Genomic DNA, 57223 nt, shown 5'->3' with positions numbered 1-57223 from the left:
AAAGCCAGCGAAGTATCGCGGGCAACGAACCAATCGCCTGTTCCGGTAGTAGCCATGTACATCCGCCTGACCTATCGCATTGAGACCACCGGCAGCATCGAACAGATGGCCGCGAAGATTGCGAGCGATCAGTCGACCGGCACTTTTGTCGCCGTTCCAGGTGAAACGGAAGAACTCAAGGCGCGCGTCGCGGCGCGTGTGCTGGAAATCCGTCCGCTGGAAGACGCAACGTGCCCCACATGGCCAGAGCTTGAACCCGGACATGGCCCAATCAAGCGCGCGGATGTCGATATCGCATTTCCGCTTGATGCTATCGGCACCGATCTTGCAGCACTCATGACGATAGCCGTTGGCGGCGTTTATTCGATCAAGGGCATGACCGGCATCCGCGTCGTGGACATGAAGTTGCCGGAAGCTTTCCGCACAGCACATCCCGGCCCGCAATTCGGTATCACCGGAAGCCGCCGCCTTACCGGCGTTGAGGAACGTCCGATCATCGGCACCATCGTCAAGCCGGCACTTGGCCTGCGTCCGCACGAAACCGCAGAACTGGTCGGCGAGTTAATCCAGTCTGGTGTCGATTTCATCAAGGACGACGAGAAGCTGATGAGCCCGGCCTATTCGCCGCTCAAAGAGCGCATCGCCGCGATCATGCCGCGTATTCTCGATCACGAGCAGAAGACCGGCAAGAAGGTCATGTATGCCTTCGGCATCTCTCATGGCGATCCTGACGAAATGATGCGCAACCATGACATGGTGCTGAAAGAAGGCGGCAATTGCGCGGTAGTCAATATAAATTCCGTCGGCTTTGGCGGCATGAGCTTTCTACGCAAGCGTTCGGGTCTCGTACTTCATGCCCATCGCAACGGCTGGGACGTCCTGACCCGCAATCCCGGTGCAGGTATGGATTTCCGCGTTTATCAGCAGTTCTGGCGTCTGCTCGGCGTCGATCAGTTCCAGATCAACGGCATCCGCGTGAAATATTGGGAGCCGGACGAAAGCTTCGTCAATTCGTTCAAGGCCGTCAGTACACCGCTGTTTAACCCATCCGATTGTCCGCTACCTGTGGCGGGGTCCGGCCAGTGGGGCGGACAGGCGCCGGAAACTTTCGAGCGCACGGGCCGCACCACGGACCTGCTTTATCTGTGCGGCGGCGGCATTGTCAGCCATCCGGGCGGCCCGGCAGCTGGTGTTCGCGCTGTGCAGCAGGCCTGGGAAGCGGCTGTCGCGGGCATTGCGCTTGAAACATATGCAGCAGATCGCCCTGAACTTGCAGCCTCGCTCGCAAAATTCGGGAAAGGCGGCGAGTAATGTCCGAGGTTTCCAACAGACTGCTGCTCTCCTATTACGGCGACGATCTCACCGGCTCGACCGATGTCATGGAGGCACTCGCTTCTCACGGCGTCGATACCGTTCTGTTCATGAATGTCCCGGATGAAGAGCTGCTTGCCCGTTTTTCTCATTGCAAGGCTATCGGCCTCGCGGGTACCAGCCGCAGCGAAACGCCGGAATGGATGGAGAAACACCTCACGCCTGCATTCAACTGGTTGAAAGGCCTCAATGCGGCTATTGCGCATTACAAAGTCTGCTCGACCTTCGATTCCGCACCGCATGTCGGCAATATCGGCAAGGCCGTGGAAATCGCCAAAGCGATCTTCGATCAGGCCTATGTGCCCTTGATTGTCGGCGCACCACAACTGAAGCGTTACACCGCTTTCGGCAATCTGTTCGCCGCCTATCAGGGCGAGGTCTATCGCATCGACCGCCACCCGGTCATGAGCCACCATCCGGTCACGCCGATGCATGAGGCGGATCTGCGGTTGCATTTGGCTCAACAGACACCGCTTAAAACCGTGCTTGCAGACCTTGCAACCCTTGGCTCGCAGGACGTCGATGATCGCGTCAGCGCTATCGCCAACAATGTTGACGGCATGTTGTTGTTCGACGTCGATAGTCATGAAAGTCAGCTGCAAGCAGGCGAACAGCTCTGGCGCTTGCGTGCCCGCGAAGGCTGGTTCGTCGCTGGCTCGTCGGGTGTTGAATATGCGCTTCTGGCCGCATGGACCAAAGCGGGACTGATTGGATCAAAAAGAGAGTTTCCGCTCCCCGGCAAGGCAGACCGCATTGCGGTCGTTTCAGGAAGCGTGTCGCCCACCACGGAACGCCAAATCCGTCATGCGACGGCATCAGGCTTTACCGGCATTGATCTCAATCCCCTCGAACTTCTCGGTGAAAACAGCAATCAGGCAATCGAAACGGCTATTGCTGAAGGCGAGAAGGCGCTCAAGCAGGGCAACAGCGTGATCCTTAACACCGCCCTTGGTCCTTCTGCTGATCGCGGCACGGAGATCGACAGGATCGCTGGCAGCCGTCACAAACTGGCGCGTAGCCTCGGATTCATACTCCGCAGCCTGGTCGAGCGCGAAAGGCTTACCCGCGCAGTCATTGCAGGCGGGGACACTTCCAGCCACGCATTGCGCGAATTGCATGTTGATGCGCTCACCACGCTTTTGCCGCTTCCACAAACTCCCGGCTCGCCGCTTTGCACTGCACACGGTACTCCCGCTGCAACCAATGGCCTGCAGATTGCTCTCAAGGGCGGTCAGGTCGGCTCTGACAATTACTTCAGCCAGATTCGCGACGGAGCACGCGTCTAACCTGGAATACTCATTGACTGGTTATACCAGTCGCGATACCAAAACATGGGAAGGAAATTTCAATCATGACAGCTATCGCTTTGTTCGGAGCGGGCGGCAAGATGGGCTACCGTCTGGCCAAGAACCTCAAGGGTTCGCGCTTCGACGTACGCCACATCGAAGTCAGCGACGCAGGCAAGGCCCGCCTCAAGAACGATCTTGGCATCGACACCATTGACGCTGATGCAGGTCTCGAAGGCGCTGAAGTCGTCATTCTGGCTGTGCCGGATACCATCATCGGCAAGGTTGCCGCAGGCATCGTCGACAAGCTCAAGCCCGGCACAATGGTTATCGCGCTCGATGCAGCCGCACCATTTGCCGGTCATCTGCCAGAACGCGCAGACCTCACCTATTTCGTGACCCATCCGTGCCATCCGCCGATCTTCAACGACGAAACGGACATGCAGGCGAAGAAGGATCACTTCGGCGGTCTGTTTGCAAAGCAGCACATCGTTTCGGCTCTCATGCAGGGTCCGGAAGAAGCCTATGCGCTCGGTGAAGAAATCGCCAAGGTCATCTGGGCGCCTGTCATGCGCTCGCACCGCGTGACTGTCGAGCAACTTGCAATCCTCGAGCCGGGCCTTTCGGAAACCGTTTGCGCATCGCTTCTTGTCGTCATGAAACAGGCCATGGACGAAAGCGTTCGTCGCGGCGTTCCAGAAGAAGCAGCGCGCGATTTCCTTCTCGGCCACATGAATGTTCTCGGCGCCGTCATCTTTGGCGAAGTCCAGGGCGTATTCTCCGATGCCTGCAACAAGGCAATCGAATTCGGTATTCCGGCGCTGATGCGCGACGACTGGAAGAACGTTTTCGAACCGGAAGAAATCGCAGAAAGCATCCGTCGCATTACGTGACGTCACTTGGGAGGGCGGCGCACGCTCTCCCCTTTTTCCGCCCTTTTGGGAAATGGGGCTTATTGGGAGGTCTACATGAAATTCACACGCAGAAAAATTGCGCGCGGTTTTGCGATTGCGGCCGTTTCGGCAACATTGGCAGGCGGCGTTGTCATGCCGGCATGGGCTGCTGACCTGATCGCGATCATCACGCCATCGCATGACAATCCGTTCTATAAAGCTGAAGCAGTGGGCGCTGAAGCCAAGGCCAAGGAACTTGGCTACGAAACGCTGATCCTTCAGCATGACGACGATCCGACAAAGCAATCGCAGCTGGTCGATACGGCCATCGGTCGTGGCGCAAAAGCTATCATTCTCGACAATGCCGGTTCGGAAGCATCGATTGCCGCCGTGCAGAAGGCCAAGGATGCCAAGGTCCCTTCATTCCTGATCGACCGTGAAATCAACGCTTCAGGGGTTGCGGTTTCGCAGATCGTATCCAACAACTATCAGGGCGCGCAGCTGGGTGCTGAAGAATTCGTCAAGCTGATGGGCGAAGCCGGTAATTATGTCGAACTATTGGGCCGTGAATCCGACCTGAACGCCGGCACCCGCTCCAAGGGCTATCACGACGTCATCGATGAATATCCTGATATGAAGATGGTTGCACAGCAGTCAGCCAACTGGAGCCAGACCGAGGCTTTCACCAAGATGCAGAGTATTCTGCAGGCAAATCCGGATATCAAGGGTGTGATTTCGGGCAACGACACCATGGCCATGGGCGCATGGGCAGCACTTGAAGCTGCTGGCCGCAAAGACGTTATCGTGGTCGGCTTCGACGGTTCGAACGATGTTCGCGATTCCATCAAGGCGGGCGGCATCAAGGCAACCGTCCTCCAGCCGGCCTATGCTCAGGCACAGATGGCCGTCGTTCAGGCTGACGAATATATCAAGACCGGCAAGGGACCTGCTGAGGAAAAGCAGCTGATGGACTGCGTGCTCATCAACCCTGACAATGCCGACAAGCTCGAAACCTTCGCCTTGAAGGACTAACCCTCCAGCTTGCAAGGCCGGGGGCGTACACCGCTCCCGGCACATTCCTGATATCGAGGATAGATTCATGTCAGTGCTGAAGTCAGCTTCCATTATTCTGCTGGCCTGCGGTGTCGCGCTTTCGGGCTGCAAAATCATCAAGACCCCGACAGCGGAAGAAGCCGCAGAAGCACGCGGCGATAATTTCAATCCGGATCGTTCGGTTTCCGACATCTGGGACGCAAAGGTTCAGCCGTTCTTTGCCGAAAAAACTGCGACGCTCGATGAAGTGATGCAGGTAGCAAATGCAGACGCGGACGCCGCCGGAGCAAAATACGGCCATCGCGAGAAGCAGGGCAATGCCCCCTGGACTTTCGCCGTCAAGCTTGAAGGCACCGTTGTCGCTGCAGAAACGAAATCCCGCGCCGCCTATGTCGACGTCGATAGCAATGGCGATGGCAAGCCCGATGCACGCGTGCAGATTGGGCCAACCGTTCGCGGCACTGCAATCCGCGACAGCCTCTCATTCGTGAACTTCAACGAATTCCGCAACCAGATCGACTGGGCGCAGTTCGGCAAGGCTTTCAATACCCGTATCAATGACGACGTATTATCCAAACTGCCGCGCGAAAATCTGGTCGGCATGAAGGTGAAAGCCCAAGGCGCTTTCTCCTTGCCCTCAAAGGGTCAGCTTCCGGTACTCACCCCCGTTTCCATCTCTTTGGAGAAATGAGCCATGGAGACGGAAACGATCCAGAAGCACGATATCGTCCTCAAGCTTGAAGATGTTTCCAAGGTCTATTCGGGCATTGTCGCGGTCAAGCGCGCCAATCTTGAATTGCGCCGCGGTTCGGTCAACGTGCTTGTCGGTGAAAACGGTGCTGGCAAATCCACGCTGATGAAAATCATCGCTGGCGTTGAACGCCCGACCATGGGGAAGATTATTCTCGATGGCGAGGAAGTGGCATTCGACAGCCCGGCCGACGCGCAGAAGCGCGGCATTGCGATGATCTTTCAGGAGTTGAACCTGTTTTCAAACATGACGGTGGCGGAGAACATCTTTGCCACACGCGAAATCATGCGTGGGTTGCGCGGTATCGATCACAAGGCGCAAATCGCAAAGGCCAATGAATATCTCGACCGGCTTGATGCAGGCATCAGCGCAAATACGCTTGTGGCCGATCTGCCTATCGGACAACAGCAGCTCGTCGAAATCGCCAAGGCCATTTCGCTCGATGCGCGCATCGTCATCATGGACGAGCCGACTTCGGCACTTTCCGCAGCCGAAGTGGATATTCTGTTCAAGGTGATTGCTGAATTGAAAAGCCAAGGGGTGGCGATCGTTTACATTTCGCATCGTCTCGAAGAACTGATGCGGATCGGCGATTACATCACCGTTCTGCGCGACGGAAAAATCACCGGGCAGGAAGAAATCAAAAATATCGATACGCAATGGATCGTGCGTTCGATGATCGGTTCGGATGCCAAGGATTTTGCCAAGCCGGTGACCCACAAGATCGGTGCGGAACGGTTTCGCGCCGAAAACATCACGCTGCCACGCCCAACAGGCGGGCTTGCAGTCGATGATGTCTCGCTAACTGTCCGCGCAGGTGAAGTTCTTGGAATCTACGGCCTTATGGGGGCTGGACGTTCCGAGTTTTTCGAATGTGTGATGGGCCAGCACGGTCATTCCACGGGCCAAATCTATATCGATGGCGAGGAAGTGAAGGAGCGAGACACGACCCGTCGTATCCGGCGCGGCCTTGCACTTATCCCGGAAGATCGCCAGCGTGAAGGCCTGGTCCAGATCCTGTCGATTGCCAGCAACCTGACACTGGCAAGCCTCGACCGTCTGGCGCGTTTTTTCCACATCACGCCTAAGCGCGAAAAACAGGCCATTCAACAGGCGATCAAAGACCTTTCGATCAAGGCACCGAACCCGGAATTCGAAGTTACTTCAATGTCGGGCGGCAACCAGCAAAAGGTGGTGATCGGCAAGGCGCTGATGACCAATCCAAAAGTTCTTCTGATGGACGAGCCGTCGCGCGGTATTGATGTGGGCGCAAAGGCCGACGTCTTCCGCACCATGCGCAGGCTCGCCGCCGAAGGTCTTTCCATTCTCTTTTCAACCTCCGATCTGGAAGAAGTCATGGCGCTTTCCGATCGCATCGCGGTGCTCAGCAATGGGAAGCTGGTCGCCATATTCGACCGCGATAAAGCGACGGAGGCCGATATTGTTGCCGCTTCGGCCAAGGGCCACGGACATACGCATGACAACGACCACAGCAAACAAACAAGGGAACGCGCGTCATGACAGCCAACACGACGACGGCCGCCACTGACTCAACCTTTAACAGCGGCTCGGCCCTGCTGACGCTGATGAAACTGAGAACCTTCATCGCGCTTTTCGCGGTGTTCATCTTCTTCTCGTTCGCAGCACCGAACTTTCTGTCGACCGCCAACCTGATCCTGATGTCAAAGCACGTTGCCCTTAACGCGTTTCTTGCAATGGGCATGACTTTCGTCATCATCACCGGCGGCATCGACCTTTCAGTCGGCTCAATTGTCGGGCTTTGCGGCATGGTTGCCGGCGGTCTTCTGATCTACGGTATCGATCTTGGCATCGGCTATACGATCTATTTCAACATCATCGAAATATCGCTGATTACACTGGCCGTTGGCGTCGCCGTTGGCTTCATAAACGGGCTATTGATCACCAAATTGAATGTCGCGCCGTTCATCGCAACACTCGGCACGCTTTATGTGGCACGCGGTCTGGCACTTCTGTCCTCCGATGGTCAGACCTTCCCGAACCTTGTGGGCCGCGAAGATCTGGGCACAACCGGCTTCGCCTTCCTCGGATCAGGCAGCATCCTTGGTCTTCCGGTCTCGATCTGGATTCTGATCGTCGTCGCATTGGCCGCAGCCTATATCGCGCGATACACGCCTCTTGGTCGTCAGATTTTCGCAGTCGGCGGCAATGAACGCGCTGCGCGCATGTCCGGCATCCATGTCGACCGCGTAAAGATGTTCGTCTATATGTTTTCAGGCTTCTGCGCCGCGATCGCTGGGCTTATCATCTCGTCTGAACTCATGTCGTCGCATCCGGCAACCGGTAACTCGTTTGAGCTTAACGCCATCGCGGCAGCAGTTCTCGGCGGCACCTCCATGTCGGGCGGGCGCGGCACCATCGGCGGCACCATCATCGGCGCATTCGTCATCGGCATTCTCTCCGACGGTCTGGTCATGATGGGCGTATCGTCCTTCTGGCAGATGGTCATCAAGGGCCTGGTCATCATCATTGCCGTGGTGGTCGATCAGGCACAGCGCCGCCTCCAGCAGCGCGTTACACTCATGCAAATGGCAAAAGCGGGTTAAAAATGGCAGAATTGAATGGCGCTCTGATCGGCTGCGGTTTCTTCGCAATCAACCAGATGCATGCATGGAATGACGTTTCGGGTGCCAAGATCGTGGCAATCTGCGACCGCGATCCGGAGCGGTTGAAGATTGTCGGCGACCAGTTTGGCATCGAGCGCCGCTACACGGATGCTGAGGCGCTATTTGCGGATGGCGGTATCGATTTTGTCGATATCGCCACCACCGTTGCAAGCCACCGCGCGCTGGTGGAACTTGCTGCCACCCATAAGGTGCCGGCAACCTGCCAGAAACCTTTTGCGAAGACGCTCGACGATGCAAAGGCGATGGTGAAGGTCTGCGATGAAGCAGGCATTCCTCTGATGGTGCATGAAAACTTCCGCTGGCAGACGCCTATCCAGGCCGTGCGCACGGCGCTCGACAGCGGCGCCATCGGCGCGCCGTTCTGGGGTCGCTTTTCATTCCGCTCCGGCTTTGATGTTTTCTCCGGCCAGCCTTATCTTGCAGAAGGCGAGCGCTTCATCATCGAAGACCTTGGCATTCATACGCTGGATATTGCACGTTTCATTCTGGGTGACGTGACAAGCCTTGTCGCACGCACCAAGCGCGTCAATTCGAAGATCAATGGCGAAGATGTGGCAACCATTCTCATGGACCATGAAAATGGAGCTACTTCCGTTGTCGATGTGAGCTATGCCACCAAGCTCCAAACCGACCCTTTCCCGGAAACGCTGATCGAACTGGACGGCACTGAAGGCTCGATCCGTCTTTATCAGGGCTATCGCCTTGAAGTAATTACGTCGGAGGGTACGACAGTTTCCGACGTTTCGCCAAAACTGCTCTCCTGGGCCTCGCGCCCGTGGCACAATATTCAGGAAAGCGTTTTTGCTATTCAGCAGCATTGGGTGGATAAACTCGCCTCCGGTGAAGAAACCTCGACATCGGGCGCAGACAATCTCAAGACCTTTGCGCTTGTCGAGGCTGCCTATGACAGTGCAGCAAGCGGCAATCGCATCGACATCAAGGCATTGCTGAAATGAGCAAAGTCGATCCATTCCTGCTCTATGGCACGCGCGAAGCAGAAGTTACGGCAACGCATCTGAAAGCAGGGCTTCTTGCCGTCGATCTCAGCGACGGCAATCTTCGTACCATCACCTATGACGGCGTCGAGGTTCTGCGCGCCATCTCCTACCTGGTAAGGGATCGCGATTGGGGAACCTATAATCCCGAAATCCATGATCTGAATGTTGAGCAAAACGACAGCGGTTTCATCGTCACCTATCAGGCACGTTGCGAAAGCCCGGATGCAACGCAACTCGCCATTGATGTCCGCATTCAGGCCGAGAGTGACGGCGCACTCACTTTCGACGCTGTGGCCAATACCGCGACCGGCTTTGAAACCAACCGTTGCGGCTTCTGCATTCTGCATCCGGTCATCGGCGTGGCCGGTTCGCCCGTGACTGTCGAGCATGTCGATGGCGTGTTCAACAAAACCCGCCTCCCCGACCTGATTGAGCCGTGGCAGCCCTTCAAGGACATGCGTGCAATCACCCACGAGGCTACGCCCGGCGTCATGGTCGAATGCCGCATGGAAGGCGATACGTTCGAGATGGAAGACCAGCGCAATTGGTCAGATGCATCCTTCAAGACTTATGTGCGTCCACTGGCTTTGCCATGGCCCTACCGGATCGAAGCTTTGAAGCCCCAGCGTCAGCGCATTGTGCTCAACATTGCTGACACGCGCCCAGCAACATCCAAAGTGGCCCAGCATGCTGAACCGGTGAAAATCACTTTCGGTGACGCAAGCGGCGTCATGCCCAGTATCGGCATCATCATCACCCCGGAAGAAGCCAAGGCCAGTTTAGCTGCAACAGAGTTGCTTCGGGAAATTGCCCCGCAGGACCTGCTGTTTCATTACGATCCGTTGGCGGGACATGAAGGTTCAGTCTTTGCAGATTTCGCAGCATTAGCCGGGAACCACAAAAGACGCGTCGCGCTTGAAATTGCGCTGCCGTGCAAAACCAACCTTATCGACGAGACGACTGCAATCGCGTCCGATATGAAAGCAGCGGGCTTCACCCCGGATGCAATCATCGTTTCGCCTGCCATAGACCGACAATCGACGCCGCCCGGCAGCGAATGGCCGCCGTGCCCGCCGCTTGAAGATGTTTATGCAGCAGCAAGAGCAGCCTTCCCAAATGTGCGTCTCGGCGGCGGAATGCTAAGCTATTTCACCGAGCTCAATCGCAAGCGTGTTCCGGGTGAGCTTATTGATTTTGTCAGCCACTGTACCAATCCGATTGTCCATGCCGCTGATGATCTCAGCGTCATGCAGACGCTGGAGGCGCTTCCGTTCATTACCCGTTCCGTGCGCGCGATCTATGGCGACAAGCCCTATCGTATCGGGCCGTCCACCATTCCCATGCGCCAGAATCCCTATGGCAGCCGCACAATGGAAAACCCGCTAGGCAGACGCATAGCCATGGCCAACCGCGATCCGCGTCATAATGGAAAATTCGGGGAAAGCTTTGCAAGGGCCTATGCCATATCGGTGCTGAATGCAGGCCTCGACAGCCTGACGCTTTCGGCTGTCACCGGCCCGTTTGGGCTTATTGCCGGGGAAAACGAGCCAACACCCGCAGGGGGGAAACGCCCCCTTTTCAATACGATAAGAACCTTGTCTGCGCTGGCAGGAAAGAAATGGCAACAGCTTGTTTCGTCCCGGCCCGGCCACGTTCTGGCTTTTGCGACAGAACAAGAATTCTGGCTGGTGAACATCACTCCACAACATCAGGCCGTCAGCATAGCTCAGTCTGGCGAGGTTACTCTTGAGCCCTATGCGGTCGAAAGTTTGAGACGCTCCTGTCTTTAGCGTGCGGCTCGTTTTGATGACCGACGGCATGAGTTGGAACCGGCAAATCCCGCTTGCTGACGACAAAATCCGGATCACTCCGCTAGCCCGACGCTGCGGGCATGTACTGATGGCCGATCCCGATATACGTATCGGGATCGTGGTCTTCGCTACGGTTTAACGCCCGCTCTCCACAAGCGGTGCCTTTCTTTAATTTGCAACGTGTTCAGGCACCTTGTTTTGCAGGATAGCCAGATCCGTGACAATCGCGGCGGCTTCGTTCTGCAACACATCGGTCGCGTTCTTGCGGCTCTTCTCGATTGCAAGGTCGGCACTCAGGCTTCGCTCGTTCGACTGCAGGCCGTCGTCAATCTGCGCATCAATGCCATCATTGGATTTTCCGCGCGCCTTGGCTCGATTTTCCTGCGCGGTCATCTCATTGCGACGCACCGTTTCATTGAGCGAGATGACCTTTTTCTCGCGCTGCGCCTTGAGCGTCGCTACATCTTCCACAAAGTCCTGGAACTCGCGGGATTTCTGCACGCGCTCGTCGTGCAGATTTTGCAGCTTTGGCAGCAATGCTTTTATGTCATCAGAGGCTTTGTATTTCGCCGCGGAAACCTGAGACCACGGCAAAGCATTATCGAAGCTCGATTCACCGACAAGCTTCAGATCGAAGAGGCCCGGCAGGCTGATATCAGGCGTCACGCCGCGCAACTGCGTCGTTCCACCGTCGACACGGAAGAACTGGGCGACCGTAAATTTAAGCTCGCCATATTCAGGCTTGGGATTGTTGGCCACTTCATCGAGGTCGACCACGGTCTGCACGGTTCCCTTGCCGAAACTAGGCTCGCCTATGACCACACCACGGCCGTAATCCTGAATTGCCGCCGCGAAAATTTCCGAGGCGGAAGCAGAGCCGCGATTGATGAGCACGCCCAACGGCCCCTTCCAGGCTGGCGTCGGAAGATTATCGCTTTCAACCTTGACTTCGCCGTTTGCATTGCGTTGCTGGACCACTGGTCCCTTGCCGACGAACAGACCTGTCAGATCAATCGCCTCGCTCAGCGAACCGCCGCCATTGTTGCGCAGATCGACCAGAACGCCATCAACCTTATCCTGCTTCAACTCGGCGATCAGCTTGGCGACATCGCGGCTGGCGCTCTTGTAGTTCTTGTCGCCCTTCCGCCGCGCTTGAATATCTTCGTAGAATGCCGGGAGCGTAATCACCCCGATCTTGCGGGTAACGTCTCCGTCCTTTACGGGAAGGATCGTCTTCTTGGCGGCCTGTTTGTCGAGACTGATCTTGTCACGAACCAGCGTGATGACATGATGCTTGCCATCGGCCCCGGCATCTGCCGGCAGGATATCGAGGCGCACGACCGATCCCTTGTCGCCGCGGATCATCTGCACAACTTCGTCGAGGCGCATTCCGATTACTTCTTTGATCGGACCGTCTTTGCCCTGACCGACGCCGATTATACGGTCGCCCACAGCAAGTTTGCCCGACGACTGCGCCGGGCCGCCCGCAACAAGCTCGCGGATCGTCGTATAGTCGTCTCTTTCCTGAAGCACCGCACCGATGCCAACCAGCGACAACTTCATGGAAATATCAAATTCGGCCGAAGCCTTGACGCCGAAATAATCGGTGTGCGGATCAACCGATGTTGTATAGGCAGCCATGAATGACTGAAAGGCATCGTCGCTCTTGTATTTATACGTGCGCTCGATGGAGTTCTCGTAACGCTTGTCGAGCGTCTTGCGAATAGTCGCATCATCCTTGCCGACGAGCTTCAGACGCAGCCAGTCGTTCTTGACGCGCTTGCGCCATAGATCGTCGCTTTCCGCGGTCGAACGCGGCCAGGGTTCCTTGTCGCGCACGATGGAGAATTCTTCCTGCTTGCTGAAATCGAAATTCTGCTTGAGCAGGCCACGCGCAAACGTCATGCGCTCGATGATGCGCATCTGATAGACGTTGAAAATGGAAAAGGGGATGGTCAGGTCCTGGCGGTCGATGGCGTCGTCGATTTCCTTGCTGCCAGTCAGGAACTTGTCGACATCTGCCTGCAGAAAGATGAGCCTGTCCGGGTCCAGTGAATCAATGAACCGGTTCATGATCCGGACCGACAAGGCGTCATCCAGCGGGACGGGCCGATAATGGAAACGCGTGAGAAATTCTGCCGTGAGATGAGCGGCTTGAACCTGCTCCGGCGATGGCTTCAGAATGGCCGGCGAACCGACTTCGAGAGCCTGCGCGGGCAAAATACCTGCCAGGAAGAGACAAACCAGGCCAATCTTGATGCGTTTCAAGTTATGTTCCATTCTTGACGCTGAGCGTTTAATTCCAACCCTTGTTGGCTAATTATGGTTTTTTGGCAACCGTCTATCCCAATTAGTGCATTTCCGGTTCTCATTCATAGGAAAAGCGCGTCCCAGCGGGTAGCGGACTTCAAGTGACTCCGATCCAAATAGTTGGGAAGACAAACAAAAACCGCCAGCTATTTATTCTGGATCGTTGTGACTGGCTTATCCGCCAAAGCCCGCTTCACTGCCGCGCGTGCAGATGCCAGATCGGGCATCACCCAGTTGGGCTCACCGCCCAGAAACTTGTCGAGAAATGCGATTGCGTAACCAGGCATTTCGGCAATGTTTTCCTTGTAGGACCACCAGGTGCGCAATTCATCTGCACATTGGTCTATATTCGGAACGGTGCCGAACTCCTGTTCCTGCACGGCAGCAATCGCGCAGATACAGTAGTTGGTGTAGAGAAATCCCTCGGGCCAAAACCCGACGATCTCGTACAGACGCCCCGCATCGCCGTCAGCCTGATTTGGCGGTGAAATAACCTTCGCCGGAGACAGCCGGATCAGTTCGCGCAGCACCAACCCGGCTGCAAATGTGATGAAATCCTTGCGGTCCACCTTGGCGAAACGCTTGTTCTGGTCCACCAGCTCCACCCAGTTCAGAAACGCCTCGGTGAGTTTCTTTTCATCAATGTCGTATTCAACACCGTAGAGCTCATGCAGCAGGCTTGCATGCTTGCGGAACGTCGCCCTGAACCAGCGCAACTGGCGCAGTCGATGACGCAAATCAGGCATCGATGCCATTTGTTCCCTGAGCAGCAAATCCATGATGCGAGCGGCCTCCTGTTTCCAAGCGACATTATGCGAAGTCGATTGAAATGTCAGTCTTCATTCGTCTTTCCTTTGCGATAAAATTATACATATTGACATTCACGAAGACAAATGTTCTCTATTTCATGAAAGGCGAACGTGGAAAATAGCCGTTTGCCCTTCGTGGGAGGAGAATAAAATGGCTATCTGGCAATGGGCTTTGCTGGCCCTCGCATTGCTGTGGGGCTTCCAGTCGCTGGGCGTCTGGTTCCAGATGCGCCACTATTCCGATGTGATGAAGGGCATCACCTCGAAATATTCCGACGGTTTTGTTGGCGCGGGTCACATACGAGGGCGTTTCGGCAAGGGTGTGATCGTGTTGATCGTCGTGGATCGCGACCTCGCGGTGCGTCGCTTCCTCCAGATGAGCGGACGAACCGTCTTTGCAAAGTTCATCCGCCGTGAAGGTTTTGAGGGAATGCGCCTTGGCGAATTGCCGGACAATCCCGCGTTTGGAGAAGGAACGCCTGAAGTGGTGGCTGCCGCCAGACAGGCGATAGAACAGATCGGTCGCATAAGAGACCAGTCCGATGGGATCGAACTCGAAGGTCTGAAGGCAGTGGGAGCATAGGAGTTGCTTGCCTGAAACAAGCAATCGAGGAGGAGCAATGTCGATAGTGACGATGTTGGCGCAACATGCCGACGCAACGATGCAATCCATACATATGGCTGGCAGCATGATTTCCGACGCGGCGCTGCATGGCAAACAGGCCGCAGAGCACGCGGGAAATGATCTTCTGCAGCTTGCGCAAGCAACGGCCCCCGCGCCGGGTGATGCGGGCGGCAGCGGAATTACCGTCGATCAGTTCAAGGAACGACTTCAAAACGTCCAACAGGAAGAGCAGCTCGGCTGGCTTGCCTCGATCGGCAAGCACTTCATCGGTGTCTTCCAGAAAGGCGGCGAGGTTTTCTCGGGGTTTGTTACAGGCATTATCCCGACGCTCGTCGTGCTGATGACCGCTTTTTATGCCGTAACGGAACTGGTTGGCGAAAAGCGCGTCCATGGTATCGCGCGCAGCGCCGGGCGCATTGCGCTGACCCGCTACACGGTACTGCCGGTTCTTTCGGTGTTCTTTCTGACCAACCCGATGGCTTACACGTTCGGCTCATTCCTGGACGAGAAATACAAGCCCGCTTTCTATGATGCGGCTGTGTCCTACGTCCATCCGCCGCTCGGTCTCTTCCCGCACATCAATCCCGGCGAATATTTTGTCTGGGGCGGCGTGCTGGTTGCCCTTCTCGAGCTTGAGAAGAAGGGGGCCGTTCCAACCGGCTATCACATCAATGTTGCCATCTGGTACGCCATCGTGGGTCTCGTGGTGATCCTTCTCAAAGGCATGCTTACAGAACGCATCACCGCCATCATGGCGCGGCGTCAGGGCATCGAGCTTTAAGCCGGAACGGGGGAGAAAAACATGGTCAAGACCTATAAGGCAGTCAAGATTTCCCGCGGCTCGAATGGCTGGGGCGGCCCGCTTGTCATTCAGCCGACCGACCAGCGCAACAAGGTGGTTTCGGTCACCGGCGGCGGCATCCATCCGCTTGCGCGCCAAATCGCCGAGCTGACCGGCGCGGAGGCGGTTGATGGTTTTCGCTCACCGCCAATCGAAAGCGAAATGGCAGTTGTGGTTGTCGATTGCGGCGGCACGGCCCGCTGCGGCGTTTATCCGCGCAAGCGCATCCCGACCGTAAACATCACTCCGGTCGGACAGGCAGGTCCGCTGGCACAATTCATCACTGAAGATATCTATGTTTCTGGCGTAAAACCGGAAAACATCGTTCCCGCTGACGGTTCAGCCGCCGCAGCTCCGGCTGCTGCTGCCGTTGAAGAAGAAAAGCCTGCGCCAGTGGAACAGCCGAGCGAAGGCGGCCTTGTCGGGCTTATCAGCAGCATCGGCCGCGTCATGGGGCGCGTCGTTGGTATCTTCTTCCAGGCCGGACGCCGCACGATCGATCAGGTTATCCGCAACGTACTGCCGTTCATGGCATTCGTGACGATGCTGATCGGCCTGATCCTCTATACGGGGATCGGCGATATTCTTGCCCAGCCGCTCGGACCATTGGCCAATAACATTGTTGGTTTGCTCGTGCTTTCCGCAATTTGCGGGCTGCCGTTCCTGTCGCCAATTCTGGGACCGGGTGCGGTTATCGCGCAGGTGGTGGGTGTGGCGATCATCGGCCCGCAGATCGCAAACGGCACCATTGCCCCGGCAATGGCCCTGCCGGCCTTGTTTGCCTATAACACGCAGGTCGGTTGCGACTTCGTGCCGGTCGGCCTGGCGCTCGGAGAAGCCAAGCCGAAGACCATCGAAATCGGCGTGCCAGCGGTTCTGATCAGCCGTCAGATCATGGGCCCGCTTTCGGTTTTGATCGCATGGCTGGTCAGCCTCGCGGTGCTTTGAGCTTTCAGCCCGCCGCAGCAAAGGCGGCGGCGGGCAATCTCCCAAACACGTGCAGTAACGATGTTTTCCGATCGATTTCGCCAAGCATCGAATACCATAGAAAGAAAGGACCGCCTCTATGTCGATACATCTGAAAACGCGGATCACCGCAATCGGCCCGGAAGTCGCGGACCTCGCTGAAGGCGGCGTTCTGATCCTGTTTGCTGACGGTTCTCCCCCGGAACTGGCAGAAGTATCTGTCCTCCATGTGGTGGAGGAAGGCCCCGAGGCTTCGGCTCCGGCCGTCGGAACGAAGATCGCAATCGGCGCACTCAAGGCCGAAATCACCGCCGTTGGCGAAAGCGCCTGGCAGAAGGTGCGCGAAATCGGGCATGTCGTCATTTCATTCACCGGTGCAGATTCGACAGATCGCCCCGGCGAAATCTGCGCCAGTGAAATAGCAGGCGAAGAGCTTGTCGCTGCTCTCAAGGAGGGGCAGATTATCACCATTGGCGGCTGAAACTGCCCATCCCTGGATTTGGAATTGCGTGTTAAAACAGACGATTGGAACCCACTTTCAACAATCATTGGGTTGAAATGTTTCAGACGTCGATTTGAGGCTTACATAGATGGAACGCTCGACTATCGTCCGGGTGCGTGAGGGGCTGCATGCGCGCCCTGCGACCCGCTTCGTTAAACTGGCCAAGGGTTTTGAGAGTGATATTGAAATCGCCAAGGCCGGAATAAGCGTAAGCGCCAAAAGCTCTGTCAAGCTGATGCTGCTTGGCGTGAAGGAGCTTGACGAAGTCACCGTTCGTGCCGATGGAGCAGACGCGATTGAAGCCATCGAAGCGCTGATCGGCTATCTGGAAAACCCGCAGGCGGGCCTGGAAGAGGTCGCCGCGCCAGCTGCACCTGATGCTCCGGCTGCACCTCAAGCCGCAACCATGCCGCAAGTCGCGATCACGCCCAAACTCCCCGCGGGCCAGATCAAGGGCGTTGGCGCAAGCGAAGGCATTTCATTGGGTGCGGCTTTTCCATTTTTCCCTGAAGAAATCAAACCTTCGGGCCGTAAGCTCGCATCCGATGAAATAGAGACCGAGATCACTCGCTTCAGGTCGGCTATCACCACCGTACAGCAACGCATGGATGCCTCCCTTTCCGGCGGCGATCTTGCAGATGCAGACAGAGGCATTATCGCAGCACTGAAGGATATTGCCGCGGATGACAGCCTGATCGACGAAGCGATCGGGCTTATTCGAGGCGGTCTCGACGCAATCTCGGCGATGCTTGCCGCGGCCTCAACCGTGGCCGGGCAATTTGCGGCACTGGATGATCCGTATCTCAACGCGCGTGCGGATGATGTGCACGCCGTCAGCCGCCAGATATGCCTTGCGCTTCTCGGCAAGGAAGACGTCAATCTGGAAGGCCTGCCGGAAGGATCGGTGCTCATCGCAGAAGACATCGGCGCCTGGGATCTCGCAAGAGCGCCGCTCAAGAAGATCAAAGGCGTCGTCTGCGGGCATGGCGGTGCGACCTCGCATGTGGCCATTATTGCGCGTACGCATGGCATTCCAGCAGTTCTTGGTCTGGGAAGCGCTGTGCAGCAACTACGAAATGCGAAAATCGTGGCAGTGGATGGAAGTTCGGGCATCGTTCATGCTGATCCGGACACAGCCGCCCGCAACGAAATCGAAGCGCGCATTTCCAGGGCCTTGCAGGAAAAGCAGGCACTTGATGCTTATCGCTCCGTCACGCCGCGCAGGGCCGACGGCACGATCATCGAAGTTGCAGCCAATATGGGTGCGCTGGAAGAGATCGAAGTCGCGCTTGAATCCGGTGCAATGGGGGTCGGGCTTTTCCGCACCGAACTTCTCTTCATGAAGCATATTCACCTGCCTTCAGAAGATATGCAGACGGAAACCTATTCCGCACTGCTGAAAGCCTTTGCGCCGAACCCCGTCATCGTTCGCACACTGGATATCGGCGGCGACAAACCGATTGCCGGTATCGAATTTCCCGAAGAAGAAAACCCTTTCCTTGGCTGGCGCGGCATTCGCATGTGTCTGGACCGGATAGACGTGTTCAAGCCGCAATTGCGAGCCCTTTTGCGGGCAGCGGTCAGCGGCAATCTCAAAGTCATGTTGCCCATGGTTTCGGATGTCGAAGAAATCCGCGCAACCAAACGCCTTATCGCCGAATGTATCGGCGAGCTTGAAAGCGAAGGCAGAGCCTTTGCCGGATTCGACCTTGGCGTGATGATCGAGACGCCCGCCGCTGTTTTCGCTGCGCGGGAACTTGCAAAAGAGGCGGCTTTCTTCTCCATCGGCACCAATGACCTGACGCAGTATGTGATGGCTGCAGACCGGCTGAACCCGACCGTGGCGAAACTCAACGATGTTAGCCATCCGGCGGTGATGGCGGCAATCGAGATGACTGCTAAAGCCGGTACGGAAGCAGGTATCATGGTCGGCATGTGCGGCGAGGCGGCAGGCAGACCGGAACTCATTGGCGAGTTCCTGCGAATGGGACTGACCGAACTCAGCATGAGTCCGGCGTCAATTCCCCGCGCGAAGAAGCTTATCCTGGATATGTTTCAGCCGTCTGCACCGGGGTCAGGGAAGATGAGCAATTAGCGTCTGGAACAACGTTTCTAGCTGCGCCTGATCGCGCTCTTCTGCTGCCTGCATGAGACGATCATGGCGCACATCCAGCGCCAGAATTGCGCTTTCCAAAGGATCGACGCCCGCCAGATCGGCCGCTTTTGCAGTCGCCAGACCACAGGCAAGCCCCACCGCTGCAAAACAGGTCGTTTCAAATTTGCGCAAGGCTTGGGGGTCGCGATGCCCTTCCATGGAGATGAACCGCACTGGTCTTTCGTCAAGCAGTTCCAGAAAAAGGGCTGTCACGGCCCTGGAGGTGGCAGCAATTTTCGCTTCGCCTGCTTCTGCGGAAAATACGCTCTTCAGCAAAGAGCCATGTTTCCGCATCATCCTTGCATGAACAGCTACGAATGCCGCTTCCTGGATAAGCGCGTTCTGCAACTGATGGCGGCGCGACACTTCCTTGGTGAGATAATACATATCCTTGCGGAAAGCGCGTGCCCCTTCCGTGCCAGCCCCGAAATAGACCGACAAGCTTTTCACATGCGGAGCGCTGTTATGTACCTTAGGGTCAGCCGAAATCAGCGAAATGGAAATCGTTTCGGCTGTCGTCAGAGCCTTGTCCACCATGCTTGCCGCATGTTCCAGCAACAGTTCAGGAGACGGGATGTCGCTGCGCCTTTCGGCCTCCGGCAAACCTTCGTGGCAATTGCGACGAATCATGTATCGAACGCCACGCAGGCGGTCCTTCAGATTGACTGCAATTTCTTCCGAAAGAGTGCGCAACATTGTCGATTTCCTTATGACAGCACCATCGCAACAGGATGGACCAGACACATGAATTATGGTTTGCCTTCACACGGAAAAGCAATAGTTTCGGTGTAAGAACAGCGCTTATATAATGCAGTATTACGCCATTAATTTGAGGGATAGTTTTGAAAAAGGCCGGCAGGAAGACACAGAAAAATCCGGAAACAGCGGACCTTATCATCGGATCGGAAGGTGTGGCTGCCGAAAACCGTACAAGCCGGCTGCGAACACGCGCTGCGTGGATGTATTATGTCGAACAAATGACCCAGAACGACATCGCGGAAGCGCTCGGTGTCGGGCGTGTCACAATCGTTCGCCTTCTTGCCGATGCCCGTGCTCGCAATGAAGTAAAGATTACCATCGAAGGCAAGCTGGCAAGTCTGACATCCCTCGAAGTCGAACTTGAGAAAACCTTCGGACTGGACCGCGCCATCGTCGCCCCCCTCTCTTCGCCCGACATCGATCCTATCCCGCCAATCAGTGCCGCCACGGGCGCCTATCTTTCCGAAAAGGTGCAGCACGGCATGACGATCGGCGTCGGTTGGGGGCGCACTCTTTCCAGCACCCTGCAACATATCGGGGCGCGCCCGCTCAACGATCTGAAAGTCATTTCCCTGCTCGGCGGCATCGTACAGCCCCGCCGTTCAAATCCGCCGGAATTTGCCTGGCAGTTTGCGCAGATTTTTCAGGGCGAAGGCTACCTGATCCCCGCCCCGGCTCTGGTCGACAGCAAGGAAACCCGCGTTGCCCTCATAGAGCGCTGCGGCCTGAACACCGTGCTCGACATGGCCGAAGAACTCGACATGGTCCTGCTCAGCGTCGGCGATATTCAAACCGCCAGCAGCACGTCCTATCGTGTGGGCCTGATCGATGAGGCGCAGAAACTGTCGCTCATCGAAAACGGCGCCGTTGGCGACGTGCTTTTCCATTTCTATGACAAGAACGGCAAGATCGTCGATGATCCGGTCCATGATCGTGTCATGTCGGCGAAGATCGAAAGTCTACAAAAGACGCCGCAGCGTATCCTCACGTCAGGCGGAAAAGAGAAGATTGCAGCCCTGCTTGGCGCGATAAAGCTTCTGAAGCCGACCGTTCTCATCACCGATGAAGAAAGTGCCGCGCAGATGCTCCGTGAAATGGCGCAACCGGAATGAAAGACAGCACATCGCTGCAACGCGATGTGCTGTTCTTGATTACATTGCTTCGGCAGCGGCTGCGCACTCCTTCAGGATTTGCAGCACGGCAGTCCGCTCCTCGATCTGTGGCATATGTCCGCAACCGGCGAAGATGTGGATGCCAACTTTGCCCGGCAGACCATGCGCGTGAGCAACGGGGATAACCCGGTCTTCCGCTCCGAAGATAAGCCGCACCGGCATCGCAAGAGCTGCAATGCTTGAGCGAATCTCAAAGGTTTGCGTGCCATCTGCGAAGAACCGGGCGCCAATCGCTTCCTGCGTATTGCGCAGTTCGGTATCGGCAGCCTGCGCAACTGTTGCATTAATGAACGGCTTGGTCAGACGGGTCTCGTCGGCGACGAGCAGCTTCAGCCAGGGAACGATGCTGGCTTCGCTTTTCGCGCCGACAAGCCCCTTGATGAAGGCGCCGTTGATCTGGGGTCCCAAGCCGCCCGATGAAATCAGAAGCAAGGAGCGCACATCGATGAGCCCCCGCGCCGCAACGACACTCGCCACCGCGCCGCCAAGCGAATGCCCGACCAAAAGGCACGAGCCGACCCCCAGGGACCCGAGCGTCGCTTCCACCGCCGCAGCAATATCGTCGATACTTTCGGGAACGATACGGGGCGAATTGCCATGTCCGGGAAGATCAAGCGCGAGGATCGGACGGCCAAGCGATGCGCCGGCAAACAATCCGCGCCAGGAATTGAGATCGGCTGCAAAGCCATGGAGCAGAACCACCGGCAGACGCCCTGCTTCCCCCTCACGCAACCACACTGCATTGAGCTGGCCGAGCGGGGTCGGTTCGGCATTTTTGCTTGCAAACGATTTGGCCGGGACCGCAGGATTCGCAACGCCAATATCGCCTTCGACGTCCTTCTTCTGCACGCGACCCTTCGGACCCGATCCCTGAACGGTAGCGAGGTCGATGCCTGCATCACGCGCAAGCCGCCGGGCGAGCGGTGTCGCCCGGACCTTGTCGGCTGAATCCCGTTCATCGTCTTGGGAGGACTTGGGACCATGCTGTTTCGGCGTTGCTGTTTCGATTGCCCTATCGACGGGCGCGGCAGCAATCGGCTCTTGGGCAACCGCTGCGGGCTTGCCGCTGCGCTCTTCGCCTTCTTCATAAATCCAGGCGACAGCCTGACCGACAGGCACAACGGCCCCTTCCGCCGCGCTGATGTCCGCGATGACGCCCGAAGCAGGCGCCTCGACTTCCATCGCAGCCTTGTCGGTCTCGATTTCAAAGAGAAGCTGGCCTTTCGTGACCGTATCGCCATCCTTGGCGTACCATCGCGAAATCTGGCCCGTTTCCATATCCATATCGACTTTGGGGAGAATGACTTCCACGGCCATGGTCAGCGCACTCCCTTAACCAGATCGCGAGCGCTTCTCAAAATGTCGGGCACCTGTGGAACGGTCGCGCGCTCGAGGTCGGGGTTGTAAGGAATTGGAGTTTCGGCACCGCCAAGGCGAACGATTGGCGCGTCCAGATAGTCGAAAGCATCGCTTTCCGCGACGATTGCGGAGATTTCAGCACCGATGCCAAGCGTCTTCACCGCTTCATAAACGCAGAGCAGCCTGGACGTCTTCTTGACGCTTTTGATGATGGTTTCGCGATCGATCGGACGTACCGTGCGCAGGTCGATCACTTCAACGTCGATCCCTTCGCGGGCAAGTTCGCCAGCCGCATCGAGCGCCTTGTGCACCATGATGGCGGTTGCAACAATGGTCAGGTCGCGACCTTCGCGCACCACTTCCGCCTTGCCGATAGGAACCGTGTAAAAGCCTTCGGGAACAGGGCCTTTCGTCTTGTAAAGCAGCTTGTGCTCAAAGATCATTACAGGGTCTGGATCCTCGACGGCCGCCAGCAACATGCCTTTGGCGTCATGCGGGGTGGAAGGCTGGAGGACCTTCAGGCCCGGGACATGCCCCAGCCATGCCTCAAGGCTCTGGCTATGCTGCGCCGCAGCGCCCGTTCCAGAGCCTGCCGGAAAGCGCATGACCAGCGGCACGGACACAGCGCCGCCAAGCATGTAGCGGATTTTTGCCGCCTGATTGACGATCTGCTCCATACCCAGGGCAGCAAAGTCGGAAAACTGGAACTCGAAGATCGGGCGCATGCCGGTCAATGCTGCACCAACCGCTACACCAGCGCCCCCCAGTTCCGAAATCGGCGTATCCATAACCCGGTCTTCACCGAAGCGATGGACAAGATCACCGGTCACCTGAAACGCGCCGCCATACACGCCAATATCTTCGCCCATCAGAAACACGCGATCATCGCGCTCCATGGCAATCGCCATGGCTTCCTGAATGGCTTGCGAATAGCTCAACTCACGGATTGTCGTGTCCATGTTCAAATATCGTCCGTGTAAACGTCGCGGGTCAGATTGGTAAGATCGGGCGCAGGGCTGTTCCTGGCGAATTCAATCGCCTCGGCGATTTCCTTCTCGACCTCCGCGCGGATTGCCTCGATCTCGGCGTCGTTGATGAAACCATAGGCTTTCAGATCAGCCTCGAAATGCGCGATTGGATCGCGATCATTCTGCCAATGCTCGATTTCTTCCTTGGTACGATACCGGTTGCGGTCGCTCTTGGAATGACCGCGGATACGGTAAGTCTTGTTTTCGATCAGCGTTGGTCCATCCCCGCGCCGTGCGCGCTCGGTGGCCTCGCTGACGGCTTCCGCCACTTCGGACAGATTATTGCCATCCACGATCACGCCCGGCATGTTATAGGCCGAGGCACGGTCAGCCACATTTGCGACCGCCGTCGATCGCTTGGTCGAGGTGGACATGCCGTAACCGTTGTTTTCGCAGACGAAAACGACCGGGAGCTTCCAGACGGAGGCCATGTTGAGCGCTTCATGAAAAGCACCTTCATTGTTGGCGCCATCACCGAAGAACGACACGACAACCTTGCCGTTCTTTTGCTTCTTGGCTGAAAGAGCAGCTCCCACGGCAATCGGAATGCCACCACCGACAATACCGTTTGCGCCAAGATTGCCCTTGGAAACATCGGCGATGTGCATGGAGCCGCCACGGCCCTTGCAATAGCCGGTTTCCTTGCCAAAAAACTCGGCAAACATGCGCTTCACGTCCGCGCCTTTGGCAATGCAGTGGCCGTGCCCGCGATGGGTGGATGTGATCATGTCGTCGTCGTTGAGCGGCAGACAGGAGCCCATCGCGCTTGCTTCCTGCCCGATGGAGAGATGCATCGTCCCGTGAATGAGGCCACGGGTGTAGCTTTCTTCCGCACCCTCTTCAAAGCGGCGGATGAGATACATTTTATGCAGCGCTTCTTTCAGTTGATCCGGCGAATAGGTGCGGAAAGCATAGGGCAAGTTGTGACGGTCGCCCGTATCCTGCGGTTCGACTTTTTTGGCTTGAACCATGATGTTTGTCCTTACGCTCCGTAAACGAGCTTGTCCTGACGCGCGCGCAGCTCGGCAATCCTGGAACCGGGAGCAACAGCCGCGTTATCGTAGGTGATGAGCTCGCCCTTTTTGATCGGCTTGGTCACGCTGCCGCCCTGCAGAAGCCCGCAAGGGATCGCATGCGCGCTACGCGCTTCGCCTGAGGTCATGATCCACGCGCGGTAGCAATATTCGCCAATAGCGTCGAGCTTTTCGCCTGGCTGCATGTCCTTCTTTGCAACCGCGGCCACTTCCGCGACCGGCTTTGAAAGCGGCACCATGTCCGGCTTGCCGTAGAGCACCACCCGGGCACAGGTGAGCGGCACTTCGAGGGAAGTCAGGTGATATGGACGATGGAATGTGAAATATGGACCCTTGCCCATCTTCAAATCTTCCATACGCTCGGAAATACGCGGATGCGACATGTCGGCCACGACAAACACGCCCGGCGCTACGCCCTTGCCGATGGAATAATCGACCACGCCGACCTTCGACAGCACGCCGCCGTCCTTTTCAGGAATCAGTGTCTTGTTGAGCTGGTCGAGCGTTGCAGCAGGGCCATGCATGCCAGCCTTATCCGGGACAAGACCCGTGGCATTGGCAATGGCGGCCATTTCGACCATGGTTTTCGAACCATCCACGAATTCCACCAGCATGCGCACATTCATGTTTCGGCGCGTGGCTTCTTCAATATATTGGTCGGGAACAGCATCGATGTTGAGCGGGTTGTTCTTGCCCTTTCCAGCGGCCACAATCGGATGGCCCATCGCGGTCACGAACTCGATCAACTCCATGCATGACGACGGCTCATCGCCGGCACCCAGTGAATAGGTGACGCCGAGACGTTCAGCTTCCGCTTTCAGGTAAGCGCCGATCGTGACGTCCGCTTCGACATTCATCATGACGAGATGCTTGCCATGCTCCATGGCGCGCAGGCCGATTTCGGCGCCGACAGCCGGAACTCCGGTCGCATCGATCACAACATCGATAAGGTCGTTTTCAAGGATCAGATCGGCATTGTCGGTTACGGCGACCTTGTGCGCCTCCATGGCGGCAGTCAGATCGGAAGCGGTCGAAACCTCGCGGCCATGGCCTTCTTCCTGGAAAGCAATATCGACCGCCTTCAGGGCGTTGGGAATACGCAGTTCGGAGATGGCGCCAATTTCGATGCCGGGCATATGCGCGACACGCGTGACGATATCCGTGCCCATTTCGCCGGAGCCAATCAGGCCGATGCGAATGGGCCGCCCACTATCCGCACGCGCCTGCATGTCACGCGCCAAACCTGTCAACGCCACATTGGTTGCCATCGCTTCCTCCTGAACCTCCCTGCAAAAATTCTCGCAGTCTCCTCTGATACCCTATGGATTAATGAACATTTGTTTTTAAGTCAATACCAGTGTTCATTTGGAGGCCGCAAGCCGAAGCATCCAGATGCCATATTGTTATTCAACTTTGGTTTGATATAGAATACAAATGTTCTGCCGTTTCGCCCGGTTCACTTTTTGAAACGTCGATACGTGCGAGCTAATAATGGCGTTCTGTAGCTCGGCGCACTTTGGGAAAGTGCCCCGGGGGGAGGAGAAATAAATGGACGCATTTCTGAGCGGGTTGAAATCGGCAATCGATACATTGGGGGCAACGGTTCTGCTGCCGATTGTCATCTTCATCATTGCCGTCGTACTTGGCGCAAAAGTGGGCAAGGCCTTCCGTGCAGCCGTGACCATCGGCGTGGCTTTCATCGGTATCAATCTGGTTCTGGGCCTCATGTTCACCTCTATCGGTGAAGTGGCGCAGGCAATCGTCACCAATACCGGCATCAAGCGCGATATCGTGGATGTAGGCTGGCCTTCGGCTGCTGCAATCGCCTTCGGCTCGTCAGTGGGCTTATGGGTCATTCCGGTCGGCATTCTCGTCAACATCGCGCTCCTGCTGCTACGCTGGACGCGCACGCTGAATGTGGACGTGTGGAATTTCTGGCACTTTGCCTTTGTCGGCTCACTGGTCGTCGCTGCAACCGACAACCTTGCCTATGGCATCATCATTGCAGCGCTCGTTGCCGCTTTATCGCTGTTGTTCGCAGACTGGTCAGCGCGCGCCGTGCAGCAATTCTATGGCGTGCCGGGCGTTTCCGTGCCGCATCTGGCTTCCGCGCAGATTCTGCCGATTGCGATCATCCTCAACTGGATCATGGATCGCATTCCCGGCATCAACAAAATCAATATCAGCACCGAAACCATCGAACGCCGCTTCGGCGTGTTCGGTGAACCGGTCGTGCTCGGCCTCATCATCGGTCTGGTGCTCGGCCTCACAGCATTTTACAATGCGGGCGATTTCGGAACTATCCTGGCAAAGGTACTCGGCACCGGCATGACGCTTGCAGCGGTCATGCTGCTTCTGCCGCGCATGGTCAAAATCCTGATGGAAGGCCTGTTGCCGGTATCGGACGCGGCGCAGGAATTCGTGCGCAAGCGCACCGGCGACCGCGAACTTCTCGTCGGCCTCGACTCGGCTATCCTCATCGGGCATCCGGCGGCGATTTCGTCCTCGCTCATTCTCGTGCCGATTGCGATCATCCTGTCGGTCATCCTGCCGGGCAACCGCGTGATCCTGTTTGCCGACCTCGCCGTCATTCCGTTCATCGTCGCCATGACCGCACCGCTCCTGAAAGGAAACGTGTTCCGCATGGTCGTCGTCGGAACGATTACGCTGGCCATCGGCTTCTATGTCGCCAACGCTCTCGCACCGTTATTCACCAGCGCTGCCGTTTCGTCGGGCTTCAAGCTGCCTGAAAACGCCCTGCAGATTACGTCTGTGGTCGACGGTTTCCTGTGGGTGCCATATGTCATCATCTCGGCCATCCAGTGGCTCGGTGCTATTGGTATCGCTGTGATCGCCGTGGTCATTGCAGCACTTTTCATGCTCTATCGCCGCAACACGCTGGCATGGGAACGCGCCGCAGGTGCGGAGGACGAACCGGCGGACGAAATTGCTGCCTGATGGCAGCAGTGATCGGCGCAGAAATCAAAGTCGCACGTCGAGATCGACGTGCGATCTTGTCTAAAACGGAGAATGCAATGGCAGCTGGCCTGATAGATTTTCTCGACCCGCAAGCGATTGAGCTTCAGAGCGAAGCGAAAACCAATGAAGAAATCATCCGCATCCTGGCGGGTAAACTGGAGAGGCTCGGCTATGTGAAGCCGAGCTATGCCGATGCCGTTGTCAGCCGTGAACTGTCGATGCCCACGGGACTGCCGCTTGAGCGCGACGAGAATGTTGCCGTGCCTCACACGGACCCCGAGCATGTCCTCAAGGCCGGAATTGCCCTGGCGACGCTGAAATCGCCGATTGAATTTGCCAATATGGAAGACCCAGAAGAAGCTGTTCCTGTGGGATATGTCTTTCTGCTTGCCATCAACGACAAGGACAAACAGATTGAAACACTGCAGCAGATCATGGCGACCATACAGGATGCTGATGCACTCGACCGGCTGAAAGCGGCGCGCACGCTGGAAGACGTTCAAACCGCGCTGCAATGAAGCGTCTCCCGAGAGCTGTTTCACAGTTTTCGGAAAAGATGCGTGGCTCAAACAAACAGGAAGCGCGGTCGCACTCAATCAGTCCGTCTCCGCTCTTAATGAATGAACTTGGAGGAACCCATGGCCAGAATAAAAACAATTCTCTTCGCTTGCGGCACGGGTGTAGCGACATCCACGGCGGTGAACGCGACCGTTACCGAAGAAATGAAAAAGCGCGGGCTCACCTTCAATGCCCAGCAGGCAAAGGCGACCGAAGTTGCTTCACTGGCCGACAATGTGGATTTCATTGTTTCCACCACGCCTATTTCAGCCTCGGTGAACAAGCCCGTCATCAAGGGACTGCCCTTCCTGACCGGCATCGGCAAGGATCAGGTTCTCGACCAGATCGAGGCTGAACTGCGCAAGTAACGTCCTTACGATCCCCGGGCGTCATCAGGAAAGGAGCGGTCATGCCGCTCCTTTCCAGTTTTGGCGCTCAGGAAGCCTGCTCGGGCATCCGCGGTAAACTCGTCAGGAGCTTTCTGGTGTAGCTATGCTGCGGGTCGGAAAGAATATCCCGCGTATTGCCCTGCTCCACGATCCGGCCCTTTTCCAGAACGATCAGCCGTTCACATAGCAGGGCGACCAGCGCAATATCGTGCGACACCACCACGAAAGTGGTCCGTTCTGAAAGTGAGCGCATGAGGTCGATGATGCGGGCGCGCGTCGTGAGGTCGAGAGCGCTCACCACCTCGTCGGCGATGATGAGGTCGGGCTGCGAGACGATCGCCCGGGCAATGGCGATGCGCTGGCGCTGGCCGCCGGAAAACTCGTGCGGATAGCGGCGAGCCGCATCCGCAGGCAGATCGACGGAAGCAAGCGCCTGCGCAACTGCCTGCGCAATATCAGTCTGAATTTTCAGGGATCGCAACGGTTCCGCGATAATGTCGAATACGCGCTGACGCGGATCGAGCGATGAATAGGGATCCTGAAACACCGCCTGGACGGAACGGCGGAAGTCGCGCATGAAACTGCGATTGCGGATATCCAGAGGATTGCCGCGAAACGAAACATTCCCCGAAGAAGCGCGCTGCAATCCGAGCAGCAATTTCAACATGGTCGTCTTGCCCGACCCGGACTCACCGACAATGCCGAGATTGCTTCCGGTCTCAAGCTTCAGATCGACATCGTGCAGGACCGTCTTGCCGCCTGTATAGGCGAAGGAAACGCGCGAAAGATCCATCAACGTCATCGCGCAACCTCCAGCGCAGCATCGAACGCCCGCGCAGCAGACACGAGCCCCTGCGTATAGGGTTGCTGCGGGTTGGTGAAGAGCTCCGCGACCGGCCCTTCTTCTATCAGCTGTCCCTGCCGCAGAACCATCGCGCGTTCGGTAACGGTGGCGACCACCGGCAAATCGTGGCTGATGAACAGAAGTCCCATCCCCTCGTCCCGCACCAACTGTTCCAGCAGTTTCAAAATCTCGGCCTGCGTGGTCACATCGAGCGCTGTCGTCGGCTCGTCTGCAATCAGAAGCTTGGGGCGGCAGGCAAGTGCCATGGCGATGGCTGCGCGCTGGCGCTGGCCGCCCGATATTTCATGCGGCCAAGAGCGGGCAATACGTTGCGGATCTGGCAGCGATACGCGTTCCAGGAGTGCATGGACCTGTGCGTTCAATTCACTCTTTCCCAGCCTGCGGCCATCTCTTGCGGCGCGCCCGTGCACGACCAGACCGACCTGCTTTCCGATCCGCATCAGGGGATCGAGCGCCGTCATCGGCTCCTGAAACACCGTCGCGACGCTCTGGCCGCGTAACGGAACCAGATCACGATCGCGCGCGCCGATGACCTGACGGCCATCGAGCATGACCGATCCGCTTGCACGCATCCCGTCCGGCAAAAGCCCCATGATTGCAAGTGCCGTCAGCGACTTGCCTGAACCGGATTCGCCGATCAGGCCGACCCGTTCTCCCTGGCCGACAGACAGCGAAACGCCCTCGACCAACGGCTTGCCGCCGGTTTCAATATGCAGGTTCTCTACTTGCAGCAAAGCACTCAACGTCGCCTCCTCCGCGTCGGGTCAGCCACATCGCGCAGCCCGTCTGCGAACAGATTGAGCCCGATCACCAGCGACACGAGCGCCAGACCCGGCGCTATGGCGCCAAAGGGCGCCGTATAAACCGACGCCTGCGCTTCCTGAAGCAGTCGTCCCCAGGAGGAATTGGGCGGCGGAGCGCCTAGACCGAGATAGGAAAGCGATGCTTCCGCGATGACCGCCAGCCCGAACTGGAGCGCGAAATTCACGATCAATGTCGGCCAGATATTCGGCAGCACATGGATGCGGACCAATCCGAACCAGGATGTACCGGAAATACGTGAAGCGGTGATGTAATCCATCGCCAGAATGCGCTTGGCAAGGATGCGGGTCAGACGCGCCACGATGGCCGAACCGGCAATGCCGATGGCCACTATCGCTGTCGTGAGGCTGGCGCCATCGCTGGAAGCAACGATCAGCATGGCCAGCAGCAGCGTGGGGAAGGCTATCAGGATATCGAGCGTTGCAGCCAGAACGTCATCGAGCGTCTGTGTCGCAAAGGCTGCGAGGACACCAAGCGTCACGCCGATTACCGCGCTGATCGCGATGGCGCCGCAGCCGACGACAAGCGCAATGCGCGAACCGATCATGATTTGGGTCATCAGATCGCGTCCCAGACGATCCGTACCGGCCCAATGCAGCCATGAAGGCGCTTCCAGCCGTCCGCCCACCATTTCGCCAACGCCGTATGGGGTCCACACCAGCGTAAGGAGAGCGACAACCAGATGCACTCCGAGCAGCAATCCTCCCGCGACCAGCGGCCACGGCAACCGGTAGGCTGGCGTGGGACGGGGAATCTCCATTTGCACAGGTTCCGTCATGCTCCGCCTCCCGCTGATCGCTGGCGCAGACGCGGGTCGATCAGCCGTTGCAGCAGGTCCGCGGCAAAGCCCACCAGCAGCACCAGAAGCGTAGAGACGAACAGCACACCCTGAACGTTGGGATAGTCGCGCTGCTCTATGCCGAGCAGAAGCATCGAGCCGAGGCCGGGAAGCGAAAATACACGCTCGACCACAACCGCACCCAGCAATGTCGATGCAAGTTCGATCCCCAGAATGGAGATTACGGGAACCGCGCCGTTGCGAATACCGTGACGGACGAGCGCCTGCGAAAACGTCGCGCCAAGCGCCCGCGCGGTGCGAAGATAATCGCTGCCAAGCACATCCTGCGTGGCGGAACGAACATAACGGATCAACGATGCCGACATGACGATGGCAATGGTCGCGACCGGCAATACAAGCGACTGAAAAGCAGCAGGCGCCGACTGCCATCCGCGCGATGGAAAGCCGCCGGAGGGAAACAACCACAGCTTGACGGCAAAAATCCAGACGAGCAGAATCCCGATCCAGAAAACCGGCACGGCGATACCCAACTGGGAAACGACAGATATAAGCGATCCATACCAGCGGTTCTGGCGCACGACCGACAGGATACCGAGCGGTACCGCGACGATGATGGCAACGAGAAAGGCCATCAGCGTCAAAGGCACGGTCACGATCAGACGCTTGCCGATTTCGCTCAGAACGGGTGCTCCACTCACGAAGGAATTACCGAGATCGAAGCGCAAAAGACTGCCGATGAAGCGCAGGAATTGTTCATAGAGAGGCAGGTCCGACCCGACCTGTTTGCGCGCGGCCTCGATCTGCGCTGCATCCGCGCCTACGGAAACGAGCGCATTGGCAGGATCACCCGGCAACAGGCGCAACAGCAGAAACAGTACGATCGATGCGATGAGAACCGACAGGACCAGTATGGCCGAGCGGCGTATGACATAGGCGAAAATAGGGATTACCTCTCCGATGTGAGGGGCAGCGCTCAGCCCCTCATGCGAATGCGACAACGCCGCCGGAAAATAATTCAGGCGGCGCGGTCTGTCGAGTTCGTGTTCTCGATATCGACAGGCGGTTACTATTCCGCCTTCACGATGTCATAGGCGAAGAACTGCGAATTCAAGCCGTTGAGGGGGTAACCGCTGACCGATTTCTTTGAAACGACGATCTGCGGATAAAGGTAGAACCAGTTGCTTGCCGCGTCCTCGGCAATGATCTTGTTGGCCTCAGTCAGTTTTGCAGTCTGTTCGTCCGTGGTCGCGCTCGCCTCCGCTTCCTTGATGAGATCGACAACCTTCGGATTGTTATAACCCCAGTAGAAATCGGGATTGCCGTAGAAGACGATGTCGCGGTGGTTCACATGCTCCTGCAAGGTGGCCTGGAAATCATGGGCCTTGTAGACCTTCGTGTACCATTCATTGGCGGTGATGACGTTGATCTTGACCGTTACGCCGACCTTGGCCAGTTCGCTCTGGATGAACTGCGCGGCAATCGGGTGCGGGTCGTAATTTGGCGTGTCGATGGTGAAGGTGAAGCCGTCTGGATAACCGGCCTCCTTCAAAAGCTCCTTGGCGCTTTCGGGATCATAGGCGTCGACTTTTGTAAGATCGACATACCACGGATCGGTCGGCGGCACGAAGGAGCCGATCAGCGTGCCATAATCGCCCCATACGGCCTTCAGCAGCTTCTGATCATCGATGGCGCGAGCAAGTGCCTTGCGTACTTTCACATTGTCGAATGGCGCAACGCGGTCGTTATAGGCTAGAAGCAGCTTGGTAGTGGACTGTCCTTCACTGACGGTGAAATCCGGATTGTCCTTGAACTGTGCCAGCGAATCCGGGCTTTGGACCGACGTGATGATATCGACGGACCCGGTCAGCAACGCATTGTTGAGTGCACTGGCGTCGGTGAAATACTGGAACACCACCTCACCGTTTTTCGGCTTGGCTCCCCAATATTTATCGAAGCGCTTCATGGCCAGCGATGAACCGCGACGCCAGTCTTCCAGCTCGTAAGGTCCGGTCCCATCTTCCTTCGACTGCAAATCCTTCGCTTCATCGTTCACCACCCATACATAGCTCAAATTGTATGGTAGGGAGATCGAGCGCGACGACAGCTTGACGACAACCGTCTCATCGTCAGGGGTCTCGATAGCCGAAATGGATTTCAGGCTGCTTTTGCGCGAGCTTTTTGATTCCGGCGCGGCAACGCGCTCGATGGAAAACTTCACATCCTTGGAAGTCAGCGGCGCGCCCGAGTGGAACGTCACGCCCGGTTGCAGCTTGAACGTATAGGTAAGGCCGTCATCGCTGACCTTGTAATCCTTCGACAGGACCGGCTCGACCTTTCCGTCATCGGCCAGCCGGAAGAGGGCTTCGTAGACATTGCCGTTGAACGCTTCGTTGATGCCCTGCCCTGCGCCTGCCGTATTATCGAGGTTCTGCGGCTCATAGAGCGAACCTATATTGATTGCCGCGTCGGGGTCGCTTTCCTGTGCCAGCGCCTGGCTGAACGAACCCGCACCAAGGGCCACGGCCAATGCCGCACTCAACCCCCAATAGGCCAATCCGGATTTGCGATTGCGAATGTTGAAGCCGCCCATATTATTCTCCTGCGTGGAAAGCGCCCTTCCGGGCTCTCCGTCAGAGCATTTCCCGTTTTATCGGGAATGCTCTATCTATTTGTTTTTACGCCTGTCTTATATCGAAACCGGTACCGCTTTCGAGAAACATGCCTTGACGACGGTTATACCGCGACGGAGAGAGCATCGGTAAGCGGCGACACGATGAGATAGTGAGAATTATTAGAAATTTATTCTATAAAGAGTCAATCGATTGGATAAACCATCCGCACGCCAGCTCGGACCATCCGATATAAGCCACACCGACAAAGCACCAACCTCGAAAGATCAGCCATGAGCTATATGGACCGGCACCGCGCACAGAAACTGCTTACTGCGGAAGGCCTGGAGGCTTTGGTGCTTTTTCAGCCTGAAAACTTTCGCTATGCAACAGGGATTGCGGCGGGCGTGGCGACGATGTGGGGGCGCGCCGGCTCGGCCATAGCGCTTGTTCCGGCAGATGCCTCGACACGTTCCAGCGCCATTATCAGCGATCAGGCTCTGGCGGCAGTTGGTACTACGACTGATGACATCGACTTTCGCTCGCACAGAATCTGGATCGACGCCGTTACGATTCATGGCGCGCGCACGATCGAAGACATTAACGCAGCCTATCGCGAGAGCGGCAATATCGGCCCGCGTCCGGAAACCTTCGACCAGAAGGCAGCCTTTCAGCTACTTGCCGACGTGATTGCAGAACGGGGCCTCGCGCGGGCGAGCATCGGGATCGACCTCGAATTCGTACCGGCTGCCGATTTTGAGCGCCTGAAAGCAGTCCTGCCCTCGGTGAATTGGCGCGAGGCCTCTCGCATCGTCAAGCAACTCCGCCTGATAAAGAGCGCCCGCGAGATCGAGTTTCTGCGCAATGCCGCCCGTTATGCGGAAGGCGGCTTGCAGAGAATGGCGGCGACAGCGCGGTCCGGCGTCACGGGGGCAGAGCTGTCCGACGCCTGGCTGGCCGGGGCGACAAGCACCGCCGAAGCACAACAACAGCGCCTGTCTGGCCACTGGGCTTATATCTCGACTGGGCCTGACCTGCAGAACCCGGCGGCGCAATTGGCGGAGGGCGGCCTCATCAAGGCCGATGTCGGCACACTGGTGAACGGCTATTCTTCAGATGGCGCGCGCACCTATGTCTACGGTGAGCCTGCGCCGCTCGCCAAGCAGATTTACGACGCGCTTTTTGAAACGTTCCATGCCGGTATCGCCTTGCTGAAGCCCGGCAATACATTCGGACAGGTCCACGAAACAATGCTCTCCACCATGCGGCGTCATGGTTTCAGCGAATATTATCGCGGCCATTTCGGGCATTCCGTCGGCTCCGCGCTCGGAATAGAGGAATGGCCCTTTATTTCGCATGCCAACACCATGGTCTTTGAACCCAATATGGTGTTGGCTGTGGAAGCTCCGTTCTACGCAAACGGCGTGGGGGCGCTGATGATAGAGGAACAGTTCCTCATCACCGCAGACGGAGCGGAAACGATGAATACCCTTCCGCGCGAGCTTGTCTCGATAGGCTGACGTCAGCGGGTCTGCGACCGGCTTTGGTCGCTCATTAGTCGCGAAGCGAGGCCGTGGTCGCCTCTCTTCATAAGCGCAACAATTATCTTCATTTGACTTTCCTTTTGTTTTCGATTTTCATTGTTTGGCTTTCACACTCGCAAAGGCTGAACGTGTGATCAGGTGGAGGAACATGTCAGTTGCTAATGCGCATGCCCTCTTCTTAGACAAAAGCTGCAAGCTTTATGCTTATCCAAGTCATCCACCTCGAGTTTGCTCGAGCATAGGTCGCGGCCCCACGGTTGCGCCCGCTGACTGGCGCGCATCGAGCACCTGGCCCGGGGTTGTGGTAAGGTGGGCGGAGCCTCTGGCGAAATACATCTTCGGCAGCGTTCGGAATGGCACTGGAATATGCATGTTTTCCGAAGAAACACCAAAACGGCCTGCAGGAGACAAGTTGCTCATAAGGGGTAAGGCACAGCCCCTTGAAGTCCATATTGAGAGGATATGCCAATAAGCGCAATAATTCCGACGGTTGGAGGAGGCCTCGGGACAAATGCTGGAACTGCGAAATATCTCGAAGACGGTCGGAGGAGCCACTCATATCCATCCGACAAATCTGGTCCTGCCGCGCGGGAGCCTGAATGTGCTGCTCGGACCAACCTTGTCCGGCAAGACCTCCCTCATGCGCCTCATGGCTGGACTGGACAAGCCAAGCGAAGGCTCAATTCTGTTCGACGGGCAGGATGTTACCGGCATGCCCGTGCAGAAGCGCAATGTGGCGATGGTCTATCAGCAATTTATCAATTACCCGGCCTTGACCGTTTATGAAAACATCGCTTCGCCGATGCGTATCGCAGGAAAGTCCCAGTCGGAAATCGACAGTGAGGTTCGCAAGGCCGCAGAGCTTCTGAAGCTGACGCCCTATCTGGACCGAACACCGCTTAACCTTTCCGGCGGCCAGCAACAGCGCACTGCGATCGCGCGTGCCATCGTGAAAAAGGCCAATCTCGTCCTGCTCGACGAACCGCTGGCCAATCTCGACTACAAATTGCGGGAGGAATTACGCGAGGAACTGCCGCGCATCTTTGCCGAATCCGGCGCTATCTTCGTCTACGCAACCACCGAGCCTTCCGAGGCGCTGCTGCTCGGCGGCAATACGGCTGCGCTGTCGGAAGGCCACATCACACAGTTTGGCAGAACAATCGACGTCTATCGCCGCCCGCTCGACCTCATCACAGCACGCACATTTGCCGATCCGCCTTTGAACACGGCTCGCATGGTCAAGTCCGGTGATCGTTTCCTGCGGGCGGACCGCCCCGCCATCGCCGTGCCGGGCCAGCTGGCCCATATAAGCGACGGTCCGCTGACCATCGCGTTCCAGCCGCATCATCTGCTCGTCCGTCCAGCGGAAAACGCTACAGTTCCCATTCGGGCCCGCACGCTGGTGTCCGAAATCGCCGGATCGGAAAGCTTCATCCATCTCGATTACGACGGCGATCGCTGGGTCATGCTGGCGCACGGTATCCAGATCATTGAGCCGGACCGCGAAATCGAAGTCTATCTCGACACGCGGCATCTGATGGCATTCGATGAGACCGGTCGCGCCGTCGGCCACGCGTCCGGCTTGGCGGCATAGGAGGACGGCGATGGCACGTATCACTCTCGATCATATCCGCCACGCCTATAATGCCAAGGCGCAGGCCGCAGGCGAATACGCCCTGAACATGGTCAATCATGAGTGGGAGGATGGCAGTGCCTATGCGCTGCTCGGCCCGTCCGGTTGCGGCAAGACGACCCTGCTCAACATCATCTCCGGTCTTCTGAAGCCGATCGAGGGGCGCATTCTCTTCGATGGACAGGACGTGACCGGCCTGGCGACCGAGGACCGTAACATTGCGCAGGTGTTCCAGTTTCCCGTCGTGTACGACACGATGACTGTTTTCGACAATCTCGCCTTTCCCCTCCGTAACCGTCGCATGCCGGAAGCGGAAGTGGAGCGCCGCGTGAAGGACATTCTCGACATGACCGATCTCGGCGGCATTGCCGGGCGACGGGCACGTGGACTGACTGCGGATCAGAAGCAGAAGATTTCACTGGGTCGAGGTCTGGTACGCGCAAACGTCAACGCGATCCTGTTCGATGAACCGCTGACGGTTATCGATCCACACATGAAATGGGTGCTGCGTTCGCAGCTGAAGCGGCTGCACCGTCAATCGGGTTTCACCATGGTTTATGTCACGCATGACCAGACCGAGGCGCTGACATTCGCCGACAGGGTAGTGGTGATGCACAATGGAGAAATCGTGCAGATCGGCACGCCCGCTGAACTGTTCGAACGCCCCAAGCACACATTCGTCGGCTATTTCATCGGCTCTCCAGGCATGAACCTCATGGCCGCCCGGATTGACGGCCAAACTGCCCGGGTCGGCGCGCAAACCATCTCACTGCCCGGCACTCCTCAGATTGGCCATTCGACACAAGTCGAGCTGGGCATCCGGCCGGAGTTTGTGAAGCTCGGTCGTGAAGGCATGCCAATCCGTGTCGACAAGATCGAGGATATCGGGCGTTACCGCATCGTGCGCGCGGGCTTCGAGGGGCAGAAACTGGCAGTGGTGGTCGGCGAGGATGAGGATATACCCGCAGACCCCCGTGTGACCTTCGATCCGAAGGCTATCGGCATATTCGCGGATTCCTGGCGTGTGGGGATGGAGGGCTGACCATGGAGAAAAGCTGGAACAACAAAGCCTGGTTCATGGTTCTGCCGGTACTGGTGCTGGTCGCCTTTTCCGCAGTCATTCCGCTGATGACGGTAGTGAACTATTCGGTGCAGGACACGTTTGGCAATAATCAGTTCTTCTGGGCCGGAACAGATTGGTTCGAACAGATTCTTCACTCCAGCCGCTTCTGGGATGCGCTCGGGCGTAATCTCATTTTTTCGTTCATCGTCCTGGCTATCCAGATACCTCTCGGCATCCTGATTGCGCTCAACATGCCCAAAAAAGGCTTCTGGGTTCCGGTGTGCCTCGTCACCATGGCACTACCACTGCTGATACCATGGAACGTGGTCGGCACGATCTGGCAGGTTTTCGGGCGCAGTGATATCGGCCTGCTCGGCTATTACGCCAACTGGCTGGGGCTGGATTACAATTACGTCAACGATCCGTTCGATGCCTGGGTAACAATCATCCTCATGGACGTATGGCACTGGACCAGCCTTGTGGTGCTGTTGTGCTATGCAAGCCTCGTATCCATCCCCGATGCCTACTATCAGGCCGCAAGGATTGACGGAGCCTCGCGGTTCTCGGTGTTTCGTTACATCCAGCTGCCCAAGATGAAGCGCGTTCTCCTGATTGCTGTCCTGCTCCGTTTCATGGACAGCTTCATGATCTATACCGAACCCTTCGTGGTGACAGGCGGCGGACCGGGCAATTCGACGACATTTCTGTCGATCGATTTGGTCAAGATGGCGCTGGGGCAGTTCGATCTTGGACCGGCAGCGGCCATGTCGTTGATCTACTTCCTTATCATCCTGCTGCTGTCATGGGTGTTCTACACCGTCATGACCAGCCACGATCAGGAGGCATGAGATGAACGCCTTACATGGAGCCTCTATGGGCCGCGTGGATGCGATTGCACCGGATGCCAGCGCCGTCAGACAACGCGCGAGCAGACGCGAGACGTCGCGGTTCGGCTGGCTTATACCGACAATCTACATCATATTGCTTCTGATCCCGATCTATTGGCTCATCAATATGAGCTTCAAGACCAATCAGGAAATCCTGACGTCGCTGACGCTGTTTCCGCATGAGCCGACGCTGCAAAACTATCGCGCCATCTTCACCGACTCCGCCTGGTACTCGGGTTATATCAACTCGATCATCTATGTTGTCATGAACATGGTGATTTCAGTCTCGGTGGCGTTACCGGCGGCCTATGCCTTCTCGCGTTACCATTTCCTGGGAGACAAACATCTTTTCTTCTGGCTCCTGACCAACCGCATGGCGCCTCCGGCAGTGTTCGCCCTGCCGTTCTTCCAGCTCTATTCGGCATTCGGGCTCATCGATACGCATATTGCGGTCGCACTGGCGCATTGCCTGTTCAACGTGCCGCTGGCCGTGTGGATTCTCGAGGGCTTCATGTCCGGTGTACCGAAAGAAATCGACGAGACAGCCTATATCGACGGCTATTCGTTTCCAAAGTTCTTCGTGAAGATCTTTATGCCGCTGATCGCATCAGGCATCGGCGTGGCAGCCTTCTTCTGTTTCATGTTCTCATGGGTCGAGCTGCTGATTGCACGAACCCTCACGACCACGGACGCGAAACCCATCGCGGCCACAATGACACGCACTGTTTCGGCTGCCGGAATGGACTGGGGATTGCTCGCTGCCGCAGGCGTTCTGACACTGATACCCGGCGCACTGGTGATCTGGTTTGTCCGCAATTACATCGCCAAGGGCTTCGCCCTGGGGAGGGTCTGACATGTTTCATCTGCCCGATTTCTCATGGATGGCCTGGACCTGGCAGACCGCCGCTTTTTTCTGCGGTATCGCCGCCCTGCTCGTTGGAATGGGTGTCTGGGAATATGCTTCCCCCGGAGGCGCACCACGCAACGGCATCCTGGGGTTTGAGACTACGCGCGGCGACCGTCTGTTCATTTCGTTGCTCGGCAGCGCATTCATCAATCTGGCATGGCTTGGACTGATTGGTTCGAACCTGTGGTGGGCTGTCGCCCTCTCGGTGGCCTACGCCATTGGCGTATTTCGTTTTGTTTAAGGTGTCCGAAGCGGAATACCGCTTCATGCAGTAGTGGGCCCGGGGGACATACCGCGCCCGAAAGTCGATATGCACTCGCAAGCTTTGGGAGGATCAACATGCGACGGCATCTAATGACAACTACGGCACTCATCGTGCTGGCAATGACAGGCGCAGCTTCAGCAGGAATGGATGAGGCAAAGCAGTTCCTCGACAAGGAAATCGGTGACCTTTCATCCCTTTCGCGCGCCGACCAGGAAAAGGAAATGCAATGGTTCATCGATGCAGCCAAGCCCTTCCAGGGCATGGACATCAAGGTCGTTTCCGAATCCCTGACCACCCACGACTATGAATCCAAGGTGCTGGCCCCCGCTTTTACCGCCATTACCGGTATCAAGGTCACGCACGACATTATCCAGGAAGGGGATGTCGTCGAGAAAATCCAGACGCAGATGCAGACCGGCCAGAATCTCTATGACGGCTGGGTCAACGACTCCGACCTGATCGGCACGCACTGGCGGTACCAGCAGGTCCGCAACCTGACCGACTTCATGGCCAATGAGGGCAAGGACGTTACCAATCCGGGCCTTGATCTGGATGATTTCATCGGCAGCAAGTTCACCACCGCTCCCGACAAGAAGCTCTATCAGCTTCCCGACCAGCAATTCGCGAACCTCTACTGGTTCCGTTACGACTGGTTCAACGATGAAAATAACAAGGCCGACTTCAAGGCCAAGTACGGTTATGACCTCGGCGTTCCCGTCAACTGGTCGGCATATGAGGATATTGCCGCGTTCTTCACCGGTCGCGAAATCGATGGCAAGAAGGTCTATGGCCATATGGACTATGGCAAGAAGGACCCGTCACTCGGCTGGCGCTTTACCGATGCGTGGCTTTCCATGGCCGGCAACGGTGACCGGGGCTTGCCGAACGGCCTGCCGGTCGATGAATGGGGCATCAAGGTCGATGACCAGTCGCGTCCGGTCGGTTCGTGCGTCGCACGCGGCGGCGACACCAACGGGCCCGCTTCCGTCTATGCGATCCAGAAATATCTGGACTGGATCAAGGCCTATGCTCCAGCGGAAGCGCAAGGCATGACCTTCTCCGAATCCGGTCCCGTTCCGTCGCAGGGCAACATCGCCCAGCAGATTTTCTGGTACACGGCATTCACTGCGGACATGGCCAAACCAGGTCTCCCCGTCGTGAATGAGGACGGAACGCCGAAGTGGCGCGTTGCCCCCTCCCCGCACGGTGTTTACTGGAAAGACGGCATGAAGCTTGGCTATCAGGACGTTGGCTCCTGGACGCTGATGAAGTCCACGCCAGATGACCGCGCCAAGGCCGCGTGGCTCTATGCGCAGTTTGTCACGTCGAAGACGGTCGATGTGAAGAAGAGCCATGTGGGACTGACCTTCATCCGCGATTCCACGATCCATCATCAAAGCTTCACGGATCGCGGACCGAAACTTGGTGGTCTGGTCGAGTTCTATCGTTCTCCGGCCCGCGTGCAATGGTCGCCGACCGGCACTAACGTACCCGACTATCCGAAGCTGGCTCAGCTGTGGTGGCAGGCGATCGGCGATGCGTCTTCCGGCGCAAAGACGGCACAGGAAGCGATGGATTCCCTTTGCGCCGAACAGGAAAAAGTCCTCTCTCGTCTGGAGCGCGCCGGGGTTCAGGGTGACATCGGACCGAAGCTCGCCGAGGAACATGACATCGAGTTCTGGAACAAGGATGCCGTTTCCAAGGGCAATCTCGCTCCGCAGCTGAAGATCGAAAACGAGAAGGAAAAGCCAATCACCGTCAATTACGATGAACTGGTCAAGAGCTGGCAAAAGTAAGGCTGGTAAAAAACTTCGTCGGTCGGCCTGTTACGCCGACCGGCGACCCACGTCGGATTGTTTCGCGGTAATGGGGTCTCAAGATTAGGCCCTTATTTCACAAACCACTTAATTGCAGTCCTTTACGATATATAATTTTAAATATACTTACATTGACAAGAAAAACTGCATGATATCCTATTCTGATGCAGCGTTTTACCCACGCGACTTACCATAGAGGGAGGACAGAATGGATATCAGGCCGTCTATCTTTGCCTGGACTTTGACTTGCTCGCTGGCAGTATCCGGCGTCGCATTCTCGCAGGAATCCCGCACAAAAGTTATTCTGGACGCGGACATGGTCGAACTCTTCGACGATGGCACCGCCATGCTTCTGCTTGAGCGGGCTCCCAACATCGACCTGCTCGGCGTGACGGTCGTGTCCGGAAACACGCCCATGCCGGCCGGCGTGGCCGCGGGTGTCCGACAGTTGGAGGCGCTTGGCTCCGACGTGCCTATCTATGAAGGCAGCCGATACGGCATTCGCAACTGGCGAGGGAACAAAGCCACGCCGGAAGTGCTCGCGGCAGAATTGCAGATCAGCCCCATCACCGGTTGGGGCGGCTATCTGCGACCGGATGCGGGCAACGAGATCGATGCCGACCCCACGGCAAAATGGTCCGACGTTTACAAACACAAATATGGCGAAGCGCCATCCTACAAGCGGGTTTATGGCCTGGATAATCCCGACCCGGATGGCAACAGGGACGCCGTCGATTTTCTGGTCGATACAGTCAATAAATATCCCGGCCAGGTCAAACTGGTAGCCATCGGCCCACTCACCAATATCGCACGCGCCATTCTCAAGGACCCGAGCTTTCCGTCGAAGGTCGCCGAAATCGTCTATATGGGCGGTGCTTTCTATGTACCCGGAAATTCATCAGCATCGGCGGAGTTCAACTGGTGGGCCGACCCTGAAGCCGCCAAGATCAGCGTCCGGTCAAAATGGGGCGATCCAAATTCCGAAACTTTCAAGGCGTATGGAAATCAGGTGATTTCGGGTCTGGAAGCCAATGAACATACGGGCGGAATGCCGGAAGACCTCTATCGAAAAATGGTCGACGGCAGCGTTCCGGGCATTCAGAAACTCTGGCTTGCCCGGGAGGAACGGATCAAGGCGGAAGGCGGAACCACTTTCGGACCCGACAATGTATGGGACCTGTTTGCAGCCGCTTATGTCATCGACCCCTCGATTGTGCTCGCATGGAACAATGCGCCTCGTCCCAAGGTTGGAACGTCTGCGCCTGCCACCGGCGTTTATGTGGACGTGAACACGGAGATGGGCCTGGACTATGGCCGAAGCCTTGCGTTCACCAACAACGATATTGGAGGCAATGGTGAGGCAAGACGGGGACCGGTAGGCACTCAGAAGGCCGCCATTCAGAACTACATCGACGAAGACAAGTTCTGGAAAAAGATCGTTGTCCCCCTGACAACCGCCACAAAGAAATAGGCGTAATCCAAAACCCGGCGCGATGCGAAACGCAAAACGCCGGGTTGAAGCCTTTCATGGTGCGGTCAGCGAATGCGCCGCAACAACCTTTCGCGATAGGTATCGACGATAACCGCGAGGATGATCACCGTACCGATAATGATCGGTTTGTAATTGTCACCGATGCCGAGCAATTGCAGGCCGGTAGCCAAAACCTGCAGGATACAGGCACCGGCCAGCGTACCCACGATTGATCCCTTGCCGCCGAACAGGCTCGTCCCACCGATGATGACAGCTGCTATCGCGTTGAGTTCATAGCCGACGCCAGCAATCGGGCTGCCGATGTTCAGCCGCAGCAGATAGACAATCGCAGCAATACCAGCAGTGACGCCGGAAATGACAAACGCTGCGATCTTGTATGCATCGGGATTATGCCCCGAAAGGCGCACCGCCTCGTCATTGGCGCCGACCGCATAGATCATGCGACCGAAAACCGTAAAGCGGAGAACGAACCAGCCGACAGCGATCACTGCCACCGCGATCAGGAAGATCGAAGGCAGGAAGCCACCGACTATCAGATTGCCGAAATCGACAAACCCTTGCGGAAGCCCGGTAATGGTCGAGTTGTTCGACACCACACGTGCCGCACCGGCGGCGATATTGAGCATGCCCAGCGTGACGATAAACGACGGGATTTTCCAGTAGGTCGACACCTTGCCGTTGATGAACCCGCAAAGCCCACCGACGGCAATGCATGCCAGAACGGCCAGCGGGATCGACAAGGCAGGCTCCAGACCCGACGTCATGATAAGTGCGCCCACGACCGTGCATAAGGCAAGCACCGAGCCAACGGAAAGGTCTATGCCGCCGGTCAGAATAACGAAGGTCATACCTGCCGCAAGCACCGTGTTGATGGCGATCTGAACGAAAATCTTGAGCGCGTTGCCCGGCGTTGCGAAATAGGGTGCGGTGAAGGAAAATACCAGCGTTATCAGGATCAACGCCAGAAACACACCCGCATCACGCAACAGGAAGCGCTTCAGTTTCTGGCGATCGACAGCGTCGGATTGTTGGGCAGATGGAGAAGTGGGTTCCGTCATGCGTGAACATGCTCCTGATAAGCGAGCGAAAGAATACGTTCCTGGTCGAACTGCGACCGGTCCAGTTCCCCCACCAGTTTGCCGTTGGAGAAGACGATGATGCGGTGACACATGCCGATCAGCTCGGGCAGGTCCGAGGAAATCATGATGATTGCCTTTTGGTTGGCGGCAAGCATCCACAGAAGTTGATAAATCTCGCGCCTGGCGCCGACATCAACCCCGCGTGTCGGTTCATCGAGTATCAGCGTGGACGACCCGCGAAACAGCCATTTTGCCAGAACCACCTTTTGCTGATTGCCGCCGGAGAGATTACGCACCGGTGTGTCGATGGATGCCGTCTTGACGCGCAACCGCTCGACCAGTTCAGCCACGGCATCTTTCTCAACGCTACGGTCCAGCAGACCGCCATTCGAGATTTTTTTGAGGTCGGTGATCGTGGCGTTGATATAGACGGGCATGTCCAGCAGCAGCCCTTGGCTCTTGCGGTCTTCGGTCAGGAAGCCGAGACCGTTGCGCACCGCATCGCGCGGATCACGGATGTCTACCGGCCTGCCATCGATATCGATTTCCCCTGCCGATCTTGGATCGGCGCCGAAGATTGCGCGCATCACCTCGGTGCGGCCTGATCCGACCAAACCGGCGACGCCGAGAATTTCTCCATGGCGCACCGAAAACGAAACCGGCGGGGCGCCGTTGTTGCGCCTGACATTCCTCACTGACAAGGCGACGGTACCCGGCTTGATATCAGCGTTGAAGCCGTATTCATCCGCGATGTCGCGGCCGATCATCATGCGCACCAGATGCGGCACGCTCAACCCCTGCAGCTCGCGTGTCTCCACCAGCCGCCCGTTGCGCAACACCGTTACCCGGTCACCGATCTCGAAGACCTCGTGCAGACGGTGGGAGATGTAGATGATGGTCACGCCTTTCGCCTTCAGGCGCTTGATGATCGCAAACAGCCGCTCGATTTCCGGCGGCGTCAATGTCGCCGTCGGCTCGTCCAGAACCAGTAGTTTGCTGTCATAACCAAGCGCCTTGGCGATTTCGACCAACTGCATTTGCGCAACGCCCAGCTCCGAGACCGGCATCCGCGGATCGACCGCCAGACCTACCTCGGCGAGAAGCTCTTCGGCGCGGCTGTTCAGCCTTGCCCGATCCATGATCCCGAAGCGCCTCGGAAGGCTTTCCAGCATCAGGTTCTCGGCGATGGAAAGATGCGACAGCAGGTTGAGTTCCTGATGAACGATGCGAATACCCTGAACCTGCGCGTCGTGCGGGGTCTTTGGGTTGTAGGGCTGGCCGTTCAGAAAAATCTGGCCGGAATCAGGCTGATATATGCCGGCGAGAAGCTTGATGAGGGTGGACTTTCCGGCGCCGTTTTCGCCCAGGATGATGTGTGTCTCGCCGCGCTGCAGTTCCAGCGTGATACCGTTCAACGCAACCACACCCGGAAAGGTCTTGCCGACATGTTCCAATCTTAAAATGGCGTCGGCTGACTGCATGTCTTTTCCTGCCTGCCGGGTGAAGCGGAGCGGCGCCTGGAGCGCCGCTCAATGATTGGCATGTTTCAGAGATCCTTGGCGGTGATGAGTTTGATATCCGTCTTGACCCAGCCGGAAAATTTCTCGCCCGCCAGTTCCTTGAGGCCGTAATCAATGCCCATCGCTGCCATCTGCGCCCCGAACTGATCGACAGTGGCAAGCATCTTGCCATCCTTGATCAACGGCTGGACGGCGGGAATATTGTCGAAGCCCACCACCTTGATCTGCCCCGATTTTCCAGCGGCATCCAGAGCCTTCACCACGCCGAGCGCCATGGAGTCGTTGGCTGCCATCACACCTTGAATGTCCTGATATTGCGTCAGGAAATTGGTCATCAGCGTGTTGGCTTCTTCCGTTTCCCAATGCGCCGTCTTGGAATCGAGCAGTGTCAAGCCGCCCTCGGCCACGGCATCGTCAAACCCCTTCTTGCGTTCCTTGGCGTTGTCGGCCTCGGGATTGCCTTCGAGGATAACCACCTTGCCGCCCTTGCCCAGTTCCTTGGCAAGCGCCAAGCCTGCGAGCTTTGCACCCTCGCGGTTGTCGGGACCGAAAAAGGCAAGATCGACACCGGCCTGCTTTTTCGCCTCTTCATCCAGCGCCACGTCGATATTGATAACCTTGATGCCGGCTTCCAGAGCCTTTTTGACCGGCGTTACCATCGCCTTGGAATCCGCCGGAGCCAGCACGATCACATTGAACTGCTGCGTGACGAAATTCTCGACGGCATCGACCTGTGCAGCGAAATCCCGTTCATCCTTCATGCCGACAGCGGCGAAAGAGAACTTGTCGGTGTTTTTGGCGGCGTAGTCCTCGGCACCTGCCTGCATCTGCTTGAAGAACTCATTGGCGAGCGACTTCATGACGAGACCCACTTTGGGCTTGTCCGCGGCAAAAGACGGCAAGGACGGTAGAAGCAGAGCACCGGCGCCCAGTGCGCTCGATGTTATAAACTGGCGCCGTGAAATTGAAACCCGACCCAGTCCTGTAATAATTGAACTTTTAGTCATGAATTCCTCCCCTCACTTCAGTAAAAATCTGCCGTGTTACTGCAGCGTAGTGCTGTGTATGCAGTACTGTCAAGACGGCAAGATAGAGGGAAGCGTTCACGGTTTTGACCCCATGACAGACCTGACACAGCAAAACCGATTGCATGTCTCATCACAATATCTTCGCAGTGTTAGGAGGAGTTGACCGCCACCATGGGAACTGGTGACGGACTTATCGGTTGATGTCGACGGCGGGCGTGAAACGAGCAAGGATAACTGCCATGTACAAGTTCCCGGCAATCGCAGCTTTGGTACTTTCGGCTTTCATTCCAACTGTTCCCGCACATGCGCAGAGTATTGAAATCGGCCCCAACGGTATCCAGGTCAATCCGGATGGAGATCGACGCTACGGTCGCGAGGAAATCAGCGAACGCAGGGCCGCTCGAATCGCGCGCAGCGAAGGGATGGATGAAGTTGAAAGCATCTCAAGGCGCAGAAACGTTTATGTTGTCCGAGGACTGGACCGCCGCGACGATGAGATGCGTGTTGTCATAGATCGTCGCACCGGCGAAGTCCTTGAAGTGCGCTAACCGTTCGAAGAAGCTGTGTGCGAGAGCTATCACAAAGCGGCTCCCATGGGCCAACCTGAATAGTCCAGGGATCGCACGGGATCCGCCCTGCTAGCCGGTGGACAGTGCGTTACGCAAGCCTGTCTGCGGGTCGAAGAAATGCAGGCTCTCGGGGGTAACGTCAAGCCCAATATTGTGCCCTTCCCTCAGACGCATCGAAGCGGGTACGGCGATGTTGAAGAGATGTTCGCCGGCCCGAACTGTAACCAAACGGCTCTCGCCGTGAAATTCATTGCGTTCTATCTCGCCGCGGATGTGCCCTCCTGCCTCATTAAGCATGAATGCTCCCGGCCGTATGCCAACTGTTACCGGACCGGGCTTCAAGCCCGAAGGACGGGGCAAGCTTATGGTTTCATCCCCAATTCTCTGCCCGTTGGCGTCAAGTTCGAAGAAATTCATGTTGGGCGTGCCAATAAAACCGGCGGCAAAAAGCGTCGCGGGCGCCTGATAGATTTCCTCAGGCGTTCCCATCTGCTCTATGCGCCCGTCCTTCATCAGCACGATCCGGTCAGCCAATGTCATCGCCTCGAGTTGGTCGTGAGTCACATAGATGCTGGTAGTCTTCAATTCATGATGAAGATTGGCGATCTCCACCCGCAGGCTTCCGCGCAATTTTGCGTCCAGGTTGGATAACGGTTCATCGAAAAGGAACACTTCCGGCGTCTTTATCATTGCTCGCGCAATTGCAACGCGTTGTTGCTGGCCGCCCGACAATTCGGACGGTTTGCGTGCCATATACGTCTCAAGCCCCAGAGCCGTGACGACCGGTGCAAGTCGGTCGGCAATGGCCTGCTTGGATATGCCCGCCCGCTCTAACCCGAAGATGACATTCTCCCGAACAGTCATATGCGGATAGAGCGCGTAGTTCTGGAACACCATGGCAATACCGCGGTCACCCGGATCGCGATCGTTCATCCGTTGGCCACCGATCAGAAGATCGCCCCCTGTGATTTCCTCAAGCCCGGCAATCATTCTCAAGATCGTGGATTTTCCACAGCCGGACGGGCCAAGAAAAACTACAAACTCATGATCACTGATTTCAAGGTTGAAATCACGGATGACTTCCTGCGCGCCATATCGTTTCAGTATGGACCGGCATTCCACGGTAGACATCAGTTTTTCTCCCCGTGCAGGATGATCTGCAGCTTGATGTCGGTTGCACGACCTTCTGCCGCGCGATCGAAAGCGGCGATGGATTGCTCGAAAGGAAATACCCCTGAGATCAGCGGCTTGAGGTCAACCTTGCCTGCAGCGATCAGGGCAAGAGCGCGATCGAACACGTTCGCATAGCGAAAGACTGTTTCGATCCGGCATTCCCGAGCCGTCGCTGCCGAAATGTCGAACAGAACGGGTTCGGGAGGCAGGCCAACCAGCACAACCGTGCCACCGGGGCGCACTATCTTGAACAAGTCCCGTACGGCTGCCGCCGCTCCCGAACATTCAAAGACGATATCCGCTCCCCAATTTCCGGTGGCATCGTTGACCGCTTCCACGATGTTGGTTTCGCCAAGATTGATGCCCGTAATGCCGTCATAAGTTTCTGCAAGTTGCAGCTTGGCGTCCGAGAAATCCGAGATCAGAACGCGGGAACAGCCTCCCGCCAGGGCCGCAAGCGCAACCATGATGCCGATTGTCCCACAGCCGGTCACAACGGCCGTATCGCCTGGATTGATGCGCGCGCGCGTTGCCGCCTGCATGCCGACGGCAAAAGGCTCCACCATCGCACCTTCTGCAAAAGAGACGTTGTCCGGCAGTTTATATGTGAAGTTTGCAGGATGAACCGTTTCGGGGCAAAGAATTCCGTGGACGGGCGGAGTCGCCCAGAAGCGCACAGCAGGATCGACGTTATAGAGGCCAAGCTTCGAAGCACGCGAGAGCGGATCTGGAATGCCCGGCTCCATGCATACCCGATCTCCCAGCTTTAGATGCGTTACGTTCCCGCCGACCTCGACCACCGTGCCTGCTGCTTCATGACCAAGGACCATAGGCTGGTCGACTACGAAATCTCCGATACGCCCATGTGTATAATAATGCACATCGCTCCCGCATACGCCTACGGTGTGCAATTTGATACGAACGTCATCCGGCCCCATCTCGGTAGGCAATTCAATTTCGCGCAGATTCAATTCGCCGATGCGTTCCAGAACAAGTGCTTTCATCGGATCATTCCTGATTTTGTTTTTTGGTGAAGACGGCATTCAACCCGCCGGCAAGAAGCCCAAGCAGAATTAAAGGCGGAAGGGAGAGAAGAACGACAGCGGCATTCAGAATGCCCCATGGCACATTCATGCCAAGCTGGGACATCTCAGAAGCTATGATTGGCAGCGTTTTGGCGCGAGATGTCGTCAGCATCATTGCCAGAAGAAATTCATTCCAGACCAGCACGAAGGAGAAAGCGATGGCGCCGAATATCTGAAATCTGGCAATCGGCAGGGCAATTCGGAAAAAAGTTCCATAGCGCCCAAGTCCATCGACCCGGGCGGCTTCCTCAACGTGAAGGCTCACGCGTTCGAATGCAGGAACCGAAAGCCAGATCGTAATCGATGCGGTAATGATCAGATAGGTTACTATGAGAGAAAGGCGGCTGTCGTAGAGATCAAGCGAAAGCCAGATCACAAGCATCGGAATAGCCACTGCCACAGGTGGCAGGAAACGCAGGGACAAAACGAAGAACTGAGCTTCAGCTGTTATACGGTTCTTGTATCGTGCGATCACATAGGCAGCAGGCACACCAATCAGCGCGCCAATGACGACAGCGGACGAACAGATGATAAGCGAATTCGTAAGTGCCCGCGCCACCGAACGACGGTTGAGCACATAGCTCATATTGTCCCAGACGGGCTGAAAGATGATTTTCGGCGTACTGACCAGAAGATCGGCGTTGGTCTTGAACGCATTGAGCAGGGTCCAGAGCAACGGCAACACGACCAGCGCTGCCGCAAAGACGAGAAGCGCGCGCAGAAGGATGGTCGAGATCTTCATCGGTTCAGCCTCTTCCAGGCAACAGTGAAAATGACGATGGTAAGCAGCATCATGATGACGGCCATTGACGAGGCGTAGGAGATTTTTCCGGACTCAATGAAGCCTTGCGAATAGGCATACATGTCGAGGGTTTCTGTCGAGATTCCGGGCCCGCCCCGGGTCATCACGTAGACCAGATCGAACGAACGCAGGCTTTCGATGGCTTTGACGAGCAGAAGGCTGATCAGCGGCGTCTTGAGCATCGGTAGGGTGATGAAGCGATGGATCTCCCACCTTTTGGCGCGATCAATGCGAGCCGCTTCCAAAGGCTGGACCGGCAACGCTTCGAGCAATTTCAGGACGATGACCGCAAAAAACAGCCCCCATTGCCAGACATCCACGAAAGCAACCGCAAGGAGAGCGCCAATTGGCGTCGAAAGTATATCGGGTGTTGCGCCAGTCAGTTCACGGATAGGCCAGGTCAGGGCGCCATAAAGCGGATGGAACGCGAATTTCCATACAAATGCTGCGCAGACGCGGGGCAATAACACCGGAATAATGAACAGCAGGCAAAGGAGATTTCGCATACGCGGGCCGGCGGCTTCAAACATTGCAACGCCCAGACCAACGCCGGTCAGCATGGTCAGTGCCACGGTCAGGACTTCCCATTTCAGCGAAACCCACAACGCGTTGAGAAAACGCGGATCGGTAAACAGAGCGGCATAGTTCGCGAACCAGACATATTCAGCCGCTGGCTGTGACAAGGTCCTGTTTTGCAGTGAAATCGCAATAGCAAAAACGGTCGGAATCAGCGCCAGAACGATGAGGATGAGCAGGGTTGGCCCAAGGAAAAAATATGGGAGCGAGCGTCCACGTTGCATGAACATTCCTTGTTTGAATGCGGTGACCGAGACGGCGTGGCGGCGTGAGACACACCTGGCTTCCAGGTAGAATCCATCTTGGGAGGCGGGGCGGCTTCGACCCAATACGGCAACAAACCGCCCCGAACGCGCGACGTCTAAAGCTTCTCAGCGAATGCCTGAAGCTCGCCGAGCGTCGACTTGATATCCTTGCGGCTGCCGGTGATAAGTTCTTCCAGCATGATGCCCCATTGATTTCCCAATTCCTGCCAGCGCGGGTCCTGCCAGAAAGTTACGGTCGTGCGGGCGCCGGTGGCGGCCATCGCATCTGCAAGGTTCTGTCCGAACGTCTCAGCATATTTCGGGCTTTGATAGGTGCTGGTGCGTGTCAATTCACCGGGTTGGCCTGCTACCAGACGGCGGGCTTCCTGCTCCTTCGAGGTGGCCCATGCCACGAAGAGCCCGGCGCAAGCCTTATCCTCGTCCGTCGCATTGGCCTTGGACGCAATTGCAAAGCCATGCGCATAGCCGGCGCCCGGAAGAGGCGTTGGCGGGACAGCGAAAGCAACCTTGTCTGCAACCTGGCTCTGCGCCTTATCGACCGACATGCCGCCAAGGGGCGCCGATTCGATGATAATTGCTACCTTGCCTGCCCGGAAAGCACCGGTGGATTCATCCCAGGAACCTGTCTGGGTACCGGGAGCGGAATACTTGAAAAGATCGAGATATTCCTCAGTTGCCTTCACTGCCGCGTCGGAGTTGAAAGCTGGCTTGCCATCCTTGAACCATTCGCCACCATTTGCCTTGAACAGCGGCATCCAGCGCCAGACATTGGCGCCCGAGCCGCGCTGTCCGCGCAACGCGGTTCCATAGACGCCATTTTCCGGGTCATGCAACTTGGCAACCGCGGCCTTATATTCGTCCCAGGTCTTTGGCGGCTGGATGCCCGCCTTTTCGAGCAGATCGGTACGATAAACCATCAGGTCGCCACCGCCCTGAACGGGTGCAAACCACTGTTTGCCGTCATAAGTGGCAGCCGCACGCATGCCGGCGTCGAAATCGTCGTAATCGTATTCGTTGGGGTAAAAGCCTTCGAGGGGAACGATCCAGCCCGACGAAGCAAACAATGCGAGATTGGCTTCATCGACATAGTAGACATTGTAGCTGCCTACCGTCGATGCGTCCGCCTGTGACTTCGCGCGGCGGTCATTCTCATTCAGATAGCTGATTTCAAAACCGGCACCGGAGAGTTCTTCAAACTCGTCCACATAGTCTTCCAGCAAGGTGAGGCCATCACGCGGCTGCGCCAGAACTCTTACATCCTTGCTGCAAATCGCAGCCGCCATGGCACCGGATGCGGCAGTGAGCGCTATGACCGCGCAACCGGTACGCAAAAACATTCGTAGCATGTTGTCCTCCCAATTATGTTCCACCGGATGCTCCTCTTCCCCGCATCCTGTGGATTCAATTTTGTAAAAACGGCGAGAACGGACTAGTTTGCTTTTTGTCAATAATTGATACTATTTTGATATTATGATGCCTCGGACGGTGCTATATCATGGTTCTATCATCGGAAAATTCTTCCTCTCTCCCCAACGCCTATGCTGCCACGCGAGAGCGCATTACGCTGCCGGGTGGGAAATCCTATCTCATTCGTCGCGACGATTATCCCAATCCGATATGCATCTGGAACTATCATCCTGAGTGGGAAATCCATTATATTCCTCAAGCTCAGGGGCTGGCCTATGTTGGCGACTACGTGGGGCCATTTCAGCCAGGTCATCTCGTCCTGACCGGGACGAACCTGCCCCATAACTGGATCACGCCGGGTGCGGCATCCATTCCGGGACGTGACCTCGTGCTCCAGTTCAATGCCGATGCACTTATTCAGGTTCGGTCGGTTTGCCCCGAATTCGAAGTGCTGCACCGCCTGAAGGGTTTGTCGCGGCGAGGAATCGAAATCACAGGTCAGGAAGCGCTTGATATCGGAGAAATGATACTGGCATTGCACCAGCAGTCGGATGCAGCGGGCCTTGGCCTTTTTCTTGAAATACTGAATGCGATTGATCGCGCTGAGCAAAAGCGCCCCTTGGCGAGCGAACATTTCGTATCGCTCTACAGCGAAGCCTCCGACAAACGGCATCGGCGTATCGATCAGGCTATCCAGATTCTACAATCAAACCCTGACCGCCAGATGCAGGATGTCGCCGATGCCGTCGGTCTGGACACAGCGTCTTTCTCTCGCGCTTTCAAGCGACTGACGGGTATGACGTTTTCGACCTACAGCCGTTCCGTGCGGGTGTGGCGGGCGCGCACCTTGCTGGTGGAAACAGATCTCGCAATAACCGACATTTGTTTTGAAGCCGGCTTCAACAATCTGTCTAATTTCAACCGCTATTTCTTGCTGGAAACAGGGCTCACTCCGCGCGCATATCGAAACGCCGCCCATATCCGGGATAGTTCGATTGCAGCAGCCTCGCGAACCCTGTGAGCGCATGGGGATGTCGCGTAATACCCCATCCCGCGCTGCCAGAGTTTAATCTGACCCAAAATCCACAACGGTGCCGATTGCGATAATCAGCGGAGCCATCGCCACAATGACGGCGTAGACTCAGTCACTTCAGCGTGAATGAACCTTTTCGTTAGGTTTTTGTTAACCATGCTGGAGGACATGGTCATGCAGTTGATTTTCTGGATTGAGATCGTAGCGATCCTGGCCGTCAGCGCTGTCGTTTTCGGCATCACCTGGATCGAAACCCATAAGAAGTGAACCAGCTTGACCGGGATCGCTTGGAGAGTATGCGCCTTGGAGGTAGCCGCGTTCGTGCGCGCAAATTTTACACGGTTGAGTTAGCGCCCAAACTGCGCCAAGGTATGAGGCATGTTCGATTGGCCACTCATATTTGTAAGCCTGCTAGCGATTGGTGTGGCGGTATTTCTAATCTACTGCTTGTGGGTGATAATTTTTGCAAAGCCGGATGGGGAACCCGTCGAGCCGACGACGATCGACACAGTCGATATGCTCCCTTTCATGAACCACGACGCTGATTAATACCCCTTCGAGCCATGCGGCCTGAAATCTGTTCGGTTACAGCTGGACCGTGAGTTTTTTCCTTGTTCCCTCGAGGTTTTGGCATTGAATGCCTCGTTTCCCGGACGCTTGCGGTGCTAAAAATATCTTCAGCAAGAAAATGGAATTGTCTTAAAAACTGCGCCCGAAACATACCATGACAAGAATGTAATCTCGTACGGTTTACACCACGATTAAATCATAAACGGACGCCACGATCAGCTCTATATCTTGCCATCGGAGATGCAGACCATGATCCACCCGACACCCAATACAGTCGCACCGGAAGCCGGTTTTCATGCTTTTGGCAATTCTGGCATGCTTCAGGAATTGCAAGCGAAAGTCGAAGACGCCAAGCGGAAGGCGAATAGCAGCCTGCGCCGCGCTCGGTCCGCACCCGGACCGCACGTGACGACGAACTCCATTTTCCTGTCACTCTATGAAGAACATCTCCGTGATCGGGAGTCGTTGTTTTCGTCGTTGCGGCAGCTGGACGATATGCGTAAGAATGCGAGTACGCATCGGGTTGCCGAATAAAACGTCAACCTCTGTTGCGTGGATGAAATCCATTGGGCCCGGAACGCGTTTAATCCTGATAGGCGAGACTATCGCTGAAATTGCCGCTGAAATTGCGCCCGGCTTCGCGGGCGATATTGGCCACAAGCGTGATCAGGCGTGTCGCCGCGCTTTCGAGATAGATGGCGCTATAGCTCGTCGCGGGGAAAGCGGCGTTGGTATTCAACACCTGAAGCTCGCCCGTCCGAAGCTCTTTCTGGATCACCACGGGGGGAATGACGGAAATACCGACGCCCGCCGAAATCATGTTGATCGTCGTGGTGAGCGAGTTGGAATAGTGGACAGTTGCGTCTTTCAACCGCTCCTCGGTGAAATAATTGATGATCTGCTGATAATTATAGGAGCCGCTCTCATAGGAAATGAGATTGCAGCCGAGTAGATCATCGCGCGACAGAACATCTTCCGCGCCGCCCGGAAACTGGTTGCTGCGCGATATCCAGAACATGCCGAACGTGCATATGTCGACAATACGCAGATTGGACGTCGGTTCGGGCTTGATCGCGAAAACGATATCGAGCTCCCGTTGCTCAAGCTTCTGCACGACGCCCTTCGAAGATGAAGTTGTGATCGAGATGCGTATCTTCGGATAACGCTGGCGCACAATATCGAGAATACCCGGCAATATGGTCATGGCAAGGCTTGGAACGATGCCGATCTTCAGCGTTCCTTCGAGCCCGTTTTGCGGGCTCAGGCTTTCCACCAGATCATGGTAACGCCGCACGACATCGCGCGCGCCCTCGACAAATGCCTCGCCCTCCGCCGTCAGGTTGACGTCGCGGGCGTCGCGGTCGAAAAGCCGGAAACCGAGTTCCTGTTCCATGGCGCCGATACGATTGGATATTGCCGCCGGCGTCATGTTGAGGCGAGCCGCCGTCGCCCGGAAATTACGCAGTTCCGACAACCAGATCACCGTTTCCAGAAAACGGATATTCATGGACGGGCATGTCCCTTCCCATTTCAGTTACCCGCGCGCGTTTCTTGAAGTCCCTTATTGCGCTCCGGACAGCCAGATTCGTCCTTTCCTTCTAAGACACTTGCGGGATGAAAATAAGCAAATAGTCACATTCAATCCCACAAACGACAGGGCCGGCCAAAACCGGCCCCGTCAGATCAACCTTCCGCGTGAGCGAGAATTTTCCTGGTCGCGCCAGAAACGTCACCCAGCTTGAGACCGGTCTTCACCGAAGCCTCTCGCACCTTGCCCTTGTCCTGTATATCGAGCGCACGCGAGGCGACCGCGTTCACTTCGTCACGCGGCAGGACGAGAACACCGCTCTCATCGGCCAGAATGGCATCACCCGGATTGACGACGACACCGCCGCAGGAGACCGGAATGTTGATGCCGCCACCCAGATCATAGAGCCGGGTGGTGATAGGGGAGATCCCCCTCGCCCACATCGGAAAATCGGAATCCTCGATTTCCGTCAGGTCCGTGCAGGGACCATCCACAATGCCGGCGACGGCCCCCGCCGCCTTCGCCGCGATGGTTACACCGCCGCCCCAGCACGCATAGCGGTCGTCCCCCATCCGGTCCACCACCAGAATATCGCCGGGGCGAAGCATTCCGGTTACGTGGTGAAGCAAGGTGGAATCCGGACCCGGTATGGCGATGGTGACGGCGGTGCCGACCACGCGGCGCTTCGGGAGGAGCGGCTGGATGGAACGGTGCATGAAGCCGAAGAAACGCCAGTGTCCGACGGTGGCCGTTTCGACGCCCGACAGGAGCTTGAGATCGCTTTCAGCTATCTGCTCCGGCATGGGGTTGATCGTATACATAAGGCGCCTCCTATGCGCAGGCCTGCAACTGCTTGCCGATGCGGCGATGGCTGACCATCGGGATGAGCGAACGCACACGTTCGATCTGGGCACGTTCGATGCGCGCCGTCACGAAGCCGACACCATCGGAGGCGCGCGCCACGACATGACCCCACGGATCGCAGACGAGCGAGTGACCATAGGTATGACGCCGTTCGCCGTTGGAAACGGTGCTGCCGGTCTGGCCGCAGGCCGCGAAATAGGTCTGGGTTTCGATGGCACGAGCCCGCGCCAGCACTTCCCAGTGATCCTTGCCGGTCTGCAACGTGAATGCGGCGGGAAGAACGATCACATCGGCACCGGCCTTTTCCAGTTCCAGATAAAGTTCGGCAAAGCGGATGTCGTAGCAGATCGCGCAGCCGATCTTGAACCCGTCGAGGTCATAGACGACGACATTCTCGCCCGGCTTGACGGTGGCGGATTCCTTATAGGCCGTCCCGTCCGGGCCGACGATGTCGAACATATGGATCTTGCGATAATGCGCGATCTCCTGGCCTTCGCGATTGAAGACGAAAGTGGAATTGTAGATGCGCTTTTCGTTCGGAACCTTTTCCATCAAGGTGCCGGCATGGACAAAGACTTTGTGCTCACGGGCAAAGTCCTGCGCCATCTTGTAGGCAGGACCACCGGGAACGCTCTCGGCTGCCGCAAGTTTTTCTTCCGGAGTACCGCCGTAATATTCGAAATATTCGGGCAGCACGATAAGGTC

Annotated in this window: 52 protein-coding genes (1 of these 52 running past the window's edge); 29 read left to right on the top strand and 23 right to left on the bottom strand. The window is 56.8% G+C overall.

Annotated features, from left to right (window positions below; translation table 11 throughout):
* The first annotated feature begins 54 nt into the window (after window positions 1–54).
* From oiaX to apnL, 9 genes are all read left to right on the top strand, one after another.
* Window positions 55–1311 carry a 3-oxo-isoapionate-4-phosphate decarboxylase OiaX gene (gene oiaX, locus ABWW28_RS19535; protein ID WP_176588592.1) on the top strand — a complete coding sequence of 419 codons (1257 nt, stop codon included), beginning with the start codon at window positions 55–57 and terminating at the stop codon, window positions 1309–1311.
* Complete coding sequence (locus tag ABWW28_RS19530) at window positions 1311–2657, top strand: four-carbon acid sugar kinase family protein (RefSeq protein ID WP_176588591.1); 1347 nt, start codon at window positions 1311–1313, stop codon at window positions 2655–2657. The genes oiaX and ABWW28_RS19530 overlap by 1 nt, the downstream gene beginning before the upstream one ends.
* Window positions 2658–2722: 65 nt before the next feature.
* Window positions 2723–3550, top strand: coding sequence for a phosphogluconate dehydrogenase C-terminal domain-containing protein (locus tag ABWW28_RS19525; protein ID WP_140022610.1), 828 nt, complete (start codon window positions 2723–2725; stop codon window positions 3548–3550).
* Between the two features lie 75 nt (window positions 3551–3625).
* Window positions 3626–4582 (top strand): D-ribose ABC transporter substrate-binding protein, encoded by a 957-nt coding sequence (locus ABWW28_RS19520; protein ID WP_006471861.1) that lies wholly within the window; start codon window positions 3626–3628, stop codon window positions 4580–4582.
* A 67-nt stretch (window positions 4583–4649) separates the two neighbouring features.
* Window positions 4650–5294 (top strand): DUF2291 family protein, encoded by a 645-nt coding sequence (locus ABWW28_RS19515; RefSeq protein ID WP_176588590.1) that lies wholly within the window; start codon window positions 4650–4652, stop codon window positions 5292–5294.
* A gap of 3 nt (window positions 5295–5297) precedes the next feature.
* Window positions 5298–6875: a sugar ABC transporter ATP-binding protein gene (locus tag ABWW28_RS19510; RefSeq protein WP_176588589.1), complete on the top strand. Its 1578-nt coding sequence runs from the start codon at window positions 5298–5300 to the stop codon at window positions 6873–6875.
* On the top strand, window positions 6872–7939 hold the full coding sequence (locus ABWW28_RS19505) for an ABC transporter permease (protein WP_176588588.1): 1068 nt from the start codon (window positions 6872–6874) through the stop codon (window positions 7937–7939). Before ABWW28_RS19510 ends, ABWW28_RS19505 begins: the two co-directional genes overlap by 4 nt.
* Before the next feature lie 2 nt (window positions 7940–7941).
* Window positions 7942–8976, top strand: a complete 1035-nt coding sequence (locus ABWW28_RS19500) for a Gfo/Idh/MocA family protein (protein WP_176588587.1) — start codon at window positions 7942–7944, stop codon at window positions 8974–8976.
* Window positions 8973–10808: a D-apionate lactonase gene (gene apnL, locus ABWW28_RS19495; RefSeq protein WP_176588586.1), complete on the top strand. Its 1836-nt coding sequence runs from the start codon at window positions 8973–8975 to the stop codon at window positions 10806–10808. The genes ABWW28_RS19500 and apnL overlap by 4 nt, the downstream gene beginning before the upstream one ends.
* A gap of 189 nt (window positions 10809–10997) precedes the next feature.
* Here the strand turns inward: apnL and ABWW28_RS19490 are convergent, their stop codons facing one another.
* Both ABWW28_RS19490 and ABWW28_RS19485 read right to left on the bottom strand, forming a co-directional pair.
* A complete protein-coding gene (locus tag ABWW28_RS19490) occupies window positions 10998–13109 on the bottom strand; it encodes a carboxy terminal-processing peptidase (RefSeq protein WP_176588585.1) in 2112 nt (703 codons plus the stop codon).
* A gap of 176 nt (window positions 13110–13285) precedes the next feature.
* Window positions 13286–13918: a hypothetical protein gene (locus ABWW28_RS19485; RefSeq protein ID WP_176588584.1), complete on the bottom strand. Its 633-nt coding sequence runs from the start codon at window positions 13916–13918 to the stop codon at window positions 13286–13288.
* Between the two features lie 181 nt (window positions 13919–14099).
* Here ABWW28_RS19485 and ABWW28_RS19480 point away from each other — a divergent pair, with 181 nt between their 5' ends.
* The 5 genes from ABWW28_RS19480 (at window position 14100) to ptsP (ending at window position 18977) form a co-directional block, all read left to right on the top strand.
* Window positions 14100–14531, top strand: a complete 432-nt coding sequence (locus ABWW28_RS19480; protein WP_151659332.1) for a transcriptional regulator GutM — start codon at window positions 14100–14102, stop codon at window positions 14529–14531.
* A gap of 37 nt (window positions 14532–14568) precedes the next feature.
* The gene (gene srlA, locus ABWW28_RS19475; RefSeq protein ID WP_100651475.1) at window positions 14569–15354 is read left to right on the top strand and encodes a PTS glucitol/sorbitol transporter subunit IIC; all 786 of its coding nucleotides are present in this window, start codon (window positions 14569–14571) and stop codon (window positions 15352–15354) included.
* A gap of 21 nt (window positions 15355–15375) precedes the next feature.
* Window positions 15376–16362, top strand: a complete 987-nt coding sequence (gene srlE / locus ABWW28_RS19470; RefSeq protein WP_006471858.1) for a PTS glucitol/sorbitol transporter subunit IIB — start codon at window positions 15376–15378, stop codon at window positions 16360–16362.
* Between the two features lie 118 nt (window positions 16363–16480).
* The gene (locus tag ABWW28_RS19465) at window positions 16481–16861 is read left to right on the top strand and encodes a PTS glucitol/sorbitol transporter subunit IIA (protein ID WP_006470095.1); all 381 of its coding nucleotides are present in this window, start codon (window positions 16481–16483) and stop codon (window positions 16859–16861) included.
* 109 nt (window positions 16862–16970) lie between these two features.
* Window positions 16971–18977, top strand: a complete 2007-nt coding sequence (ptsP, locus tag ABWW28_RS19460; RefSeq protein ID WP_176588583.1) for a phosphoenolpyruvate--protein phosphotransferase — start codon at window positions 16971–16973, stop codon at window positions 18975–18977.
* Here ptsP and ABWW28_RS19455 read toward each other — a convergent pair.
* On the bottom strand, window positions 18957–19733 hold the full coding sequence (locus tag ABWW28_RS19455) for a hypothetical protein (protein ID WP_176588582.1): 777 nt from the start codon (window positions 19731–19733) through the stop codon (window positions 18957–18959). The two genes, ptsP and ABWW28_RS19455, sit on opposite strands and share 21 nt — an antisense overlap.
* Before the next feature lie 146 nt (window positions 19734–19879).
* Between ABWW28_RS19455 and ABWW28_RS19450 the strand changes: the two genes are divergently transcribed.
* Complete coding sequence (locus ABWW28_RS19450) at window positions 19880–20908, top strand: sugar-binding transcriptional regulator (RefSeq protein WP_176588581.1); 1029 nt, start codon at window positions 19880–19882, stop codon at window positions 20906–20908.
* A gap of 39 nt (window positions 20909–20947) precedes the next feature.
* Here the strand turns inward: ABWW28_RS19450 and ABWW28_RS19445 are convergent, their stop codons facing one another.
* Genes ABWW28_RS19445 through ABWW28_RS19430 form a run of 4 tightly spaced genes read right to left on the bottom strand, consistent with a single transcriptional unit; the run spans window position 20948 to window position 25657 of the window.
* Entirely contained in the window at window positions 20948–22285 is a 1338-nt protein-coding gene (locus ABWW28_RS19445) for an acetoin dehydrogenase dihydrolipoyllysine-residue acetyltransferase subunit (protein WP_176588580.1), read from the bottom strand.
* 2 nt (window positions 22286–22287) lie between these two features.
* Window positions 22288–23286, bottom strand: a complete 999-nt coding sequence (locus tag ABWW28_RS19440) for an alpha-ketoacid dehydrogenase subunit beta (RefSeq protein WP_176588579.1) — start codon at window positions 23284–23286, stop codon at window positions 22288–22290.
* 2 nt (window positions 23287–23288) lie between these two features.
* Window positions 23289–24326, bottom strand: coding sequence for a thiamine pyrophosphate-dependent dehydrogenase E1 component subunit alpha (locus ABWW28_RS19435; RefSeq protein WP_176588578.1), 1038 nt, complete (start codon window positions 24324–24326; stop codon window positions 23289–23291).
* A gap of 11 nt (window positions 24327–24337) precedes the next feature.
* Window positions 24338–25657 (bottom strand): NAD(P)H-dependent oxidoreductase, encoded by a 1320-nt coding sequence (locus ABWW28_RS19430; protein WP_151659326.1) that lies wholly within the window; start codon window positions 25655–25657, stop codon window positions 24338–24340.
* Window positions 25658–25937: 280 nt separating this feature from the next.
* Between ABWW28_RS19430 and ABWW28_RS19425 the strand changes: the two genes are divergently transcribed.
* From ABWW28_RS19425 to ABWW28_RS19415, 3 genes are all read left to right on the top strand, one after another.
* Entirely contained in the window at window positions 25938–27347 is a 1410-nt protein-coding gene (locus ABWW28_RS19425) for a PTS galactitol transporter subunit IIC (RefSeq protein ID WP_176588577.1), read from the top strand.
* Between the two features lie 77 nt (window positions 27348–27424).
* Window positions 27425–27886 (top strand): PTS sugar transporter subunit IIA, encoded by a 462-nt coding sequence (locus ABWW28_RS19420; protein ID WP_021585703.1) that lies wholly within the window; start codon window positions 27425–27427, stop codon window positions 27884–27886.
* A gap of 120 nt (window positions 27887–28006) precedes the next feature.
* Window positions 28007–28294, top strand: a complete 288-nt coding sequence (locus ABWW28_RS19415) for a PTS sugar transporter subunit IIB (RefSeq protein WP_006471854.1) — start codon at window positions 28007–28009, stop codon at window positions 28292–28294.
* 67 nt (window positions 28295–28361) lie between these two features.
* On the opposite strand, the gene ABWW28_RS19410 is transcribed toward ABWW28_RS19415, so the two are convergent.
* The 5 genes from ABWW28_RS19410 to ABWW28_RS19390 form a co-directional block, all read right to left on the bottom strand.
* Window positions 28362–29117: an ABC transporter ATP-binding protein gene (locus ABWW28_RS19410; protein ID WP_176588576.1), complete on the bottom strand. Its 756-nt coding sequence runs from the start codon at window positions 29115–29117 to the stop codon at window positions 28362–28364.
* A complete protein-coding gene (locus ABWW28_RS19405) occupies window positions 29114–29923 on the bottom strand; it encodes an ATP-binding cassette domain-containing protein (protein ID WP_151659323.1) in 810 nt (269 codons plus the stop codon). Before ABWW28_RS19405 ends, ABWW28_RS19410 begins: the two co-directional genes overlap by 4 nt.
* Window positions 29920–30780 carry an ABC transporter permease gene (locus ABWW28_RS19400; protein WP_151659322.1) on the bottom strand — a complete coding sequence of 287 codons (861 nt, stop codon included), beginning with the start codon at window positions 30778–30780 and terminating at the stop codon, window positions 29920–29922. The genes ABWW28_RS19405 and ABWW28_RS19400 overlap by 4 nt, the downstream gene beginning before the upstream one ends.
* Window positions 30777–31727, bottom strand: coding sequence for an ABC transporter permease (locus ABWW28_RS19395; RefSeq protein ID WP_313011419.1), 951 nt, complete (start codon window positions 31725–31727; stop codon window positions 30777–30779). The genes ABWW28_RS19400 and ABWW28_RS19395 overlap by 4 nt, the downstream gene beginning before the upstream one ends.
* A gap of 140 nt (window positions 31728–31867) precedes the next feature.
* Window positions 31868–33391, bottom strand: a complete 1524-nt coding sequence (locus ABWW28_RS19390) for an ABC transporter substrate-binding protein (RefSeq protein ID WP_353391798.1) — start codon at window positions 33389–33391, stop codon at window positions 31868–31870.
* A 312-nt stretch (window positions 33392–33703) separates the two neighbouring features.
* Here ABWW28_RS19390 and ABWW28_RS19385 point away from each other — a divergent pair, with 312 nt between their 5' ends.
* The 8 genes from ABWW28_RS19385 to ABWW28_RS19350 all read left to right on the top strand — a co-directional run bounded on the left by ABWW28_RS19385 (window position 33704) and on the right by ABWW28_RS19350 (window position 42997).
* Entirely contained in the window at window positions 33704–34930 is a 1227-nt protein-coding gene (locus ABWW28_RS19385) for a M24 family metallopeptidase (RefSeq protein ID WP_176588574.1), read from the top strand.
* 535 nt (window positions 34931–35465) lie between these two features.
* Window positions 35466–36548, top strand: coding sequence for an ABC transporter ATP-binding protein (locus ABWW28_RS19380; protein ID WP_176588573.1), 1083 nt, complete (start codon window positions 35466–35468; stop codon window positions 36546–36548).
* A 10-nt stretch (window positions 36549–36558) separates the two neighbouring features.
* Window positions 36559–37629, top strand: a complete 1071-nt coding sequence (locus tag ABWW28_RS19375) for an ABC transporter ATP-binding protein (RefSeq protein ID WP_353391795.1) — start codon at window positions 36559–36561, stop codon at window positions 37627–37629.
* 2 nt (window positions 37630–37631) lie between these two features.
* On the top strand, window positions 37632–38498 hold the full coding sequence (locus tag ABWW28_RS19370; protein ID WP_006470077.1) for a carbohydrate ABC transporter permease: 867 nt from the start codon (window positions 37632–37634) through the stop codon (window positions 38496–38498).
* Between the two features lie 25 nt (window positions 38499–38523).
* Window positions 38524–39390, top strand: a complete 867-nt coding sequence (locus ABWW28_RS19365; RefSeq protein ID WP_376780716.1) for a carbohydrate ABC transporter permease — start codon at window positions 38524–38526, stop codon at window positions 39388–39390.
* A gap of 1 nt (window position 39391) precedes the next feature.
* The gene (locus ABWW28_RS19360) at window positions 39392–39685 is read left to right on the top strand and encodes a DUF2160 domain-containing protein (RefSeq protein WP_176588571.1); all 294 of its coding nucleotides are present in this window, start codon (window positions 39392–39394) and stop codon (window positions 39683–39685) included.
* A gap of 98 nt (window positions 39686–39783) precedes the next feature.
* Entirely contained in the window at window positions 39784–41505 is a 1722-nt protein-coding gene (locus ABWW28_RS19355) for an ABC transporter substrate-binding protein (protein WP_176588570.1), read from the top strand.
* Between the two features lie 229 nt (window positions 41506–41734).
* Window positions 41735–42997 carry a nucleoside hydrolase gene (locus ABWW28_RS19350; RefSeq protein WP_176588569.1) on the top strand — a complete coding sequence of 421 codons (1263 nt, stop codon included), beginning with the start codon at window positions 41735–41737 and terminating at the stop codon, window positions 42995–42997.
* A gap of 65 nt (window positions 42998–43062) precedes the next feature.
* Here ABWW28_RS19350 and ABWW28_RS19345 read toward each other — a convergent pair whose 3' ends face one another.
* The 3 genes from ABWW28_RS19345 to ABWW28_RS19335 all read right to left on the bottom strand — a co-directional run bounded on the left by ABWW28_RS19345 (window position 43063) and on the right by ABWW28_RS19335 (window position 46624).
* Window positions 43063–44076, bottom strand: a complete 1014-nt coding sequence (locus tag ABWW28_RS19345; RefSeq protein ID WP_025091112.1) for an ABC transporter permease — start codon at window positions 44074–44076, stop codon at window positions 43063–43065.
* Window positions 44073–45578: a sugar ABC transporter ATP-binding protein gene (locus ABWW28_RS19340; protein WP_176588568.1), complete on the bottom strand. Its 1506-nt coding sequence runs from the start codon at window positions 45576–45578 to the stop codon at window positions 44073–44075. Before ABWW28_RS19340 ends, ABWW28_RS19345 begins: the two co-directional genes overlap by 4 nt.
* 65 nt (window positions 45579–45643) lie before the next feature.
* The gene (locus ABWW28_RS19335; RefSeq protein ID WP_112672151.1) at window positions 45644–46624 is read right to left on the bottom strand and encodes a sugar ABC transporter substrate-binding protein; all 981 of its coding nucleotides are present in this window, start codon (window positions 46622–46624) and stop codon (window positions 45644–45646) included.
* Between the two features lie 260 nt (window positions 46625–46884).
* Between ABWW28_RS19335 and ABWW28_RS19330 the strand changes: the two genes are divergently transcribed.
* On the top strand, window positions 46885–47193 hold the full coding sequence (locus tag ABWW28_RS19330; RefSeq protein WP_006471848.1) for a PepSY domain-containing protein: 309 nt from the start codon (window positions 46885–46887) through the stop codon (window positions 47191–47193).
* 90 nt (window positions 47194–47283) lie between these two features.
* Here ABWW28_RS19330 and ABWW28_RS19325 read toward each other — a convergent pair whose 3' ends face one another.
* The 5 genes from ABWW28_RS19325 to ABWW28_RS19305 all read right to left on the bottom strand — a co-directional run bounded on the left by ABWW28_RS19325 (window position 47284) and on the right by ABWW28_RS19305 (window position 52462).
* Window positions 47284–48345, bottom strand: a complete 1062-nt coding sequence (locus ABWW28_RS19325; protein WP_113475491.1) for an ABC transporter ATP-binding protein — start codon at window positions 48343–48345, stop codon at window positions 47284–47286.
* Window positions 48345–49391 carry an NAD(P)-dependent alcohol dehydrogenase gene (locus tag ABWW28_RS19320; protein WP_112672145.1) on the bottom strand — a complete coding sequence of 349 codons (1047 nt, stop codon included), beginning with the start codon at window positions 49389–49391 and terminating at the stop codon, window positions 48345–48347. The genes ABWW28_RS19325 and ABWW28_RS19320 overlap by 1 nt, the downstream gene beginning before the upstream one ends.
* Before the next feature lie 4 nt (window positions 49392–49395).
* A complete protein-coding gene (locus ABWW28_RS19315; protein WP_176588567.1) occupies window positions 49396–50214 on the bottom strand; it encodes a carbohydrate ABC transporter permease in 819 nt (272 codons plus the stop codon).
* Window positions 50211–51074, bottom strand: coding sequence for a carbohydrate ABC transporter permease (locus ABWW28_RS19310; protein ID WP_113368860.1), 864 nt, complete (start codon window positions 51072–51074; stop codon window positions 50211–50213). Before ABWW28_RS19310 ends, ABWW28_RS19315 begins: the two co-directional genes overlap by 4 nt.
* Window positions 51075–51211: 137 nt before the next feature.
* The gene (locus ABWW28_RS19305) at window positions 51212–52462 is read right to left on the bottom strand and encodes an ABC transporter substrate-binding protein (protein WP_176588566.1); all 1251 of its coding nucleotides are present in this window, start codon (window positions 52460–52462) and stop codon (window positions 51212–51214) included.
* Between the two features lie 149 nt (window positions 52463–52611).
* Between ABWW28_RS19305 and ABWW28_RS19300 the strand changes: the two genes are divergently transcribed.
* Complete coding sequence (locus ABWW28_RS19300; RefSeq protein ID WP_112672137.1) at window positions 52612–53544, top strand: AraC family transcriptional regulator; 933 nt, start codon at window positions 52612–52614, stop codon at window positions 53542–53544.
* Window positions 53545–54375: 831 nt separating this feature from the next.
* Window positions 54376–54660 carry a hypothetical protein gene (locus ABWW28_RS19295; protein WP_176588565.1) on the top strand — a complete coding sequence of 95 codons (285 nt, stop codon included), beginning with the start codon at window positions 54376–54378 and terminating at the stop codon, window positions 54658–54660.
* Window positions 54661–54709: 49 nt separating this feature from the next.
* On the opposite strand, the gene ABWW28_RS19290 is transcribed toward ABWW28_RS19295, so the two are convergent.
* From ABWW28_RS19290 to ABWW28_RS19280, 3 genes are all read right to left on the bottom strand, one after another.
* Complete coding sequence (locus ABWW28_RS19290; protein ID WP_176588564.1) at window positions 54710–55633, bottom strand: LysR family transcriptional regulator; 924 nt, start codon at window positions 55631–55633, stop codon at window positions 54710–54712.
* Between the two features lie 176 nt (window positions 55634–55809).
* Window positions 55810–56475, bottom strand: coding sequence for an RraA family protein (locus tag ABWW28_RS19285; RefSeq protein ID WP_176588563.1), 666 nt, complete (start codon window positions 56473–56475; stop codon window positions 55810–55812).
* A 10-nt stretch (window positions 56476–56485) separates the two neighbouring features.
* A protein-coding gene (locus ABWW28_RS19280; RefSeq protein ID WP_113475504.1) for a carbon-nitrogen hydrolase family protein crosses the window boundary here: on the bottom strand, window positions 56486–57223 show its 3' portion. It continues 102 nt past the right edge of the window; the window shows 738 of its 840 coding nt (coding positions 103–840); the start codon falls outside the window, past its right edge — the gene reads right to left on this strand; the stop codon is at window positions 56486–56488.

Source organism: Brucella sp. NBRC 14130, from assembly GCF_040371715.1.
Taxonomy (GTDB): Bacteria; Pseudomonadota; Alphaproteobacteria; order Rhizobiales; family Rhizobiaceae; genus Brucella; species Brucella intermedia.
The sequence above is the reverse complement of the archived record's forward strand: the minus strand, read 5'-3'. Positions and strand labels throughout refer to the sequence as shown.

What these genes read in the sequence shown, in the direction of transcription:
- oiaX (WP_176588592.1), top strand. Translation starts at nt 55, where the DNA reads ATGTACATCCGCCTGACCTATCGCATTGAGACCACCGGCAGCATCGAA.
- ABWW28_RS19530 (WP_176588591.1), top strand. Translation starts at nt 1,311, where the DNA reads ATGTCCGAGGTTTCCAACAGACTGCTGCTCTCCTATTACGGCGACGAT.
- ABWW28_RS19525 (WP_140022610.1), top strand. Translation starts at nt 2,723, where the DNA reads ATGACAGCTATCGCTTTGTTCGGAGCGGGCGGCAAGATGGGCTACCGT.
- ABWW28_RS19520 (WP_006471861.1), top strand. Translation starts at nt 3,626, where the DNA reads ATGAAATTCACACGCAGAAAAATTGCGCGCGGTTTTGCGATTGCGGCC.
- ABWW28_RS19515 (WP_176588590.1), top strand. Translation starts at nt 4,650, where the DNA reads ATGTCAGTGCTGAAGTCAGCTTCCATTATTCTGCTGGCCTGCGGTGTC.
- ABWW28_RS19510 (WP_176588589.1), top strand. Translation starts at nt 5,298, where the DNA reads ATGGAGACGGAAACGATCCAGAAGCACGATATCGTCCTCAAGCTTGAA.
- ABWW28_RS19505 (WP_176588588.1), top strand. Translation starts at nt 6,872, where the DNA reads ATGACAGCCAACACGACGACGGCCGCCACTGACTCAACCTTTAACAGC.
- ABWW28_RS19500 (WP_176588587.1), top strand. Translation starts at nt 7,942, where the DNA reads ATGGCAGAATTGAATGGCGCTCTGATCGGCTGCGGTTTCTTCGCAATC.
- apnL (WP_176588586.1), top strand. Translation starts at nt 8,973, where the DNA reads ATGAGCAAAGTCGATCCATTCCTGCTCTATGGCACGCGCGAAGCAGAA.
- ABWW28_RS19490 (WP_176588585.1), bottom strand. Translation starts at nt 13,109, where the DNA reads ATGGAACATAACTTGAAACGCATCAAGATTGGCCTGGTTTGTCTCTTC.
- ABWW28_RS19485 (WP_176588584.1), bottom strand. Translation starts at nt 13,918, where the DNA reads ATGGATTTGCTGCTCAGGGAACAAATGGCATCGATGCCTGATTTGCGT.
- ABWW28_RS19480 (WP_151659332.1), top strand. Translation starts at nt 14,100, where the DNA reads ATGGCTATCTGGCAATGGGCTTTGCTGGCCCTCGCATTGCTGTGGGGC.
- srlA (WP_100651475.1), top strand. Translation starts at nt 14,569, where the DNA reads ATGTCGATAGTGACGATGTTGGCGCAACATGCCGACGCAACGATGCAA.
- srlE (WP_006471858.1), top strand. Translation starts at nt 15,376, where the DNA reads ATGGTCAAGACCTATAAGGCAGTCAAGATTTCCCGCGGCTCGAATGGC.
- ABWW28_RS19465 (WP_006470095.1), top strand. Translation starts at nt 16,481, where the DNA reads ATGTCGATACATCTGAAAACGCGGATCACCGCAATCGGCCCGGAAGTC.
- ptsP (WP_176588583.1), top strand. Translation starts at nt 16,971, where the DNA reads ATGGAACGCTCGACTATCGTCCGGGTGCGTGAGGGGCTGCATGCGCGC.
- ABWW28_RS19455 (WP_176588582.1), bottom strand. Translation starts at nt 19,733, where the DNA reads ATGTTGCGCACTCTTTCGGAAGAAATTGCAGTCAATCTGAAGGACCGC.
- ABWW28_RS19445 (WP_176588580.1), bottom strand. Translation starts at nt 22,285, where the DNA reads ATGGCCGTGGAAGTCATTCTCCCCAAAGTCGATATGGATATGGAAACG.
- ABWW28_RS19440 (WP_176588579.1), bottom strand. Translation starts at nt 23,286, where the DNA reads ATGGACACGACAATCCGTGAGTTGAGCTATTCGCAAGCCATTCAGGAA.
- ABWW28_RS19435 (WP_176588578.1), bottom strand. Translation starts at nt 24,326, where the DNA reads ATGGTTCAAGCCAAAAAAGTCGAACCGCAGGATACGGGCGACCGTCAC.
- ABWW28_RS19430 (WP_151659326.1), bottom strand. Translation starts at nt 25,657, where the DNA reads ATGGCAACCAATGTGGCGTTGACAGGTTTGGCGCGTGACATGCAGGCG.
- ABWW28_RS19425 (WP_176588577.1), top strand. Translation starts at nt 25,938, where the DNA reads ATGGACGCATTTCTGAGCGGGTTGAAATCGGCAATCGATACATTGGGG.
- ABWW28_RS19420 (WP_021585703.1), top strand. Translation starts at nt 27,425, where the DNA reads ATGGCAGCTGGCCTGATAGATTTTCTCGACCCGCAAGCGATTGAGCTT.
- ABWW28_RS19415 (WP_006471854.1), top strand. Translation starts at nt 28,007, where the DNA reads ATGGCCAGAATAAAAACAATTCTCTTCGCTTGCGGCACGGGTGTAGCG.
- ABWW28_RS19410 (WP_176588576.1), bottom strand. Translation starts at nt 29,117, where the DNA reads ATGACGTTGATGGATCTTTCGCGCGTTTCCTTCGCCTATACAGGCGGC.
- ABWW28_RS19400 (WP_151659322.1), bottom strand. Translation starts at nt 30,780, where the DNA reads ATGACGGAACCTGTGCAAATGGAGATTCCCCGTCCCACGCCAGCCTAC.
- ABWW28_RS19390 (WP_353391798.1), bottom strand. Translation starts at nt 33,391, where the DNA reads ATGGGCGGCTTCAACATTCGCAATCGCAAATCCGGATTGGCCTATTGG.
- ABWW28_RS19385 (WP_176588574.1), top strand. Translation starts at nt 33,704, where the DNA reads ATGAGCTATATGGACCGGCACCGCGCACAGAAACTGCTTACTGCGGAA.
- ABWW28_RS19380 (WP_176588573.1), top strand. Translation starts at nt 35,466, where the DNA reads ATGCTGGAACTGCGAAATATCTCGAAGACGGTCGGAGGAGCCACTCAT.
- ABWW28_RS19375 (WP_353391795.1), top strand. Translation starts at nt 36,559, where the DNA reads ATGGCACGTATCACTCTCGATCATATCCGCCACGCCTATAATGCCAAG.
- ABWW28_RS19370 (WP_006470077.1), top strand. Translation starts at nt 37,632, where the DNA reads ATGGAGAAAAGCTGGAACAACAAAGCCTGGTTCATGGTTCTGCCGGTA.
- ABWW28_RS19365 (WP_376780716.1), top strand. Translation starts at nt 38,524, where the DNA reads ATGGGCCGCGTGGATGCGATTGCACCGGATGCCAGCGCCGTCAGACAA.
- ABWW28_RS19360 (WP_176588571.1), top strand. Translation starts at nt 39,392, where the DNA reads ATGTTTCATCTGCCCGATTTCTCATGGATGGCCTGGACCTGGCAGACC.
- ABWW28_RS19355 (WP_176588570.1), top strand. Translation starts at nt 39,784, where the DNA reads ATGCGACGGCATCTAATGACAACTACGGCACTCATCGTGCTGGCAATG.
- ABWW28_RS19350 (WP_176588569.1), top strand. Translation starts at nt 41,735, where the DNA reads ATGGATATCAGGCCGTCTATCTTTGCCTGGACTTTGACTTGCTCGCTG.
- ABWW28_RS19345 (WP_025091112.1), bottom strand. Translation starts at nt 44,076, where the DNA reads ATGACGGAACCCACTTCTCCATCTGCCCAACAATCCGACGCTGTCGAT.
- ABWW28_RS19340 (WP_176588568.1), bottom strand. Translation starts at nt 45,578, where the DNA reads ATGCAGTCAGCCGACGCCATTTTAAGATTGGAACATGTCGGCAAGACC.
- ABWW28_RS19335 (WP_112672151.1), bottom strand. Translation starts at nt 46,624, where the DNA reads ATGACTAAAAGTTCAATTATTACAGGACTGGGTCGGGTTTCAATTTCA.
- ABWW28_RS19330 (WP_006471848.1), top strand. Translation starts at nt 46,885, where the DNA reads ATGTACAAGTTCCCGGCAATCGCAGCTTTGGTACTTTCGGCTTTCATT.
- ABWW28_RS19325 (WP_113475491.1), bottom strand. Translation starts at nt 48,345, where the DNA reads ATGTCTACCGTGGAATGCCGGTCCATACTGAAACGATATGGCGCGCAG.
- ABWW28_RS19320 (WP_112672145.1), bottom strand. Translation starts at nt 49,391, where the DNA reads ATGAAAGCACTTGTTCTGGAACGCATCGGCGAATTGAATCTGCGCGAA.
- ABWW28_RS19315 (WP_176588567.1), bottom strand. Translation starts at nt 50,214, where the DNA reads ATGAAGATCTCGACCATCCTTCTGCGCGCGCTTCTCGTCTTTGCGGCA.
- ABWW28_RS19310 (WP_113368860.1), bottom strand. Translation starts at nt 51,074, where the DNA reads ATGCAACGTGGACGCTCGCTCCCATATTTTTTCCTTGGGCCAACCCTG.
- ABWW28_RS19305 (WP_176588566.1), bottom strand. Translation starts at nt 52,462, where the DNA reads ATGCTACGAATGTTTTTGCGTACCGGTTGCGCGGTCATAGCGCTCACT.
- ABWW28_RS19300 (WP_112672137.1), top strand. Translation starts at nt 52,612, where the DNA reads ATGGTTCTATCATCGGAAAATTCTTCCTCTCTCCCCAACGCCTATGCT.
- ABWW28_RS19295 (WP_176588565.1), top strand. Translation starts at nt 54,376, where the DNA reads ATGATCCACCCGACACCCAATACAGTCGCACCGGAAGCCGGTTTTCAT.
- ABWW28_RS19290 (WP_176588564.1), bottom strand. Translation starts at nt 55,633, where the DNA reads ATGAATATCCGTTTTCTGGAAACGGTGATCTGGTTGTCGGAACTGCGT.
- ABWW28_RS19285 (WP_176588563.1), bottom strand. Translation starts at nt 56,475, where the DNA reads ATGTATACGATCAACCCCATGCCGGAGCAGATAGCTGAAAGCGATCTC.